Here is a 57,671-nt window from a genome sequence, read left to right as displayed (position 1 = left end):
ACAGCAATACCGGCTATTTGTTGCTGGCGGCCATTGTGGAGCGGGTCGCGGATCAGGACTTCGCCAGCTATCGGCAGCAGTACCTGTTCCGGCCGCTGGGCCTGGAGCGCACCTATGTCGACGACGGCCGCGTCATCCTGCCGCAAGCCGCGCGCGGCCTGCATCCGGGAGCGCCATGGCGCTACGCGGAACCTATGGACATGTCGGTGGCCTGGGGCGTTTACGATCTGGCCTCCAGCGCCGGCGATCTGTGCCGCTGGCTGGAGGCCCTGCAGCGGGGAGAGGCGTTGCCGGCCCGGCTGGCGGCCTTGATGCTGGACGTGGGGGCCTTGGAGTACGCCTACGGGTTTTACGGCGAGGACTGGACGCTGGCCGGCCGCCGGCAGCGTCTGGCCCAGCATTTTGGCGACGTCAACGGCTTCTTCGCCTTCATGAGCGTCTTGCCCGGCGGCGGCGGCGTGGTGGCGCTGACCAACGCCTTCGGCTCGCCGGTGGAGCGTTTGGGCAGGGATTTGGCGCGCATCGCCAGCGGAGAAACGCTGGAAGCGCTGCCGCCGCCGGGACGGCAGCAGCCGGACGAGCAGTTGTTCGTCCCCGGTCGCTATGAGAACGGGGAAGGGGCGTGGCTGGAGTTGTTTTACAACGAGCACGGCTGCTATGCGCGCAGTCCGCGCCGTTACGACCTGCCCATCGCCTACCCGTTGACGGTGACGGCGCAGACGCCGCAACTGGCGCGCGCCGCGGTGCTGCCGGAGACCTTGTTGATAGAGGAAGGGACCTTGCAATGGTGCGACGCGGAGGGGGTGACCAGGCGTCTGCGGCGGCAGTAGGCGGTTTGTCCGGCGGGATGGCGTGGTCTATCGTGAGAACAGACAAAACCAAGCCAGCTTTCGAGTCGAGGCCGAGAATTGACGGACTTTAAACAAGGGGCGCGGGGGTGGCGTTTCCGGGCCTTTCTCGCTGTCTTTCCATGGCGCGCGTGCGGGATGGGGGTTCTGGTGCCCTTGCTGGCCCTGTCCGCGCAATGGCTGTTGTGGGACTGGGTCCGCCCTTACGCCTGGTTCCTGTTTTATCCCGCCGTCTTCCTCTCCGCCATGCTGGGCGGGCTGGCCGGCGGCCTGGTCGCCACCGCCTTGTCGGTGCCGCTGGTCTGGTATCTGTTCATCCCCCCGCAATGGAGCTTCGCCATCGCCCGGCCGGCGGATGCCGCCTCCATTGTCCTGTTCGCGCTGTGCGGCTTGATGTTGAGCCTGTTCAGCCAGCGCCTGATCAGCCGCCGTTCGCGCTGGGCGGAGAGCGAACTGACGCGTCAGCAGGCCTTGTTGCACGCCATCATCGACAACTCCACCGCGGTGATTTTCGTCAAGGACGTGGACGGCCGCTATCTATTGGTCAACCAGCGCTATCCCGAGTTGTTCCATATCAGCGCGGAGGCCATGCGCGGCTTGCGCGACGAGGATCTGTTCCCGCCGGAGGTGGTGGCCAGTTTGCGCAGCGCCGACTTGGAGGTGTTGAGCAGCGGGCAGGCGCGCGAATACGAGGAGACGGTGCCGCAGGACGATGGCCCGCACACCTATCTGGTGTACAAGTTTCCCCTGCGCGACGCCAAGGGACGAGCCTACGCGGTGTGCGGCATTGCCTCCGACATCAGCGCGCGCAAGCGCGCCGCGGCCGAGCAGAGGCAGCGGGAGGAGTGGCTGCGGGAAATGAGCGCCATCGCCCGGGTGGGCGGGTGGTGGTTCGATCCCGCCAGCGGGGACGGCGGCTGGACCTCGGAAGTGGCCCGCATTCACGATCTGCCGGCCGACGAGCCGATCAACACCCGCATTGGACTGAGTTTTTTCCACGGCGAAGACAGACAGCGCATCGAGGAGGCCGTGCGCCGGGTGGTGGAGGAAGCCGAACCCTATGATCTGGAGTTGCAACTGCTGAGCGCAAGCGGCCGGCGCAAATGGGTGCGCGTGTCCGGCAGACCGGTGCTGGCGGACGGCAAGGTGGTGTCGGTACGCGGCGCGATGCAGGATGTGTCCGAGCGCAAGGCCATGGAAAACGCCTTGCTGGAGAGCGAGGAAAGGCTGTCGCTGTTCATCGAGCACGCGCCGGCGGCGCTGGCGATGTTCGATCGCGACATGCGTTATCTGGCCGCCAGCCGCCGCTGGCTCGACGATTACCGTTTGGACGGCGAGACGCTCATCGGCCGATCCCACTATGAGGTGTTTCCGGAAGTCCCCGCCGTCTGGCGGGAGGTGCATCGGCGGGCGCTGGCCGGGGAGGTGATACGCGAGGAGGAGGACCGCTTTCTGCGCCTGGACGGCGCGGCGCAGTGGCTGTGCTGGGAAGTGCGGCCATGGCATGCGCGCGACGGATCCATCGGCGGCATCGTGATCTTCACCGAGGACATCACCGTCCGCAAATCCATGGAAGAAGAGCGCCACCGGCTGGCGGAAGCGCTGGATCAATCGGCGCAGCCGGTGGTGATGACCGACGCGGCCAAGAACATCTTGTACGTCAACGCCGCGTTCGGCGAACTGATGGGGTATCCGATGGGCGATTTGCTGGGCTCGTCGATCTCCCGCTTCATCCCGGACGACCCGGCGAGGAGGGCGGAACGGGCGGCGCTGGAACGGCAGGTGGTGGAACAAGGGCGCTGGAGCGGCGAACTGGCCCGCGTCGCCCGCAACGGCGAAATCATCCCGGTTTACGCCTCCGTCACCGCCATGCACGATCTGTCCGGCGCGTTTTGCGGCTTTTTCGGCACCTATAACGATTTACGGCCGTTGCGTGAAAAAACCCAGGCGCTGGCCAGCGCCGAAGCGCGGTATCGCAGCGTGCTGGATCATGCGGCCGACGCGGTCTTGGTGGCGGACGCGGAAGGGCGTTATCAGTACGCCAATCTGCAAGCCTGTCAGCTATTGGGCTATGAGGAAGCGGAAATCCTGGCGATGCGGGTGGGCGATTTCAGCGTCGACTCCGCCGCGGGCGACGCGCAGTCCTTGTTCCGGCGCCTGCTGTCCGACGAGCAGCTGAGCGCCGAGATGCTGTTGCGGCGCAAGGACGGCGCCGAGGTGCCGGTGGAAGTGAACGCGATCCGCCTGCCGGACGGCGGGGTCTACGGCGCTTTCCGCGACATCACTCTGAGACGGCAGGCGGCGGAACGGATCCGTCAGCTGTCGATGGCGGTGGAACAGAGCCCGGAGAGCGTCGTCATCACCGATCTGGAGACGCGGATCGAATACGTCAACGAAGCCTTTGTCCGCAATACCGGCTACAGCCGGGAAGAAGTGATGGGGCGAACGCCCAATCTGCTCAAGTCCGGGCTGACCCCGGCGGAAACCTATGCCGAACTCTGGGAGGCGCTGCGGGCCGGCAAGCCGTGGAAAGGCGAGCTGTTCAACCGGCGCAAGGACGGCAGCGACTATGTGGACTTCGCCCATATCTCGCCTATCCGTCAGCCGGACGGCAGAATCAGCCATTATCTGTCCTTGCAGGAGGATATCAGCGAGAAAAAACGCCTGGGCCTGGAACTGGACCAGCATCGTCATCATCTGGAAGAGTTGGTGGCGATGCGCACCGCCGAGGTGCGCGCCACCAGCGCCAAACTGCAAACGACCCAGTTCGCCATGGACAGCGTGGGCATAGGCATACATTGGGTGGACGTCGCTAGCGGGCGGCTGATCTACGTCAACCGCTACGCGGCGCAATTGCTGGGCTACGACATCGAAGACATGCTGCGCCTGAACGTGTCCGACATCGTGCCCGACACCACGCCCGACCTTTACGCGCGCACCGTGGAGCGCCTGCGGCAACAGAGCCGGGCGCAGTTCGAAACCTGGCAAAGAACGCGGGACGGGCGGCTGGTGGCGGTGGAGATGATTTTGTACTATTTGCCGGACACGCCGGGCGCCTCGGACACCATCATCGGTTTCGTCACCGACATCACCCGGCGCAAGGAAACCGAGCAGGCTCTGGTGCGCGCCAAGGAGGACGCGGAAGCGGCCAATCTGGCCAAGAGCGCCTTCGTCGCCAATATGAGCCATGAAATCCGTACGCCCTTGAACGCCATCATCGGTTTCACCCACTTGCTGATGCGCACCCAGCCGCGGCCGGAGCAGCAGGCCAAGCTGGAAAAGGTGCTGGTGGCCAGCGGGCATCTGCTCTCCATCATTAACGACATTCTGGATCTGTCCAAGATCGAAGCCGGCAAGTTGTCGCTGGAGCGGACCGACTTCTCCGTCGGGGCGCTGTTCGACCATGCGCGGTCGCTGATCGACGAAGCGGCGCAGGCCAAGGGCTTGCGCGTGGAGATCGATTACGCCGGCGTGCCGCCGTGTCTGCGCGGCGATCCCACCCGCCTGCGCCAGGCCTTGCTCAACTACGCCGGCAACGCGGTCAAATTCACCGAGCGGGGCACGATAGCCCTGCGCGCCCGGCTGCTGAGGAGCGAGGGCGAGCGCCTGCTGCTGCGCTTCGAGGTGCGCGACACCGGCATAGGCATTCCCGCCGACAAGCTGGCCGGCCTGTTCCAGGCGTTTCAGCAGGCGGACGATTCCACCACCCGCAAATACGGCGGCACCGGCCTGGGGTTGGCGATCACCCAGCGGCTGGCGGCCTTGATGGGCGGCGAAGTGGGGGTGGAAAGCCGGGAAGGACAGGGCAGCGTGTTTTGGCTGACCGCCTGGCTGACCCTGGGGCGGAGCGTGGCGGCCGAGCCCGCCGGCGTGGAGCCGGACGAGGTGGAGGCCGAACTGCGCTTGCGCGCGGACGCGCGGGTGCTGGTGGTGGAGGACGACGTCATCAACCAGGAAGTGGCGCTCTGGCTATTGGGCAGCGTCGGCCTGAGAGCCGAGCTGGCGAGGAACGGCCGCGAGGCCGTGGAGTGCGCCGCCGCGGGCGAATACGATCTGGTGCTGATGGACGTGCAGATGCCGGAACTGGACGGCTTGGAGGCGACGCGCCGGATCCGGGCCATGCCGAGCTGGGAGCGGGTCCCGATTCTGGGCATGACCGCCAACGCCTTCGACGAGGATCGCCAGCGTTGCCTGGAGGTCGGCATGAACGACTTCGTGGCCAAGCCGGTGGACCCGGAACAGCTGTTCGGCTTGCTGCTGAAATGGCTGCCGTCGATGATTCCGCCCGAGAGGATCCGCGTCGATCCGACGCCGGAAAGCGGGCGCCGGGAACAGTTGATGAGGCTGCCCGGCGTGGACTTGGAGGCGGGCCTGCGCATCGTCGGGGACGACCTGGAGCGTTTTGAGCGCTTGCTGCGCAAATTCGCGGGCATGCACCGCGACGACTTGGCCAGGCTGCAGGGCCTGGCGCGGGCCGAGGAGGGCGAGGAGGCATGCCGTATCGCCCATTCGCTGAAAGGCGCCGCCGGCTCCTTGGGGCTGGTCCGCATCCAGACCGAGGCGGCCGCGCTGGAAGCCGTCTTGCGGCAAGGGCGGCTTGAGGAGGCTATGCCCGGCATGCAGGCGCTGGGCCTGGAGTTGACGGCCTTGTGCGCGGCCCTGGACGCCTTGCCGGCAATGGCATAAGCGCGCCAGATTCTGGCCTTTTCATGCAACTTGGCGCAGCTTATTGAGTCAATCAATAGGATGAAGTCATTTTTTCCGATGGCCGGCGGCCATTCCGGTCGCCGGCCGGGCGCGAAGATCCGACCTGGCGTTGGACGCGAGGCAGGCTGGCGCCGATGCGCCGAGGACGCGGAAGGTTTCTCTACATGAATATCCCTTTAGGCACTATCGAAGGCTTCTACGGCAAGCCGTGGAATTGGGCGCAGCGGGAGCTGCTGGTCACCACGCTGGCGGCGCACGGCTACCGTTTCTATCTGTACGCGCCGAAAGCGGACGCGTATCTGCGCCGCCAGTGGCAGCTGGACTACCCGGCGGAGCAGGAGGCTAGGCTGGCGGCGTTCGCCGCTCATTGCCGGCGGCAGGAGGTCGGTTTCGGCATGGGGCTGAGCCCGTACGAAGCGTATCTGGATTTCAACGACGAGGCCCGCCAGGCGCTGGCGCGCAAGCTGGAGCAACTGCAGCGCATCGGCGTCAGCCAACTGGCCATCCTGTTCGACGATATGCGCGGCGATCTGCCCGATCTGGCGGAGCGCCAGGCGGAGATCGTCGCCTGGGTGCGGCAGCGCTGCGCGGTGGAGCGTTTGTTGGTCTGCCCCAGCTATTATTCCAGCGATCCGGTGCTGGACCGGGTGTTCGGCCAGCGCCCGGCCGGCTATCTGCAGCAACTGGGCCAGTGGCTGGCGCCGGACATCGACATTTTCTGGACCGGCGAGGAGGTGTGCTCGCGCGAAATCTCGCCCGGACACCTGCTGCAAGTGGGCAAATGGCTGGGCCGCAAGCCGGTGTTGTGGGACAACTACCCGGTGAACGACGGCGCGCGGATGTCGCAATACCTGCATCTGCGCGGCTTCACCGGGCGGTCCGCGGCCAACGCCGAGCTGCTGGCGGCGCATGGGATCAATCCGGCGCAGCAAGCCGCGCTCAGCCTGATTCCCGCGCTGACGCTGGCGGACAGCTACCGCTTGGGGCCGCGCTATCAATACGGCGCCTCGATGCGCCGGGCGGCCCAGGTGGTGGCCGGCGAGGAACTGGCCGACATGCTGTGGCGGGATCTGCTGCTGCTGCAGGACGTGGGGCTGGATCAACTGGGCGAGCGCGCGGCGGAACTGCGCGCGCGTTACGCGGCGGTGGAGCACCCTTGCGCGCACGAAGTGGTGGCCTGGCTGGATGGCGAGTATCGGATCAGCGAGCTTGAGGTGCAGACTCAGTAGGGAGGCTACTTGGCGTTACATGCCTTTACAACTGACTAACAGACGGGGGCGGGCCGGGACGCCTAGGATGAGCAGCAAGGAAACACCAAAGCCTGGCGTCGCGGCCGCACTGAGCAGACGGACGCCCCCCTGACCCGACTGGAGAATGTCATCATGAAAAAACTGAGCCTGATCGTACTGTCCGCCGCTTTCGCCCTGAGCTCCGCCGCCGGTTTCGCCGCCGAAGCCGCCAAGCCGGCTTCCGCCCCGGCCGCCAAAGCCGCGCCCGCCGCCAAGAAAGCGCAGCACAAGGCGGTGAAGAAGCACGCTTCCGCTCCGGCGCAGAAAGCCCAGGCGGCCAAGGCGGAAGCCTCCGCCCCGGCCAAGGCCGCCAAGAAGCCGGCGCAGCACAAGAAGCACGTCGCCAAGAAAGCCCACAAACAAGCGGCCTCCGCTCCGGCTCAGAAAGCGCAAGCGGCCAAGGCGGAAGCTTCCGCTCCGGCCAAGGCCGCCAAGAAACCGGCGCAGCACAAGAAGCACGCCGCCAAAAAGACCCACAAGAAAGCCGCGGCTTCCTCAGCCAAGTAAGCTGAAAGAGGCCGCGCTCAGCGCGGCCCGAACGGGGACGAAGGGAGGCTCAGGCCTCCCTTTTTGCATGCGCGCGGCGTGGATCGGGCGCCGTCCGGCCGGGCGGAATCAGCCCGCCGGCGCGGTGGCGGGGGGCTGCACGGTGTTGAGCAGCGGGGCGCAGGGATCGGGCCGCTCGCGCCAGAAGCGGCGTTCCAGCTCCGCCGCCGGCAGCGGTTTGCTGAACAGATACCCTTGCAGGGTGTCGCAGAACATATACGTCAACGCGGTGGCTTGTTCGTCGGTTTCCACGCCTTCCGCCACCACCCGGAGCTGCAGCGAATGGGCCAGCGCGATGATGGCGCCGGTCAGCGTCATCGCGTCCTGATCGTTCAGCATCGCGCGGACGAAGGACTGGTCGATTTTCAGCTCCTGGGTGGGCAGCTTGGCCAGATAAGACAGCGAGGAATAACCGGTGCCGAAATCGTCGATGGAAATGCCCACTTGCATGTCGCGGATGCGGCGCAGCGTTTCGCCGCAGGTGTTCAGATTGTCCAGCACCACGGTTTCGGTGATTTCGATGTCTATGCCCGGCACGGCGGCGCCTTCGCTCAAGGCCTGTTGCAACTGTTCGGAGAAATCGGCCTGGCGCAGTTGCAGCGGGGAGACGTTGACCGCGATGCGCGGCGCCGGATAGCCGGCCTCCAGCCAGCGCAGATGGTCGCGCGCGGCCTGGCGCAAGGCCCAGACGCCCACCTCCAGGATCAGGCCGGTTTCCTCCAGCAAGGGGATGAATTGCGCCGGCGACACCAGGCCGCGCTCCGGGCTCTGCCAGCGCAGCAGCGCCTCCACGCCGACGATCTGCCGCGACACCGCGTCCACTTTGGGCTGGTAGTGCAGCACGAACTCCTGGCGCTCCAGCGCCAGACGCAGCCGGTTTTCCAGCTCCAGCGTCACCGCGGCGCGTTCGCTCATTTCCTGACGGTAGAACAAATAGCGCTCATTGGTGCTTTGCGCCAGCTTGAGCGCGGCTTCCGCGTTCTCCAGCAGGCTTTCCGCGTCGGCGCCGTCTTCCGGGAAGATGGCGATGCCGAATTTAGCCGACACGCGCAATTGCTTATCCAGGATGGCGATGGGCTGGGCGACGCAGTGTTCCTGCAACTGCATCACCTGACGCGCGATGTCCTCCTCGCTCTTGACCTCGGGGATGATCAGCGCGAAGCGGTCTATCTTGACGCAGGCCAGCAGCCGGGCCTCTTCGGTAAACGACTCCAGCCGCGCCGCCAGCAGGCGCAGCACCTGGTCGCCGGCCCAGCGGCCGTAGACGTCGTTGATGGATTTGAAGTGCTCGATGTCGAGGAAGATCACCGCCAGGCGGCGCTGTTCATGGTGGCTGGAGCTGATTTGCTGCGCCAGGCGCTCGTGGAACAGGCTGCGGTTAGCGAGGCCGGTCAGCTCATCGTAGTAGGACAGGAAGTGCAGCCTTTCCTCTTTTTCGATGTGATCCAGCGCGAAAGCGATGTCGCCGGCCAGTTCGGCCAGCAGCTGCATTTCCTCGTGGTCGAAGGCGTTGGCTTCGTTGGAGCACAGCGTCAGCGAGGCGGCGCGTTGTCCGGGCAGCGGCAGCGGCAGGCTGGCCAGCGAGCGGATGCCTTGCGCCAGCAATTGCTCGCGCGCCGCGTAGGGCAGCGGCGAGCCAAGCTGATTGCAGACGATGTTGCCGCCGCTGGCGATGGCGGCGGCGGATAGTTGCAGCAGCGCGTCGGCGTTGGGAGGCGGCTCGGTCTGTCCTTGCAGCGCGGCGATGCGGTGTTCGCCGTCGCTCCGGTCCAGCATGCTGATCCAGACCAGTTTGAACGCACCGCTCTGGGTGGCGATGCGGCAGGCTTCGCGAAACAGTTCCTGGCGGTCGTGGCAGCGCACGATCAACATATTGATGCCGCTGAGGATGGCGTAAACGCGGTTGAGCCGTTCTATGCGCAGCCGCAGCATGGAGTGTTGCAAGGTGATGGCCAGTTGCTGGGCGAAGGCCCGGGCGATCTCCAGATGCTCGAAGCCATGCTGGGCAACCTCCTGGAAGGCCAGGTTCAAGGAGCCCAGCAACTGTCCTTCCGCCATCAGCGGCAGCCGCAGATAAGCGCGCACGCCGTGGCTGCGCAGCCATTTGACCAGCGCCGGCGGCTGCGCCAGCGTGGTGATGTCGTGCATGAAGCTGGGCTGTCCGCGCTTGAGTTGCTCCAGATCGCTCAAGCCATAGCTGGAGAAGGGGAAGCGGCTGTCGATCGGGATCTCGTCCTTGGCGTCGCACTCCAGCGCCAGGAAGATGGTTTCCTCGTGCCTCCAGTCGAACACCGTGGCCGACGCGCCCCAGAACGGCACCAGTTGCGCCAGCATGCGCAAGGCCTCCTGCGCGGTTTGCTGCGGGCTGGCGGCGGACAGCAGGGTCAGGCCCATGTCACGCAGCGACTCCAGTTGCTGACTGTGGCGTTTGAGCTCCTGTTCGGTTTTCAGCCGCAGGGTGATGTCGCGCATGATGGCGGTGTAATACTTCTGGCCTTCCACCTCCAACTGGGACACCGAGGCTTCTGCGTAGAACTCGCTGCCGTCGGCGCGCAGCCCGCGCACGCCGCCGGCCGGCGCCAGGCTGCGGCTGACCGGGCCGTTCTGACCGAAGCCGTGGATCAGCTGAGCGTGGCCGGGCCGGAGCGCTTCCGGCACCAGCATGTCTATCTGCCGGCCCAGCACCTGCTCGGCGCGATAGCCGAATGCCTGTTCCGCCGCGGGGTTGAACAAGATGATGTTCAGATCGGCGTCGATGGTGACGATGGCGTCCATCGCGGTGTTGATGATGCCGGCGCGTTGCATCTCGCTGAGGCGGATCGCCGTGACATGCGTTTGCAACTGGTCCAGCATCAAGTTGAACTGGCGCGACACCGCGCGCAATTCTTGCGGCCCCAGTTCCGGGGCGCGCGCCTGCGCGTCGCCGTCGGCCACCGCTTGCGCGGTTTCGGCCAAGCGGCGCGCCGGCTGGGTCAGCGCGCGGCTGAAGCTTTGCGCCAGCAAGCCGCAGAGCAGCAAGGTGACGATGCCGCTGGCCGCGCTCCAGCGCAGGCGGCTGTAGTAGGGCGCGAGCACCACTTGTTCCGGCAGCGCGGCGATGATCAGCCAGTTGGCCTGGGAGAATTTGCGGTAGGAGTAAAGCCGCGACACCCCGTCGCGACCGACGCCCAGTTCGAAACCGGAGGCGTTGCCGCGGATGCGAGCGATGGTGCGGGCGACGTTGATCGAGGTTTTGCCGTGCCACAGCGCGGGGTCGGGGTAACGCAACAGAAAAGCCGCTTGCGAGCTCAGCACCGCGATGGTTAGCTTGCGGTCCAGCGTCGAGGGCAAGACCTGGGCCTGCAGCGTCAGCAAGTCCATTTGCACGGTCAGCAGACCAATGGGCCGGCCTTGCTCGTCGCGCACCGGATAGCTGGGCATTATCACCCAGCGCTGGGTGGCGGGCTCCAGCAAGGGCTCGCTGAGCATCAGTCCGGGCGCCGCCAGCGCGCGCTGGAACCAGTCGGCCTTGGTCGGCGGCGTTCTGACCGCGGGATTGGACGCGTGGCTGCAGACTTGCAGGCCGGTGGCGCTGCTGAGCGTCAGTTGGGTGGCGGAGGGAAAGCTCAGCGCGATGTCGCGGAACGCGACGGCGCATTCATCGAAGTCGAAGCGACGTATCGGCGTCCGCCTGCTCAACTGCGCCAGCACGCGTTCCAGTTCCGTGATCTTGCTCGCCAGCGCCTGATCCACCTGGTCGGCCAGCACGCGGGTCTGATCCTGAGCGGCGTCGCGCATGTCGCGGGCCGATTCGAAGGCGCCGATGCCGATCAGCGCCGCGGCGGGCAGCAGGCAGGCCAGCGCGAACAGCAGCAACTGAGCGCGCAAGCCCAGTCCGCTGACGAAGGACAGAATGCGGTTCAGGCCTGCGCGCATGTGGCGGGTACTCTCCGGGGCTGGGGATACTCAAAAATTAGTTCCTGTCGCCGGAGGGGGCAAGTCATATGTATGCCAAATGCGTTGCCTGGGCCGCGGGCGTGCGGCCGCCCCCGCGCAAGCCTTGCCAGGCAAGGCTTTCACGGGGGAAACCCGGTGCTAAGTACTTACACTTAGACGGCTGGGGAGGGCGGCTTCCGACGCTCAGAGGAACATGCCGCCGGAGGCTTCCACGCGCTGACCGTTGACCCAGGCGGCGCCGTCGCTGAGCAGGGTGGCGATGGCGCCGCCGATGTCGTCGGGGCGGCCGACGCGGCCCAGCGCGGTTTGCGCGGCGATATGGGCGTTGACCTGTTCGTTGTCGCGCACCAGGCCGCCGCCGAAGTCGGTTTCAATCGCGCCGGGGGCGATGACGTTGACCGCGATGCCACGCGGCCCCAGCTCCTTGGCCAGGTAGCGGGTCAGCACCTCCACGCCGCCCTTCATCGCCGCGTAGGCGGCGTAGCCGGGCAGGGCGAAGCGGGTCAGACCGGTGGAGACGTTGAGAATGCGGCCGCCGTCGGCGATCAGCGGCAGCAGTGTCTGGGTCAGGAAGAACGGGCCTTTGAGCTGGATGTTCATCAGTTGGTCGAACTGCGCCTCGCTGGTGTCGGCGAAGGCGGCGTGGATGCCGATGCCGGCGTTGTTGACCAGAAAATCGAAGTCGGCGCGTTGCCATTGCTCGGCCAGCGTCTGGCGCAGCCGCTCGGCGAAGGCGGCGAAGCCGGCGCTCTGGCCGACGTCCAGCGCCAGCGCGGCGGCCTGGCCGCCCAGTGCTTGGATCTCGGCGACCACCGCCTCGGCGTCGGCGGCGCGGCTTTGGTAGGTGATGACGACGTCCACGCCCTGGCGCGCCAGGTGCAGGGCCGCGCTTTTGCCCAGGCCGCGGCTGCCGCCGGTGATGACTGCGATTTTCTTGCTCATGGGAATCTCCTGTAGGGGGCGGGTGCAGGCTTGGACCCGATGAGCTCAGTTTATTGTATGGTTTTTGATAAACAAATATGATTATTTAAATTATAGTGTTCGTATATTAATAACAATTGGCGGTGGCATGAACAAGCTGGAAGCGATGCAGATTTTTGTCCGGGTGGCCGAGTTGTCCAGCTTCACGCAGGCGGCGGACAGCTTGGGCCTGCCCAAGGCCAGCATCTCGGTGGCGGTCAAGCAGACCGAATCCTGGCTGGGCGCGCGCCTGCTGCACCGGACCACGCGCAAAGTGCAGATGACCCAGGACGGGCAGGCTTTTTACGAGCGTTGCAAGGACGTGCTGGCGGACATGGACGAGTTGCAAAGCATGTTCCAGCGCGGCGAGGAGGCGCTGGGCGGGCGGCTGAGGGTGGACATGCCCAGCGGCGTGGCGCGCTACCAGGTATTGCCGAGGCTGGACGAATTCCTGCAGCGCCACCCGCGTTTGGAGCTGGAGCTGAGCAGCACCGACCGCAAGGTGGACATCGTGCGAGAAGGTTTCGATTGCGTGCTGCGCGTGGGGGAGCTTGGCGACTCCAGCCTGGTGGCGCGGCCGCTGGGACGTTTTCGGCAGCTCAATTGCGCCAGCCCCGGCTATCTGGCGCGTCACGGCGCGCCGGCCGGCCTGGAGGACCTGGCGCGGCACCGGCTGGTTCACTACGTTTCCACCCTGGGCGCGCGCCCGGCCGGCTGGGAGTGGCGGGACGGCAACGGCAGCCATTGGCTGGCCATGGCCGGCAGCGTCATCGTCAACAACGCCGACGCCTACCAGGCCGCCTGTCTGGCCGGGTTGGGCCTGATTCAGGCGCCGGAGTCCGGCGTGCGCCATTTGCTGGACAGCGGCGAACTGGTGGAAGTGCTGCCGGACTACCGCGCCGCGCCGATGCCGGTCACGCTGTTGTACGCCCACCGCCGCAACCTGCCGCGCCGGGCGCAGGTTTTCATGGATTGGCTGGCGGAGGCGCTGGCGCCGCATCTTGTGTGAATCGGGCGCAAACATGGCGGGCCGGGGCCAAGCTGCCCTATCATGGGGGCCGGTCAACCATTTTAGAACCTGTTTACGATCAGCTGCGCGTTGGCGATACGGCGTTGAAAACCCCTTCGAAATGCTCATGTACCGTGTGTACATTCCGCTTTCTCAGCGGTTTTCGCCTTATCTCGCCTTGGCTCGCGAGATCGTAAACACGTTCTTACTTCGTCATATTCCCGCCATGATTGTTAGATCCACTTCTTCCTGGCTGCGCCTGTTGTTTGTCTGGCACGGTTCGGTGCTGCCGCGCATCATGCCGCGCCTGCTGCTGGTCTTCTTCATTTCCATCGCCGCCGCCGCCGTGCGCGGCTGGTGGCTGAGCGAACACGCGGACTCCGCGCTCAGCATTCCCGCCTTTACCTTGATGGGGGTGTCGCTGGCCATCTTCCTGGGTTTCCGCAACTCGGTCAGTTACGAGCGCTTTTGGGAGGCGCGCAAGCTGTGGGGCAGCTTGCTGATCGTCAACCGCTCGCTGGCGCGGCAGGTTCTGTCGCTGGCGCCGGACAATGCGGACGCGCGGCGTCTGATAGACGGCTGTTGCGCCTTCGCCTACGCGCTCAAGGCGCAGTTGCGCGGCGACGACGCCGACGCCCATCTGCGCCGTTTGCTGCCGGAGGAGATTCTGGACAAGGCGTTGGCGGCGCGCTTCAAGCCGGCGCTGATCCTGTCCTGGCTAGGGCAATTGGCCGCGCGAATGCGCGGCGACGGCGTGTTGGGCGATATGCAATGGCATGCGCTGGACCGTAATCTGAACTCGCTGTCGGAAGTGCTGGGCGGCTGCGAGCGCATCGCCTCCACGCCCATTCCCTTCACGTACCGGGTGCTGCTCAACCGCACCGTCACGGTGTACAGCCTGCTGTTGCCGGCCGGCCTGGTCACCAGCATAGGCTGGCTGACGCCGGCGATCGCGGTCTTCATCGCCTACACCTATCTGGCGCTGGAAGTGATAGGCGAGGAGCTGGAGGAGCCATTTGGCAAGGAGGGCAACGACCTGCCGCTGTCCGCGCTCTGCCACGGCATCGAAGCCTCCTTGCGCGAGATGCAGGGCGAGGAAGTGGCGGCTCCGGCGCCGTCGCAGCAGGGCATTTATCTGTATTGAACCATCGAGCCGCATAGCTTAGAACCTGTTTACGATCTAGCGGGCTAAGGCGGGACAAGGCGTACTCATCGTGCCGCATCTCACGAAGCGCAGCAGGTCGTAAACAGGTTCTTACAGCGCGGCCAGCTCGTCCAGGCTGATGATGCGGGCTATCGTCGCCAGCTGGCGCATCGAGGTCTGATGCTCTTCCTCGCTGGCGGCGGCGCAGCCGTCCTCCAGCACCAGCACCTGGTAATCGCGGTCGTGAGCGTCGCGCGCGGCGGCCTGCACCGCCCAAGTGCTGCTGACGCCGGACAGGATCAGGCGTTCGATGCGATGAGCGCGCAGCACCGCTTCCAGCGAGGTGGCGTAGAAGGCGCTGACGCGCGGCTTGATCACGATGGCGTCTTCCGGCCTTACGTCCAGCTCCGGGTGGAAGGCGGTGCCGGGGCCGGACAGATCCAGCGCGCCGAATTCGTGAGCGCGGCCGAACAGCGGCGAGGCCTTGGGTTGTTCCACATAGGAGGGCGCGAAGCCCACTTTCACCTGCGCCACCAGCCAGCGGCGGCGGCGCGCCTCGGCGATGGCCTGGTTGGCGGCGGCGATGACGCCGCGTTGACGCGCGTGCTCGGCGCAGCGGGCGACCTTGCCGCCGTCCATCATGATGTCACGGATATAGTCCAGTCCGATAAAAGCGGTGTTCATCGCTGAGTTCCTTATGGCGTATTGATCAAGACCGGTGAACGGCCGGCGTTTCAGCCGCGGCCAGTTCCGCCAGCAGCTCGCCGGCGGCGAGCAGCAGTTCCAGGCGCTGCGGCGGCAGTCCGGCCAGCGCGGCGCGCAGCCAGTCGTCTTTGCGCAGGCGGTGAGCGTCAAGGACCTGGCGGCCGGCGCCGCTCAGGCGAATCCGGACTTTGCGGCCGTCGTTGGGGTCGCCGGCGCGCAGAATCAGGCCGCCGGCGCCGAGTTCGCGCAGCAGGCTGGCCAGGTTGGAACTGCGCAGCTTTTCCGCGCGGGCCAGCGCAGACGGCGTTGCGGCGCCGTCCGCGCGTTCGATGCTGGCCAGCAGCGATAGCTGGGCAAACGGCAGTTCGTCGTCCTGGGCCTCCTGGCGCAAGCGGCGCGTCAAGGCCATCAGTTGCAGGCGCAGCCGGGACACGGCCTCCGCCGGGATTGATGAGTTAGGCATTTTTCTATCTTAACATAGCTATGTTTGTATAGATAATTCGGCGAGAAAACGGCGCCGCCAGCGACGCCGAGGCCGGCTCTAGCCTTGTTTTTGACAGTTGCTCATCCAGCGTATGCCGAAGCGGTCCACCAGCATGCCGAAGCGGGCGCCCCAGAAGGCGTCGTGCAGCGGCTCGTTGATCTGGCCGCCCTGGGCCAGGGCTTCAAAGATCGCGGTCTGCTCCGTCTCGCTGTCCAGCATGAAATTCAGCGTGATGTTTTCACCGATGGCGGGCGTGCGGCCCGGCATGCCGTCGGAGGCCATGAAATGAACGCCTTCGGCTTTGAACTCGGCGTGCAGAATCTTGTTCTTGGCCTCGTCCGGGCTGGGGAAGTCCGCGTCGCCGAAGCGCATCAGCGCCACGATTTCGCCGTTGAAGCATTGGCGGTAGAAGGCCAGCGCCTGTTCGCACTGGCCGTGGAAGTTGATGTAGGGCAGCAGGGTTTTCATCAGGGAGACTCCTGGTGGGTGGGGAGGGGCGGCCGTGTTTCAGGCTTGCAGGCATTGCCGCAGCGCATTGTTGACGGCTTCCACCGTTGCCGGCCGGGTCAGGCGAGCGGTTTCCTGACCGTGGCGCAGGAAAATCAGCGTAGGCCACAGCTTGACGCGGTAGCTGCGTCCCAGGCGGCGGCCCGGCCCGTCTTCGATTTGCAAATGACGGACGTCGGGATAGGCCGCCAAGGCTTGTCGAATCAGAGGCTGAGCCGCCTGGCAGTGGCCGCACCAGGGCGCGCCGAATTCCAGCACGGTGACGCCGGGCTGGGCATCCAGTTCGGCGCGTTCCGGCGCGGGGTCGCGATAAAGCTTGTCCATGGTCAGGCTGGGGCAAGGGTGGATTTTAAATATGCCAAAGGACTTGCGTATTTGCCAGCGCCGTGATGAGAGGGCTGGGGGGGGGGCGGGCTTGCCAAAGCCGGGCAAAACCGCGACGATGCAGGCCGTTTCATCAATGGCTCGGGGTTTGAACTCATGAAATCGCGCAATGTTTCCGGCGGCTTGGTGTATTCCACCGAACACGGCCGCATGTGCCCGCAGTGCGGCTTTGCCGTCGCCCAATGCCAATGCGGCAAGCAGGAGGCGCCGGCCGGCGACGGCGTGGTGCGGGTGCGCAGGGAAACCAAGGGCCGCAACGGCAAGGCGGTCACCGTGATTCAGGGCGCGCCGTTGAACGCGCTGGAACTGGCGCAGCTGGGCAAACAGCTGAAAAACGCCTGCGGCAGCGGCGGCACGGTCAAGGACGGCGTCATCGAGATCCAGGGCGATCATTGCGAGCAGGTGCAGGGTTTGCTCAAGCAGCGCGGCTGGACGGTGAAGCGCGCCGGCGGCTAGACGCGCTCCAAAGCCTGTAGCGCCTTGTCGGGGACGAGGCGGCGGGCATGCTTTTCACCGTACGGCCCTGCCGCTTTTTCAGCGGCAGGGCCTTGTCTCGCGCTGGCTTGCGAGATTTTGGTTGAGCCGGAATGAAAAAGCCCGCGGCGTGCCGCGGGCTGGGTGGGGCGATGGGGCTTAGGCCGGCTGCGCCTGCCGCTGCGGGCTGGGGCTGAGCGGCGTCCGTCGCTGCAGCTCGGCGGCGAATTGCGCGCCGAATTGTTCCAGATATTGGCGTTGCAGCAGGCATTCATGCGGCGCGTTCACCTCGTACTCAATCAGCTTGCCGGAGACGTAAGGCTGCCAGAGCGACGGCTGCTGGTCTTCGGGGCGCAGGATGTCGGTGGTGGCGCGGATGAAGATCAGGTCGCCGTCGTAACGCTGGTAGCGGCAGCGGGCGAGCAGTTCCAGCATCAGCTTGGAGTCGTTCACCAGCCGGGTCAGAAACTCCTCGCCGACCTGGCTGCCGCCCAGCGCTTCTTCCATTGCGCTCTTCAGCCCCTTGATGCCGGCGCGCGGCGCGCCGACGATGGCCCGGGTCATGCGGGTGATGATGGTGGCGTCGTCCAGTTTCAGCGAGGCCGGCCCGCCCTGCAGCGGATAGCTGTCGAACATGCACAGGAAGCTGACTTCGTGGCCGTCGGCCTGCAGCATGGCGGCCAGGCGCAGCGCCAGATTGCCGCCCACCGACCAGCCCGCCAGCTGATACGGCCCCTGCGGCTGCACCGCCTGGATGCGTTGCCGGTACTCCTCCGCCAGTTCGTCCAGCGATTCGACGATGCGTTCCGGGTCGCGCAGTATCGGCGACTGGATGGCGTACAGCGGCTGGTCCTCGGGCAGGAAGGGCAGCAGGCCGGCATAGGGCCAGGCGATGCCGCCGCCCGGGTGAATGCAGAATAGCGGCGGGCGGCCGCCCTGGACGCGCAGCGGCAACATGGCGTCGAAAGGATCGCTGAAAGCGGCGGGCCGTTGCAGGCGCAGGGCCAGCTGGCGCGGCGTGGGGGCGGCCAGGAAGTCGGCGATGCCCAGCGAGACGCCGAAGGTTTCCCTGACCTGGTTGATCAGTTGCAGCCCCAGCAGCGAATGGCCGCCCAGCGCGAAGAAGTTCTGATTGGCGTAGACCTCGCCGCATTCCAGCGCCGTTGCGAACAAGCGGCACATGATTTCCTCTTCAGGCGTGCGCGGCGGAGCCTGTTCGCCGTCGTCCAGCAGCGTCGGCGTCGGCAGCTCGCCGGTGGCCAGCTTGCCGTTGGGCGTCAGCGGGAAGACGGGCACCACCATGATGACGCTGGGGATCATATGATGCGGCAATTGCCGGCTCAGCGCCTGTTTCAGGCCTTCGCTGTCCAGGTCCAGCTGTTGGTTGGCCACATAGCCGACGATGGCCGGGCCGTGGGGCAGGTCCCGCAGCAAGGCGACGGCGTCCTCTACGCCGCCGCAGCCCAGCAGGGCGTTCTTGATTTCGTCCAGCTCGATGCGCAGCCCGCGCAGCTTGATCTGATTGTCCTGGCGGCCCTGATAGTGGATGCGGCCGGCGTGGTCGAAGAACACGCGGTCGCCGGCCCGGTACATGGTGTCGGCGGGGTCCAGCAGATCGGGGACGAAGCCTTTGGCCGTCAGCTCCGGGCTGTTGCGGTAACCTCGGGCCACGCCGGGGCCGCCGATGAACAGATCGCCCCAGGCGCCGGGCGGCAGCAGCCGCTGCCGCGGGTCCACCACATAGAGCCGGGTATTGGCGGTGGCGGGTCCGATGGACAGGTCGCCGTCGCCGTAGTCGGCGTTGATCGAGGTGGCGAAGGAGGTTTCGGTCGGTCCGTAGACATTGAGCAGGCGGCAGTGGGAGAAGCGCGCCAGCAGCGCCGGCGTGCAAGGCTCGCCGCCCAGCATCAGGACGGTGTCTTGCGGGAAGTCCTCGGTCTGGTGGTAGGCCAGCAGGCTGGGCGTCATGACCACGAGCTTGATGTTTTCCCGTTTGACCAGCGCGGCCAGCGGTTTGCCGGGCGCGCTGGCGACTTTGTCGCAGATGACCAGGGTGGCGCCGGCCAGCAGCGTCATCATGATTTCCAGCACCGACATGTCGAAGCCGGCGGCGATGAATTGCAGCACGCGCTGGCCGGCTTGCAGCCCCGCCGCCCGGATGGCGGTGTCGGCGATGGGCACCAGGTTGCGGTGGCTCACTTCCACGCCCTTGGGCTTGCCGGTGGAGCCGGAGGTGTAGATCAAATAGCCGGGCGCGGCGGGGTCTACGCGGGGAAGCGGTAGGGCCGCCGGCGGCAGCGCGTCCAACGCCGCGGCGTCCAGGAGCAGCTGTTTTTCCGGCGCGATCCCGGCCTTGACGGCGTCGCCGCCGGCGACGATGACCGCGGCCGGCGAGGCGTCGGCCAGAATGTATTCGATGCGGGCTTCCGGCAGGTCGGGGTCCACCGGCACATAGCCGGCGCCCAGCTTGAACAGCGCAACGGCCGCGACCGCCCACTCTATGCTGCGCGACACGATGACGGCGACATCGTCCCCGGGGCGCACGCCGCGCGTCAGCAGCAGGCTGGCCAGGCGGTTGGCGCGCTCGTCCAGCTCGGCGTAGCTGAGTTCGCGCTCTCCCTGGCGCAGCGCCGGCCGATGGGCGTGGCTTAGCGCAGAGGCGGCGAAGGCGTCGGCGAAGACCGGTTGCGCGTCGGCGCGCGCCGGCAGCGGATAGCGGCGTTCTCGTTCGCCCGGCAGCAGCAGTTGGTAATCCGCGGCGAGGGTTTCCGGGTTGGCGACGAAATGCTCGAGCAGCAGGATCATCCGCTGATAGTGCAGTTCCAGCGCCTCTAGCGGGTAGAGATCGGCGTTGGCGTTGAAGCCTATCTCCAGCCGCCCGTCGGCGTTGCGGTCGAAAATGTCGATGCCGAGATGATCGGCCGGACCGTTGGCGACATTCTGCACCGTGGCTTCGCAGCCGTCGAAGCTCACTTCCTGGTCATAAGCCACGATATTGAGCAGGGTGTTGAACAGCGGCTTGTGACCGCGTTCCGCGTACAGGTCGCGGATCATGGCCTCCGAGCGGTAGCCCTGATGCAGCAGATGGCGGCGCAGCTGGCGCTGGATGTCCGCCGCAACCGACAGCACCGTGGCCTCCGGCGCGAAGGAGATGCGCAGCGGCAGGATGTTGGCCACCATGGCCGGAATCTCGCGCAGGGCTTTCAGCTGACGGGCCGCCACCGGCATGCCCACCGCCAGTTCGCTCTGGCCGGTCATGCGGTGCAGATAGGTGGCGCAGGCCGCCAGCAGCAGGCTGGACAGACGCAGGCGGTGTTGGCCGGCGGTTTCCCGCAGCCCGTCCACCGCCGCGCCGGAGAAGGCCTTGCGCAGGCGGTTCAGCTTGCGCAGGGGCGCGTCGCCGGGGACCAGTTGGGTGGCGTCGGGCAGGTCCAGGCAGTATTGGCGCCAGTAAGACTGGTCCTTGAGATAGGACTCGCTCTGGCGATAGGCCTGCTCCGCCTCGAACACCTGGCTCAGCGGCTGCGCCGGCAGCGCTTCGATGGCTTCGCCGCGCGCCAGCCGGACATAGCAATCGGTGATGTGCTTGAACAGGATGGCGTGGCCGAAACCGTCCACCACCAGATGGGAGCCCAGCTCTATCATGCGGTGGCGACGGTCGCTCAGTTTGACGATCAGATACCGGATCAGCGGTTGTCGGGCCAGGTCCATATCGTCGGCCAGCAAGCCGTTCAGCATGGCGGCGTAGGCCTGCTCGGGGTCTGCTTCGGCCGATAGGTCGCGCCAGGAGAAATAGGCGTCGTGCAATTCGGGGCGCAGGTGCTGCCGGTATTGGCCGGTGACCGCGTCCGTTTCGAAGGCGGCGCGCAGGGTTTCCACTTGTCTGCACACGGTCTTGATGGCCTGTTCCAGCAGCGGGGCCTGCAAGTCGCCGGTGAATTCGATCACATCGCACAGGTGATAATGGAGATTACGGCCTTCCTGGCCGATGGCCAGGCAGACTTCCTGCTGGGCGGCGCTCAGCGGGCAGATCGATTTATCGTCTAGCATAATGTTTCCAATATAGTTTTTACAGTTGTTGATATTTATTTAAAATAAAGTTAAGGGCGAATGAAGGCGCGACAAAAAAGAAGGACGCGTCGCCGCTATCGTTGCGGCTTTAGTACGGGATGGGTTTTACGGGCGGCGGATAGGCCCGGAGAGGGGCGGGTCGGTTGGCGACGCCGTGGATTGGCGTGGCTGACGGAGTACGGTGCGCGATGCGGCGTTTTTCATGGGTGCCCTGCACATGTCGTATAAGACAGGCCGAATATGTCGTTTTGATAATACGTGGAAATTATATCAATACGGCATGAAATTGACACAGTAAAATTCACTCGACATATGTCGGCGAAGTGGATTTGTCTCATTTGTGCAAACGCACATTTCGAGAGTGTCGATATCGGCTCAAGTACAGCCAAAGCTAGACACGGCAGGCGCTTAATGTTCCGAGATAGTACGATGCGGCGCAGCAAGCTGCGCCCTGGCTTGGCTGCGGACAGGGGTGGCGGGAGGGAGATGCATGCCGATTGGCGAACAGAGGAGGACGCTGACGCGCTTGCCAGCGCGGCGTTCAAGTCCGGCTTGCCTCCGGTCCGGATAAGCGGGGCGGGCGGGGGTTAGGGCGAAACAGCAAAGAAAAAGACCGAAATCCGGCGCCATCCGCTGACGGCGCCCTGTATTTCGGTCTTGTTTGACAGTGACGATCCGGTGTTTAGAACGGAATGTCGTCGTCCATGTCGTCCAGTTGCTTGGGCGCCGGGCGCTGCTCCTGGCGGCGCGGCGCGGGCGGGGCTTCCTGGCGCGGGGCCGGGGCGTTGTAGCCGTAACCGTCGTCCATGCCGCCGCCGCTCATGCCGCCGCCGGAACCGCCCATTTCATTGCGGCCGCCCTGCAGGCTCAGTTCATTGACGCGCACGTCCGGGGACAGGCGTTTATTGCCTTCTTTGTCCTGCCATTCGCGCAGGGTCAGTTGGCCGTAAACGGTTACTTGCTGGCCTTTTGCCAGGTAGTTCTTCAGCGATTCACCGCGCTTGCCCCATACCTGGCAGCTGAACCAGTTGGTGCTCTTGCGCTCGCCAAAGCCGATGTCGCTGGCTACGCGGAACGACAGTACCGGCTCACCGCTGGGGGTGTAGCGCAGTTCGGCGTCGGCGGCCAGACGGCCGTCAAAGGTGATGCTGTTCATCAGATGTCTCCGAATAAAAATCTAAATATTTGGCCTGTCGCCGCAGCTCAGAACGTGGCTCCGATCAGGCGCTGCACCGTCGCCTCGTCCCACTGCCGCTGCGATACCTTCAGGTAGGCCACGCGGTCTTCCAACACGACCACGGCTTCATGCACGCCGGTCACGCCGGCCAATTGGCGGGACAGATCGCCGGCGTCGCCACGCCAGTCCTCGCCGATGTGATACATCACCGAGCGCACCGGCTTGGGCGGCCGCATGGCCAGCGACCACAGCAGCCAGGTGAGCATCAGCAGGCTGGTGAAGCCGAACACGCCGGCCGGACCGTAGCGGGTGTACAGCCAGCCGCCGACGGCCGCGCCCAGGAACAGGCCAAGGGATTGGGCGGTATTATACACGCCAATCGCGGTTCCCTTGGCATCCGCCGGGGCGATCTTGGAAATCAAGGACGGCAGCGTGGCTTCCAGGATATTGAAGGCGATGAAATACAAGCCCAGCCAGATCACGATCTGCCAGAAGCTGTCCAGCGCCATCGCCATGCCCAGTTGGGCGGCGGTCATCAGCGCGATGGCGCCGACGAACACTTGTTTGAGCCTGGCTTTTTTCTCGCCGTAGATAATGGCCGGCACCATTAGCAGGAAGCCGATCACCGTTACCGGCAGATACACCTGCCAGTGTTGGGTCTTGTCCAGATGGGCGGTCTTGATCAGCGCGAAGGGAATGGTGACGAACATCGCCATCTGCGCCGCGTGCAAGGCGAAGATGCCGTAATTGAGCTGCAGCAGCTGCGGGTCTTTCAGCACCGCCGGCAGCCGTTTGGCGTTGGCCTCGGTGTCGGAGTGGAAGCGGGAGCTGACCGGGTCCGGGATGATCAGCCAGACGCCGATCAGCGCCGCCAGCGACAGCACGCCGGTGAGCGCGAAAATGCCGTTGACCCCGATGTATTTGGCCAAGAGCGGCCCCAGCACCAGGCTGGCGGCGAAGGTGGTGCCGATGGACATGCCTATCATCGCCATCGCCTTGGTGCGGTTTTCCTCGCGGGTCAGGTCCGCCAGCAGCGCGGTGATGGCGGCGGAAATGGCGCCGGCGCCCTGGATGACCCGGCCCACGGTCAGGGTGGCGATGTCGTGCGCGCCGGCGGCGACGAAGCTGCCCAGCGCAAACAGCAGCAAGCCGCCGTAAATCACCTTCTTGCGGCCTATCTTGTCGGAGAGCATGCCCAGCGGCAGTTGCAGCAGGGCCTGGGTCAGGCCGTAACTGCCCAGCGCGATGCCGATCAGCGTGTGATTGTCCGCGCCTTCCAGGGTTTGGGCGTACAGGGCGAATACCGGCAGGATCAGGAACATGCCCAGCATGCGCAGGGCGTAGATGCCGGCGAGGCCAAGGCTGGCCCGGAGTTCTGTTGCGTTCATTCTTGTGTGCGTCGTTTGTGTTGCTGGCGGGCTGCGGCCTGCGGGCCGCGCCCCATGGTTCTAGTAACGGTCCGGCGCCGTTCCGGATGACGCCGCGCGTTAAAGACTGGTGGAGTCAGACTTGCCAAGTCAGGTATATTAACAGGTTCCCTGACCGACGGTGAGTTACGCTCCAATATGGACAGCATTCGCATTCGCGGCGCACGCACGCACAATCTGAAGAACATCAACCTGGATTTGCCCCGCCACCAATTGATCGTGATTACCGGCCTGTCCGGCTCCGGCAAATCCTCGCTGGCCTTCGACACCCTGTACGCGGAAGGGCAGCGCCGTTACGTGGAAAGCTTGTCCGCCTATGCGCGCCAGTTCCTGCAATTGATGGAAAAGCCGGACGTGGACCTGATCGAAGGTCTGTCGCCGGCGATCTCCATCGAACAGAAGGCCACCAGCCACAACCCGCGTTCCACCGTGGGCACCGTCACCGAAATCCACGACTACCTGCGTCTGCTGTACGCGCGCGTCGGCGAGCCGCACTGCCCGGAGCACGGCGTGCCGCTGTCCTCGCAAACCGTCAGCCAGATGGTGGACCATGTGCTGGCCTTGCCGGAGGAAAGCCGGGTGATGATCCTGGCCCCGGTCATCGTCGGCCGCAAGGGGGAGAATCTGGACTTGTTCGAAGACCTGCGCGCCCAGGGCTTCGTGCGGGTGCGGGTGGACGGCGAAGTGTTTGAACTCGACGCCGTGCCCAAGCTGGACAAGAACAAGAAGCACACCATAGAAGTGGTGATAGACCGCCTGAAAGTGCGCGAGGACATGAAACAGCGGCTGGCGGAAAGCTTTGAAACCGCGCTGCGCCACGCCGAGGGCCGCGCCATCGCCGTGGAAATGGACAGCGCCAAGGAACACTGGTTTTCCGCCAAGTTCGCCTGCCCGGTGTGCTCCTACAGCCTGCCGGAGCTGGAGCCGCGGCTGTTCTCCTTCAACAACCCCATGGGCGCCTGCCCCAAGTGCGACGGCCTGGGCGAAATCACCTTCTTCGATCCGCGCCGCGTGGTGGCGCATCCGGAACTGAGCCTGGCCGCCGGCGCGATCAAGGGCTGGGACAAGCGCAACCAGTTCTATTTCCAGATGCTGATGGCGCTGGGCGAGCATTACGGTTTTTCCGTGGCCGAACTCGCCTTTGAAGACCTGCCGGAAAAAGTGCGCAATGTGGTGCTGCACGGCTCTGGCCGCGACAGCATCGAGTTCAGCTATATGTCGGAGAAGGGCACCAAATTCAGCCGTTCGCATCCGTTTGAGGGCATCATCCCCAATCTGGAGCGCCGCTACCGCGAAACCGACTCCTCCGCGGTGCGCGAAGAACTGGCCAAGTACCAGAACAACCAGCCCTGCCCGCACTGTCAGGGCTCGCGGCTGCGCCTGGAGGCGCGCCATGTCTTCGTCGGCGATAAGACGCTGTACGAGATCAACCAGATGCCGCTGAAGGACACCGCCGGCTTCTTCGCCCAACTGGCTTTCAGCGGCCAGAAACAGGCGGTGGCGGAGAAAATCGTCAAGGAGATCAGCGAGCGGGTGTCCTTCCTCAATAATGTGGGCCTGGACTACTTGAACCTGTCCCGTTCCGCGGACACCCTGTCCGGCGGCGAGGCGCAGCGCATCCGCCTGGCCAGCCAGATCGGCTCCGGCCTGACCGGGGTGATGTACGTGCTGGACGAGCCGTCCATCGGCCTGCATCAACGCGACAACGACCGCCTGCTGGCCACCTTGATGCGGCTGCGCGATCTGGGCAATAGCGTGATCGTGGTCGAGCACGACGAAGACGCCATCCGCGCCGCGGACTACCTGGTGGACATGGGGCCGGGCGCCGGCGAGCACGGCGGCGAAGTGCTGGTGGCCGGCACCCCGGCGGAAGTGGCCGCCTGCGCCCATTCCGTTACCGGCGATTACTTGTCCGGCCGCCGCCGCATCGCGCTGGGCGGCGAGCGCCGCGAGGTGGATCCGGAGCGCATGCTGCGCCTGATCGGCGCCAGCGGCAACAACCTCAAGGATGTCACCCTGGACCTGCCCTTGGGCATGCTGGTGTGCATTACCGGCGTGTCCGGCTCCGGCAAGTCCACATTGATCAACGACACCCTGTACAAGATCACCGCGCGCGAACTCAACGGCGCCAGCGAAGAACCGGCGGCCTACCAGGACATCCAGGGCCTGAAGCAGCTGGACAAGGTGATCAACGTAGACCAGAGCCCGATCGGCCGCACCCCGCGTTCCAACCCGGCCACCTATACCGGCCTGTTCACCCCCATCCGCGAACTGTTCGCCGGCGTGCCGCTGTCGCGCGAGCGCGGCTACGGGCCGGGGCGCTTCTCCTTCAACGTCAAGGGCGGCCGCTGCGAGGCCTGCCAGGGCGACGGCGTGATCAAGGTGGAAATGCACTTCCTGCCGGATGTCTACGTGCCTTGCGACGTATGCCACGGCAAGCGCTACAACCGCGAAACCCTGGAAGTGCAATACAAGGGCAAGAGCATTCACGAAGTGCTGGAAATGACGGTGGAACAGGCGCTGGACTTCTTCAGCGTGGTGCCCACTGTGGCGCGCAAGCTGAAAACGCTGATGGATGTGGGCCTGGGCTATATCCGCCTGGGGCAGAGCGCCACCACCCTGTCCGGCGGCGAGGCCCAGCGCGTCAAGCTGGGGCTGGAATTGTCCAAGCGCGACACTGGCCGCACTCTGTATATCCTGGACGAGCCCACCACCGGCCTGCATTTCCATGACATCGACCTGCTGTTGCAAGTGCTGCACCGCCTGCGCGAAAGCGGCAACACCGTCGTGGTGATCGAGCATAATCTGGACGTGGTCAAAACCGCGGACTGGCTGATAGATTTGGGGCCGGAAGGCGGCGCCGGCGGCGGCCAGATCATCGCCACTGGCACGCCGGAACAAGTGGCGGCCAATCCGGTCAGCCATACCGGGCGCTATTTGCAGCCTTTGTTGCAGCGCGAGCAAGGCTGATGGCAATCAAGTACAATGCGCGGATAGACAGCTTACTGTTATAAAGAAATACCGGCGGCGGCAAGGGGCGAACAGCGTCGCCAGCCCAGCTGGACGGCGTGTCGCCCAAGGGCCATCGCATCAAAAACAATATGAGGAAGTCATGCTGACTTTAGGCAAGATCGATCACATCCACATTCGTGTGACTGACGTGCCCAAGGCCCTGAAATGGTATCAGCGCGTGCTGGCCATGGCCCCGGACCCGCGCTACAAGCACATGCGCGAAGGCCCGCACGGAGCGGTGATGTTGGCCAACGCCAACGGCGCGGTGCGCCTGGCGGTGAGCGAAGACAAGAGCGGGGCGGCCAATCATCAGGGCGACATCGCCTTTGTGGTGAGCGGCCAGGATTTTCTGGAGTGGATAGACCAGCTGGCCGGCGAGCGCGTCACCAATCGCGACGGCCAGACCATCGCCCGGGACTCCGTGCGCGACCATCGCTTTTTCTGCTCGCTGTCCTTTGTCGATCCCTTCGGCAATCCGTTCGAGATCGTCAGCTACGATCACACCTGGCTGGTGGGCAAGCTCAAGCTGAACGAACAGCTGGAGTGACAACCGTCATCCGCAACTAAAACCGCCGGTCTTGCGCCGGCGGTTTTTTATGCGCTCAAGACAGCGCGCCCTCCTGGCGCAGCACCTGTTCCAGCGCGGCGAAGCAGGCGGGGTCGATGGCGCTGCCCAGGTGCCGACGCATGATGTCCAGGGTTTGCGGCGCGGGGGTGGCCGGGTGGTAGGGGCGTTCCGCGTTGATGGCGTCGAAGATGTCCGCGGCGGTGATGATGCGGGTTTCCAGCGCGATGGCGTCGCCGGACAGGCCGCGCGGGTAGCCGCCGCCGTCCGGGCGCTCGTGGTGGGCGCCGGCCACCCAGGCCAGTTCGGCGAAGTGTTCGATGCGGCCCAGGATGGCTTCGGTGTAAGCGGCGTGGCGTTTGACCGCCTCCCATTCGTCCGCCTCCAGCTTGCCGGGCTTGTCCAATATGGTGTTGCTGACGCCCAGCTTGCCCACGTCGTGCAGAAGCGCGCCGCGTTTCAGCCAGCGTCGTCGTTCCTGGCCCAGTTCCAGTTCCGCGGCGATCTGGTCGGCGTAATGGCCCACTCTTTGGCTGTGGCCGGCGGTGAACGGGCTTTTGGAATCCACCACCTGGCCGAAACCCTCGGCGATCTCATCCAGATAGTCCTCGTCCAGCGGCACCGCGTATTGGGCCGGCTCCAGCTTCAGCACCGCCTGGTCGATGTCGTCGGCCTCCAGCTGCCGCCAGAAGTCCGGCCGGGCGCCTACGCGGCGGAAGGCGGCCACCAGTTCCGGATCGAACCAGCCGCCGGCGCGTCGCAGCGCCTGCTCCAGCGCCGCCTGGCGGCCGTGGGTGATGTGGAACACGTCTATCACCTGGGCCAGCAGCGCGATGCGCGAATTCAGCGGAATGGCGTCGCCGCGCAGCCCCAGCGGCCGGCCGGAGCCGTCCCAGTGTTCGTCCAGCGATTGAATGCCGCGCGCTACGTTTTCATTGAAACGCAGCTGGCGGGCGATGTCGGCGCCGCGGTGGCAGCGGGTGTTGATCAGTTCGTCCGCCATCATCCTGCCGTGGCGCAGCACTTTGAGAACGGAAGCCGCGCGCCGCGCCCAGCCCTCGCTGTGGGTGCCGGTGTTCTTGAACACAAAGCCCAGCAGCTGCGGCAGGCCGGCGCCCACTTGCTTGAAGTCCTGTTTGAAGCTGCGATCGTCGGTCTGGTAGAGCTCGCAAATGCGCGCCGCGTTGCTGCTGCAGCCCAGGTCCTTGAGCAGGATGGCGTAGTACAAATCCCATAGCCGTTGCGGCGGCAGTCCTATGCATTGGCCGATATGCATGCCTATCCAGCAGCTGCGGATGCAATGGCCTTCGGGCTGGCCTTCGGTGATGTCCAGCGCGTAGCTCAGCGAGCTGATCAGTTCGGACAGCTTTAGGGTGGCGGCCATGGGCGCTCCACGGAATTGAGGCGGGTAGGGAGACGGCGGGAACCTGCTTGGCTCCGCTCACGCCATCTTGCAGAGAGCCAGGGACAAGGCGCGCAAACGCAGGCCGTGCATCAACGGCGAATCGTCGCAACGCGGCCTCTTTGTGAGCGGCCCCATCTTCTTTATCCTCGGCGGAGCGCGCTTTTTCAATCCCGCCGCGCCGGCGCGCGTTCACGGCTCAGCCGCGCGATGGCGTCCACCAGCCGCGCTTCAATGTCCTGGTCCAGCGGCAAGCGTTCGCTGGCCAGTTCCGCCAGCCGCGGATGGGCGCCCACCTGCACCGAGTGGCCGGCGTCCAGGAACATGCTGACGTCGTTGCTGTCGTTGCCGAAGCAGATCAGCTCCTCGGCGGCGATGCCGCATTGGCGCAGCGCGGCCATCTTGCTGACGCCGGCGGCGGTGATGTCGAAGATCTGTTCGTCGGAATGGTAGTGCAGCTCCACGCCGGCGTGGGCGTCCAGTTCCCGGCGCAGGCCGGGGACGTCGGCGCAGGCGGTGATCAGCAGCTTGGCCGGCTGGCGGATGTCTTCGGCGCCGACATGGCTGGCCAGTTTGCCGGGGTCCACCTTGTTGAGGAAGGGGTGGCTGGCGTCGCCGTTGTAGTGGTAGTTCCAGCTCAGGTCCACCAGATAGGACGCGGCGAAGCGTTGCGCCAGTTGGGTGACGTCGGCGAACACCGGGTCTGGGATGGGGTTCAGCCGGTGCAGCTGGCCTTGCCGATGGCTCATCGCGCCGTTGGCGCCGATGATCAGCACGTCGTGGAAGCGGGCATCCAGCAAGGGCAGGATGTCGCGGTAGGGGCGGGCGGACGCGAAGCCCAACTGGTGGCCGTGCCGGCGCAGGCCGTCCAGCGCGTCCTGGATGGCCGGGCTGATGGTCCTGCCGTTGAAGCAAATGGTGCCGTCGATATCAAAGATGAAGTGCATGGGGTCTCGCTGCGGGAAGGTGGCGACGGCTGGTTTTTAGCGCCGTTTTATGATGTTTGTATTCTAACTGTCTTGGCAACTCGGGTGAAGCCGCCGCGTTGAATCGAATGCCTCCGGACTTGTCGGCGAGCGGTATCGCCCACATTTTCCTTTTATGACTGTTCAACCTGGAGAGTGCCGCGCATGAGCCAAAACATTTGTCTGGATCCGTTGACCGCCGCCGATTTTTCCGCCCTGGCCGAACTGGCCGGCGAGATCTGGCATCAGCATTTCATCAGCATGATTAGCCGCGAGCAGATCGAATACATGCTGGCCGGCCGTTATGTGCCGGAAAAGCTGTCCGCCTATCTGGACGCGCCGGACCGCTGGTTTGGGCTATTGAAGCTGGATGGCCGGGCGGTGGGCTATTGCAGTTACGCGCTGACGGCGACGCCGGGGGAGATGAAGCTGGAGCAGTTGTATCTATTGGCGGAGATGCGCGGCCGCGGCCTGGGCGCTTATATGCTGGACGCGGTGGAGCGGGCGGCGCGGCAGCGCGGCTGCCATACCCTGGTCTTGACGGTGAACAAGCACAATGCCGGCGCCATCGCGGTGTACAAGCAGCGTGGTTTCACCTTGCGGGAGCAGGCGGTGTTCGACATCGGCAACGGCTTTGTGATGGACGACGACGTGATGGAGAAGCGCTTGGCTTGAAGGCCGCTGCGTAGTCTTCAAGAGTGGCCAACTGAAGGGCGCAAGGCGGAATGCCTTGCGCCTTTTCCGTTTAGGGGCCGGATTCAGAACCTTAGGGTTCTGTCACGGGTCTCCTCCTGCCACATCGCCTCCAGATAGCTGTGGTACTCGTCGGCAATCCAGCCGGCGGCGTGACACAGGCCCTTAAGCTGCGCTAGATCCGGGCGCGGCAGCGCGATCTGCTGGCGCATGCTGACCAGCAGCGGGCGCAGTAAATCCAGCGCTTCCAGGCCGTTGGCCAGCGCGTCCGCGGTTTCTAGTTTGGAGAGGGGGGCTGCGGGGAGGGGATGTTTATCCATGATGAACTCCTGACATGGCGTTCCGAGGTCACTTTAGCGGTGCGTTCGGAATAGGGCTGAGAAGCCGCGACTGACGAGCGCGGGTTTCGCCTGACAGGTGTGTTCAGCACCAAGAGGGAATCTAGCAGAATGAATAGGAATGGGTAAAGCGATGGGAGGCAATATTTTATCGCCTCCATCAGGTGCAGCTATTTCACCTTGGTTGGCTTGCCCTGAGTTTCCATTAGTTGAGCAAATTTTGTCCACGAGAGACGATGTTTGTTAACCGAGTTACCTGAGGGAAGCCATTCGATGTTGCCTTTGCTGATCAATAGCTTGCCAAGTCTTGTGCTATCAACCTTAACTTCGATCTCAACGTCTTTGTGAAGGATAATTTTTTCACTCAGGTTTAAAAGTACTTGATGAGCCATAAACCATCTCCATTTTTTACGAGGCTAAGTTTAAGTAGGCTGGTTTTAAAGTGTGGTGCACTTAGAGGTAGGGTACCTCTTTGGTAAGCTTTTTGTCATATTTTGATGGTCGAAAGGTTCATCCCGCTCACGTTTTTTAGAGGTGGGTGATCAGCTGCATGGTTGATGAACTAGGCTAAACGCAAAGGACGGCATGCTTTCGATGTGGCCCAACTCCCTTCATGCCTGCTGACGGGTGGCAGGTCCGAGGTTTTAAGCGGCTGTTTTGTTTGAGCGATTTGACGTTAGCAAATCGCGCGTCCAGCCTCGCTTCGGACCTGACGGGTCCCGGCGGGTAGCCGTAGGCCAGGCTTGCAGGGTGGCCTTTAAGTGAAGAGGATATTTGGCCAAGCAAATACCCTCTTCCTGCTTGCCGGGCAGCCCCGGCAATGAAAACCATCATCCGCGTAGCGGATTCGATGTCTTGCCTTGAGCAATACCCTCGGGCCGCAAAGATCGGGAATAGGTTCTAGGGGGTTGCTCAGGTGCCGCAGAAGGTCCGATACCCTTGTGCCACTTCCGGCGCGGCCGGCAGCGTGTAGCGCTCCAGGCCGGCGCGTTCGATGAAGGGCTGGCGCAATACGTCCAGCAGCGCCAGCGTCGGGCCCATGTCGCCGTGGTCGCTGGCGGCGGCCAGCGCTTCTTCCACCAGGTGGTTGCGCGGGATGTAGAGCGGGTTGGCCTGGCGCAGCGCGGCGGCGCGTTCGGCGGCGGCTTGCGGTTCGGCGTCCAGCCGCTGGCGCCAGCGCGCCAGCCAGGGCGCGGCGGCGGCAGGGTCGTTGAAGAGCTGAGTCAGTGCCTGGTCTTGGCCTTCGGCGGCGTTGGCCAGCCGGCGCCAGGCCAGGGTGTGGTCGGCGTCCTGGCGCGCCAGCAGCGCCAGCCAGTCTTCGGCCAGTTCCTGGTCGATGTCCAGCGCCTGGCTCAGGCCCAGTTTGCGGCGCGCCTGTTGCAGCCAGTGGGCCTGGTAGCGCTCGGCGAAGTCTTCGATGACGGCGGTGGCCGCCGGCACCGCGTTCTTGGGCTCGTCCGGGTCCAGCAGCGGCAACAGGGTTTCCGCCAGCCGGGCCAGGTTCCATTGGGCGATGGCCGGCTGGTTGCCGTAGGCGTAGCGGCCGCCGCTGTCGATGGAGCTGAACACGGTGGACGGATGATGGACGTCCATGAAGGCGCAGGGGCCGTAGTCTATGGTTTCGCCGCTGAGCGCCATATTGTCGGTGTTCATCACGCCATGGATGAAGCCGGCGTGCATCCAGCGGGCGATCAGTTCGGCCTGGCGTTCCGCCACCGCTTGCAGCAGCGCCAGATAGGGCTGGTCGGCGCCGGCCAGTTCGGGGTAGTGGCGCGCCAGGGTGTAGTCGGCCACCTGGCGTAGCATGTCGCGTTCGCCGCGGAGGGCGAAGTACTGGAAGGTGCCGACGCGCAGATGGCTGGCGGCGACGCGGGTCAGCACCGCGCCGGGCAGCGCTTGTTCGCGGTAGACGGTTTCGCCGGTGGCGGTGACGGCCAGCGCGCGGGTGCTGGGGATGGCGAGCGCGTGCATGGCTTCGCCGATGATCAGTTCGCGCAGCATCGGCCCCACCGCGGCCTTGCCGTCGCCGCGGCGGGAGAAGGGGGTGCGGCCGCTGCCCTTGAAGGCGATGTCGCGGCGTTGGCCGTTGCGGTCGATGACTTCGCCCAGCAGCAGCGCGCGGCCGTCGCCCAGCGACGGCGACAGGCCGCCGAACTGGTGGCCGGCATAGGCTTGGGCCACCGGCTTGGCGCCAGCCGGCAAGGCGGCGCCGGAGAAGGCGGCGGCCAGTTCGGCGGCGTCGGCCTGGCCGCTGTCCAGGCCCAGCTCTTGCGTCAGTTCGGCGTTCCAGTACAGCAGGGCCGGCGCGGGCGGGCGTTCTGGCTGCACCGGCGCGCAGGCGTCGGGCAGGTCGCGGGCGTAGCTGTGGTCGAAGTCGATGTGGATCATGGCGGGCTCGCTGGGCGGGGTATGGGATTGAGACGCCGGCGGCGGGGCAAAGTGCCCGGCCGCCGGCCGGCAAAAAGCCGCCCGTGGGCGGCTGGATTTAACGACTGCGGCCCTTGCCGGCCGGTTTGCTGCCGGGTTTCGCGGGCTTGCCGCGTCCGGCCGGCGCTTGGCCGGCGCCGGGCTTGGCCATGGCTTTGGCCTGCGCGGGCTTGCCGCGCTGTCCGTGACCGGCGGGAGCGGTGGCGCGCTGGCCTGGGGCCTTGTTGCGCGACAGCGGCGCACCCATGCGGTGGCGCACGGCGGCGGCCTTGTCGCCCGGCGGCGTCGGCGGAATCAGGCAGTGCTTGCTGTGGCCGATCAGGTCGCTTCGGCCCATCTGAATCAGCGCGTCGTGGAGGATCTGCCAGTTGTCCGGGTGGTGGTAGCGCAGGAAGGCCTTGTGCAGTTTGCGGCGGTAGCCGTCGCGCACCACGTCCACTTTTTCCGAGCTGCGCGACAGGCGCTTGAGCGGATTGCGGCGGGTGTGCCACATGGTGGTGGCCATCGCCATCGGCGTGGGGGTGAAGGTTTGCACCTGGTCCAGGCGGAAGTTGTTCTTCTTCAGCCACAGCGCCAGGTTCATCATGTCTTCGTCGCTGGTGCCGGGGTGGGCGGCGATGAAGTAGGGGATCAGATACTGTTCCTTGCCGGCCTGGCGGCTGAAGCGTTCGAACAGTTCCTTGAACTTGTCGTACGCGCCCATGCCCGGTTTCATCATCATGGACAGCGGGCCGTCCTCGGTGTGTTCCGGGGCGATCTTCAGATAGCCGCCCACATGGTGCTGCACCAGTTCCTTGATGTATTCGGGCGAGCGCACGGCCAGGTCGTAGCGCAGGCCGGACTGGATGTTGATCTTCTTCACGCCCGGCAGCGCGCGCGCCTTGCGGTAAAGCTGGATCAGGTGGCTGTGGTCGGTGTTCAGGTTTTCGCAGATGTCCGGGAACACGCAGGACAGCTTCCTACAGGAGCGCTCGATCTTCGGGTCCTTGCAGGAGAGGCGGTACATATTCGCGGTCGGGCCGCCCAGGTCCGAGATATGGCCGGTGAAGCCCGGGGTCTTGTCGCGGATTTCCTCGATTTCCTTGAGGATGGACTCCTCGGAACGGCTCTGGATGATGCGGCCTTCGTGCTCGGTGATGGAGCAGAAGGTACAGCCGCCGAAACAGCCGCGCATGATGTTGACCGAGTACTTGATCATTTCCCAGGCCGGGATATTGGCGTCGCCGTAGCTGGGGTGCGGGTTGCGGGCGTAGGGCAGGCCGTAGACGTGGTCCATTTCCTCGGTGGAGAGCGGAATGGGCGGCGGGGTCAGCCACACGTCGCGCTCGCCGTGCATCTGTACCAGCGCGCGGGCGTTGCCGGGGTTGGATTCCAGGTGCAGGGTGCGGCTGGCGTGGGCGTACAGCACCGGGTCGTGGGCCACGGCCTCGTAGGCCGGGATGCGGATCACAGTCTTGGCGCGTTCGGCGCGGCGCTTGGCCAAGCGTTCTTCGCGGGATTCGATGCGGATCACCTGCGGCTTGGACGGGTCCTGATCCTTGGTGGCTTCGGCCGCCTGTTCCGGGATTTCCTGGTAGGGGTTGAGGTGGACGTCCACCTTGCCCGGCAGGTCCACCACGCTGGAGTCCATTTCCTGCCATTCTTCATCCGGGCGCCAGCCGTGCGGCACGATGAAGGCGGTGCCGCGCACATCGCGGATCTCGCTCAGCTTCTCGCCCCTGGCGGCGCGGTGCGCCACTTCCACCAGCGCGCGTTCGGCGTTGCCGTACAGCAGCAGGTCGGCCTTGGAGTTGATCAGCACCGACGGGCGCACTTTCTCGCTCCAGTAGTCGTAGTGGGCGATGCGGCGCAGGCTGGCCTCGATGCTGCCCACCATCACGCCCACGCCGGGATAGGCTTCGCGGCAGCGCTGGGCGTAGACGGTGACGGCGCGGTCCGGGCGCTTGTTGGCCGCGGCGTGCGGGGTGTAGGCGTCGTCCGAGCGCGGGCGGCGGTCCGCGGTGTAGCGGTTGATCATGGAGTCCATATTGCCGGCGGTGACGCCGAAGAACAGATTGGGCTTGCCCAGTTCGCGGAAGGCGTCCGCCGAGTGCCAATCCGGCTGGGCGATGATGCCCACGCGGAAGCCCTGGTCTTCCAGCAGCCGGCCCACCAGCGCCATGCCGAAGCTGGGGTGGTCGATATAACCGTCGCCGGTGATCAGGATGATGTCACAGGAGTCCCAACCCAGCTGCTCCATTTCGGCGCGGGTCATCGGCAGGAACGGGGCGGCGCCGAAGCGGCTGGCCCAGTACTTGCGGTAGGAGGTGATCGGTTTGGCGGCGTGTGCGGTCGTCATGCTGGCAAAAGGCTGAAGTTCAGGCAACCCGCTATTATGCCATAGTTGCCGCTTGCTTGTGGATTAAGCGCTTGTTTTTTATTGGAAATTGCCTTGGTTGCAGTAGGGTTTTGCCGCAAGGGCGGTTTTGCCCATCAAAATCAAGGCGCTGCGCGCCCTGGCCGCAGGAACGGGGCGCCGGGGTTCCCGCATGACATTCCCCGGCCGCAGGCGTATCCTAGCGGCCCGCTTGCAGGGCCGGTAAACGGCTTGGCGGGGCGGGGCGGCCGCTTAGGGCCTGTTCAAAGTCTGTTGCGCTTCCGTGAGACGCGGCACGGTGAGCGCCGCATGCGACATGCTCCCGTGTCACGAGCGCATGCCGGGTTCTCAGCGATTTTCGCCAAGTTATGTCTCGCGCGCGCTTGCGGGACTTTGGACAGGTTCTATAGACGCGGCCGAGGGTGAGCGACTTGTAAAGCGGGTCTGGCCTCGGGCCAGTCGGCTTTGTCAGCCGCTCCTTGCCGCGTGGAAATCATTGTTTCAGCTAGGAGCTCAGATGACGAGCCAGATCGTATGGGTGGACGGCGCGGCGCAAGGCCGCTATGTGGATGAGTTGGAGCAGGGCAAGGTCTTGTATCTGCCCAGCTTCGATTTCAAGCTGCTGGCCGAGGAGGGCCGCTTGCTGGACCCGGCCGTCGCCGATCCCAAACGCAAGAACATCAGCCTGGAGCCGGACAACGGCGCCTTGCACGGCGTGGTGGGCGGCGCGGAACGGGAGGCGGAGGTGCGCGGCTTGATCGCGCGCTACCAGCGGGCCGCCGCGGACCTGGCCGCGCGCTTGTTGCCGGAATATCAGGGCAAGCTGCGCGCGGCGCCCACCAGCCTGCGGCTGATGCGGGTGGAGGACCGTCGGACGTCCTGGCGCAAGGACGATAGCCGGCTGCATGTTGACGCGTTTCCGTCCCGTCCCAATTACGGCGAACGCATTCTGCGGGTGTTCTGCAATATCAATCCCGATGGCGAGCCCCGGGTGTGGCGGGTGGGCGAACCGTTCACCGATATGGCGCGGCGCATGTTGCCGCGGGTGCCGCGGCAGTGGCCGGGTTCGGCGGCCTTGCTGGCGGGCTTGAGGATCACCAAGCGCAAGCGCAGCGCTTACGATCACATCATGCTGCATCTGCACGACGCGATGAAGGCGGACCTGGATTATCAGCGCCAATGTCCGCAGGAAACCATGCCGTTCCCGCCCGGTTGCGCCTGGGTCTGTTTTTCCGATCACGCGTCGCACGCGGTGATGTCAGGCCAGTTCATGCTGGAGCAGACTTTCTGGTTGCCGGTGGCGGAGATGGCCCAGCCGCAGCAGTCGCCGCTGGCCTTGCTGGAGCAGTTGTCGGGCCGGGCTTTGTTGTAAGGCGGCCAAAGGCGGGGCGGGCGAAGCCGGCCCGCTCCCAGCGGGGGCGAAATCGGTTACAATCTTCGATTAGTCATAAACTCGTACCGCACAAAACAATGAGCACGGAAAACAACGCGCCGGTTGTCAGCAACTTCATCCGCAACATCATTGACGAGGACCTGGCCTCCGGCAAGCACAGCAGCATCGTCACCCGCTTCCCGCCGGAACCCAACGGCTTCGCCCATATCGGCCACGCCAAGGCCATTTGCCTGAACTTCGGCCTGGCCGAGGACTACCAGGGCAAGTGCAATCTGCGCATGGACGACACCAATCCGGAGAAAGAGTCGCCGGAGTACGTGCAGTCCTTCATCGACGACATCAGCTGGATGGGTTTCAAGTGGGACGGCGACGTGCGCTTCGCTTCCGACTACTTCGACCGCCTGTACGGTTATGCGGTGGAGCTGATCCAGGCCGGCAAGGCCTATGTGGACGATCTGTCCGCCGAGGAAATGCGCCAGTACCGCGGCAGCCTGACCGAGCCGGGCAAGAACAGCCCCTACCGCGAGCGCAGCGTGGAGGAGAACCTGGACCTGTTCTCCCGCATGAAGAACGGCGAGTTTCCGGACGGCAGCAAGACGTTGCGCCTGAAGATAGACATGTCTTCCGGCAACATCAATCTGCGCGATCCGGCCATCTACCGCATCCGCCGCGCGCATCACCACCGCACCGGCGACAAGTGGTGCATCTACCCGATGTACGACTACACCCATTGCATTTCGGACGCCATCGAGGGCATCACCCACTCCTTGTGCACGCTGGAGTTCGAAGACCATCGTCCCTTGTACGACTGGGTGCTGGACAATATCAGCATCGGCTGCCATCCGCGTCAGTATGAATCGTCGCGCCTGGAACTGCTGTATACGCTGACCTCCAAGCGCAAGCTGCTGGCGCTGGTCAACGAGGGCGCGGTGAGCGGCTGGGACGATCCGCGCATGCCCACCGTGGCCGGCATGCGCCGCCGCGGCTACAGCCCGGCCGGCATCAAGCTCTTCGCTCAACGCATCGGCGTGTCCAAGAGCGAAAACATCATCGACATGACCATTCTGGAAGGCGCGGTGCGCGAGACGCTGGAAAACGATTCGCCGCGCGTGATGGCGGTGGTGAATCCGCTGAAAGTGACGCTGAGCAATTACGACGCCGCCGTCACCGCCAGCCGCAGCGCGCCCTTCCATCCGCATCATCCGGAGTTCGGCGAGCGCGAAGTGCCGATCGCCCGCGAGATCTGGATTGAGCAGGACGACTTCGCCGAAGTGCCGCCGCCCAAGTGGCAGCGCCTGACCGTTGGCGGCGAAGTGCGCCTGCGTTACTCCTACGTGATCAAGTGCGAGGAAGTGGTCAAGGACGCGGCAGGAAAGGTGGTGGAACTCAAGTGCAGCATCGACCACGACACGCTGGGCAAGAACCCGGAAGGCCGCAAGGTCAAGGGCGTGATCCACTGGGTGTCCGCCGAACACGCGATTGAGGCCGATGTGCGCTGGTACGAGCGCCTGTTCACCGAGCCGCGTCCGGACGCGGTGCGCGGCGAGGACGGCGAATATCTGGACTTCCGCCAGTTCTTGAACCCGGAATCGCTGAAGCTGGTGCCGACCTATGTCGAGGCCTCGGTGCTGCAGGCGGCGCCGGAATCGCGCTTCCAGTTTGAACGCCTGGGTTATTTCGTCACCGACCGTTACGAGCATCAGCCGGGGGTCAAGGCGGTGTTCAACCGCAGTGTGGGCCTGAAGGACAGCTGGAGCAAATAAGCTTGGACGCCCGGCCGGAGGCTGTGCGCGTCCGGCGAGGGAATGACTTTCAGCAATGGCGGGCCCGCGGGTCCGCCATTTTTGCGGCGTGCATGCATTCCAATAAAAACCAAGGATCAACGATGAAACTATCCGTGAAACCGCTTGCCCTGTCCCTGCTGGCCGCCGGCCTGCTCTCCGCCTGCGCCGCCACGCCCGGCAAGGGCAATTATGTCGAAGACAAGACTTACAAGATCACCATCCTGCACACCAACGACCACCACGGCCGTTTCTGGCCCAATAGCGACGGCGAATACGGCCTGGCCGCGCAGAAGACCCTGGTGGACCAGGTGCGCGCCGAGGTCAAGGCCGACGGCGGCTATATGCTGCTGCTGTCCGGCGGCGACATCAATACCGGGGTGCCGGAGTCCGATCTGCAGGACGCGGAGCCGGATTTCCGCGGCATGAGCCGCATAGGCTACGACGCGATGGCGGTGGGCAACCACGAGTTCGACAAGCCGGTGCCGGTGTTGATGAAACAGCGCAAGTGGATCAACTTCCCCATGCTGTCCGCCAACATCTACCAGGACGGCAAGCGCATGTTCGACCCGTACGCGATGTTCAATCTGGGCGGGGTGAGGGTGGCGGTGCTGGGCCTGACCACCGACGACACCGCCAAGATGGTGAACCCGGAGCAGGTCAAGGGCATCGAGTTCCGCAGCCCCATCGCCGAGGCCGGCAAGCTGGTGCCGGAGCTGCGCCAGCAGGCCGACATCGTCATCGCCGCCACCCATATGGGCCATTACACCGACGGCCAGCACGGCGTGAACGCGCCGGGCGACGTGGAGATGGCGCGCGGGGTGAAGGGGCTGGACCTGATCGTGGGCGGCCACAGCCAGAACCCGGTGTGCATGAAGGCGGAAAACCAGCGCGACGACGCCTATGTGCCGGGCGCGCCCTGCGCGCCGGACCGCCAGAACGGCGCCTGGATCGTGCAGGCGCACGAGTGGGGCAAATACGTGGGCCGCGCCGATTTCGAGTTCCGCAACGGCAAGCTCAAGCTCTCCAAATACCAGCTGATTCCGGTCAATCTGAAGAAAAGCGTCAAGGGCGCGGACGGCAAGGATCAGAAAGTGCCGTACACCCAGTTGATCGAGGAGGACGGCAAGCTGCGCAACTTCCTGCAAAGTTATCAGAACAAGGGCCAGGCGGCGCTGGATGTGCCGGTGGGGCGGACCAGCGCCAAGCTGGACGGCGACCGCGGCGTGGTGCGCAGCCAGCCCACCAATCTGGGCGTCTTCGTCAGCCGGGTGATGATGGACAAGGTCAAGGCGGACTTCGCCGTGTCCAATTCCGGCGGCATCCGCGATTCGCTGCCGGCCGGCGCGATCAACTACCGCGACGTGCTGAAGGTGTTCCCCTTCGGCAGCACCCTGGCTTATGTGGACCTGGACGGCCGGGAAGCGCTGGATTACCTGAAGGCCGCCGCGCGGATGACGCCCGGCGCCGGCGCCTTCGGCCAGTTCGCCGGCGTCAAGCTGCGCATCGTCGGCGGCGAGCTGCGGCAGGCGCTGATCGGCGGCCAGCCCATCGATCCGGCCAAGACCTACCGGATGGCGATCAACAGCTTCATCGCCGCCGGCGGCGACGGCTACCCGCTGATGAACAAGCATCCGGGCTACGTCAACACCGGCTTCGTCGACGCCGAAATGCTGCGCGAGTACATCGCCGCGCATTCGCCGATAGACGCCGGCGCTTACGCGCCCGGGGATGCGGTGACGCGCAACTGAGCGCCGTCAGAGCGGTGCCGGTCATGAAAACCGCAGCCAGGGAGGCTGCGGTTTTTATTTGGGCGTCTAGCCCTTGTCCTCCAGGCCGGCCGGCGCCAGCCGGCTGAGCAGGCGGTCCAGGCCGGCGGCGGGGCGTCGTTCGGCCTCAGCGGCCTCCTTGCGCAGCACCGCGGCGCGGACCAGCTTGCCGCCCAGATAACGAAAAGGCTCCGGCGGGAATTGGCGCACAGCGCGGCCCACCAGCGGGCAGCGGCTCCACGCATCGTCCAGATCCAGCGCCAGGCTGCTGAGAATCTGCGCGCCGATGCGGCTGGGGCCTACGCCGTTGCCGCTCCACCCTATGCCGTAGACGAGGTGGGGCGCGTCCGGCAGGCGGCCGAATAGCGGCAGGCTGTCGTAGCTGCGGTCTATGGGGCCGGACCAGCTGTGCTCAACGGCCACGTCGGCCAGCGTCGGGTAGACGCGGCGGAAGTCGCTCTCGGTCAAGGCGTTCAGCGCCGGATCATCGTCGAAGCCCGCGTCGATGCGGCTGTTGAAGCCAAAGCGACCGGTGCCCTTGCCAAAGACGATGCGGTGGTCGCGGGTGGTGCGGTAATAATCGACCAGCAGTTGCGAATCGGTGATGGCCTCGCCGCCGGTCCAGCCTATCTCCGTCAGCCGCTCGGGAATGGGCGGCGTAGCCAGCAGGGTGCTGGTGACGGGCAGGACGCTGCGCGCCAACTCCGGGACGGAAACGGCCCAGGCATTGCTCGCGATCACGACTTTGTCCGCGCTCAGCGTGCCGCCCGGCGTGATCAGCCGGGCCGGCTGTCCGCGTTCTATCCGCCGCACCGGACTGTGTTCGAAGATGCGCACGCCGTTTTCCAGCGCGACGCGGCGCAGGCCGCGCGCCAGCCGGGCCGGCTGCACGGTGGCGTTGCCGGTCTCGATCACGCCTTGCAGGTGTTGCGGCGAGCCGCTGCGGCGGGCGACTTCCTCCGCCGGCAGCGGCACGAAAGTGGGGTGCCCCAGGCGCTCCGCCAATTGCTGCACGTCAAGCCAGGCGCCGTGCTGCGCCGGGGTGGTGGCGGTCCACAGCCAGCCGGCGCGGCGGAAGTGGGCATCGATGGCGTGTCGGCGGCAAAAGGCGTCGATATCGTCGATGGCCTGTTCTGAGGCCAGAACCAGGCGCAGCGCCTCGCCCGGGCCGCAGATGGCGCTCAGAGAACGGATCTTGGGCCACCAGGACATGACGAAGCCGCCGTTGCGACCGGAAGCGCCGCCGCCGCAGACATCCTGCTCGACAATGGCGATTTGCGTGGCCGGGCGTTTTTCCAGTATCTGCAGCGCGGTCCACAGGCCGACGAAGCCGCCGCCGATGATGGCGATGTCCACGTGCAAGTCGCGGTCCAATGCATTGCCGTCGGTCAGGTCGGCGGAGACTTCTTGCAGCCAGAGAGAGCGTTTCATATGCGGGCTTTCTTGGGGGTGTTACCAACTAGCCGGCAGCCAGCCCATGGCGGCGGCGATGGCGTACAGGCCGCTGCCGGCGAAGGTCGCCGCGATCAAGGCCTGGATCAGCGGATGGGCGTACCAACCGCAGCGGAAGGCGGGAACGGTTTCGCCGTGGCGGCGCGCCCGATTCAGCAGGATGATGGGCATGATGCCCATCAGCACGCCGCCGAAGGTGCCGGCGAAGTACAGCGCGCCGACAAAGCTGGAGGCGCCGGAATAGGCGAACAGAAACGGCGGCAGCGCGACCGCCGCCAGCACCAGGCAGCGTTTGACGGGGTGGCCTTCCGGGCCCAGCCGGAAATGGTCGAAGATATTGGTGAGCAGGCAGCCGCCCAGCCCCCAGTAAGAGGTCATCATGGCCAGCAGCGCGAAGATATTGGCGGTGTAATACGCCCAATTGCCCAGGGCGCGCCCCCAGTTGAGCGTGGCCACCTGGCTGACGTTGTCGTTGCCGACCAGTGCGATCACCGAAGCGGGAATGGCCGCCACCAGCAGTAAAGTGGCCAGCATGCCGGCCACGATCAGGCGCGGCAGTTGACGGGCTTGATGCTGATTGCCGCGCACCAGTTCCGGCACCAGGAATTGCGCGCCAAAGACGAAGACCGCCAGATTGAACACCGGGATCACGTATTCCCATTCCCTTTGCAGCAGATAGGCGACGTTGGACGAGGGATGGGAGATCGTGGCGAAAATGAGGACGAGGACGATGGTCATCATCGCGCCGCTGATCAGTTTTTGGCCGGCGCCCAAGGCTTTCAGCCCCAGATACAGAATCAAGGCGGAGGGAATGAAGAACAACAGGCTGCCCAGCTGCGGGCTTAGGCCGTATTCATTGAAGAAATCGGCGAGGATGTTGCCGCTGCCGCTCATATAAGCGGTGAGCGCGCCATAGCTGTTGGCGGCGACGGCGATGAAAATCAGCCATGCGCCGATGCCGCCCAGATAGCGTTGCGCCAGGCCGCTGAGCTGGTGATTGCCGCGGGTGCGCAAACAGGCCTCGGCGGTGTAGAGCATGGTGATGATGCAGATGACGCACGTGAGGATCAGGCAGGCCAGCAAGGGCAGGTAACCCGTTTTGCGGGCGGCGAAAGCAATGCCCAGCACGCCGGCGCCGATATTGGTGCCGACGATGATGCCTATGGTTTCCAGGGAGCCGATGGGGTGAACTTCCAGGCCGGAATCCGTGGACGGGTTTTGATTGACGGGAAGTGGGCGGGTGTTATCTAACATGCATTTTTCCTTTTAATTTAATATATTAATTATTTATTGTTTTATTGAACTCAAATGTCCTATCTGTGAGGGTGGGAGAGGGGGCCGAAGCGGGCCGCGCAAGCGCTGCAAAAGGGTTTCAAACTATAGCATGGCGGGCTGTGAGCGCCCGCTCAGCGTGGTCTGGTTCGGATAATCTGTATTTGTCCTGACCTTTGGGCCCGGTGAATACGCGGGCGCGCTTGCCTACCGTAATGGAGGCAGTGGCAGCTTGAGACGGAGGGCTTCTTCTGCGCGTCGGCGCGCGGAAACCGGCCTGGGAGCCTGTTCAATGACTGCTGCGCGTCGGCGATACGGCGTTGAAAACAGTTCCGAAGCGCTCATGTGCCAGGAGTGCATGCCGCTTTTTCCGCCGCAACGCCTTGTCTCGCTCTAGTCCGCGAGACTTCAAACAGGCTCTGAGAAGTTTGGCGTTTGAACCCTTACAGGAGAACGACGATGGCTCAGCAAGGCGTATTCACTCTTCCCCCGCGCATCAACTTCGGCGTGACCGCGTTGACCAATGCGGCTTATCAGCAAAACATCACCGTATACGTGGACAACGAGCCTCGCGCCACGTTTAGCGGCAGCGGCGTGGACGACCGCAATCTGGGCACGCGGGTGATCAACTCCGGTTCCGGCGCGGTGAGGGTGGCGGTGACGGTCAACGGCAAGCAGTCCGACCTAGTGTCCAGCCAGGTGGTGTTGGCCAATCGTCTGAACCTGGCCTTGGTGGGCGCGGAAGACGGCGCGGACCAGGACTACAACGACTCCATCGTGGTATTGAACTGGCCGCTGGGTTAAGCGGGTCCGGCGGATGAGCAAAGCCCCCATCTCGGGGGCTTTATCGTGTCAGTCTTCCAGGGTTTCGTGGCTGGCGGCCTTGCCTTCCCGCCAGTAGCTGGCGGCGCGGATGCGGCTCTTGTCTATGCCGCGTTCCTCGCGCAGGTATTGACGCACCGCGCGGATGGCGTGGTATTCGCCGGCGGCCCAGACAAAGCCTTCGCCCGCCGGCAGCGTCAGCGGCTTGAGCGCGGAGAGCAGCGCCGGCTCGGCGTCGGCGCCTTGGTGCACCCAGCGGATGTCGGCATTGGGATGGGCCGGCAGTTCGCAGCTTTGACCCGCCTCGCTGGTTTGCAGCAGGGCGATGACCTTGGCCGCGGGCGGCAGCTCGGCCAGGCGGCGGCGGATGGCCGGCAAGGCGGACTCGTCGCCGATCAGCAGGTGCCAGTCGAAAGCCGCCGGAATGACCAAGGAGCCGCGCGGGCCGCCTATGCCCAGGTATTGGCCGGGCTTGGCCTGAGCCGCCCAGCTGGTGGCGGGGCCGGCCTCGTGCAGCACGAACTCCAGGTCCAGCTCCAGCCGCTCCGGGTCGAAACGGCAGGGGGTGTAGTCGCGCGCGGTGGGGCGCGGCTGGCCTTCCGGATAAATCAGGGTTTCGTCCACCAGCGCCGGCAGCGCGGGTTTGGCGTCCGGATGTTCGGGGAAGAACACTTTGAGGTGGTCGTCGAAGGAGGCGGAGGCGAAGCCCGCCAGTTCCTCGCCGCCCAGGGTGACGCGGAGCAGCTTGGGGCCGAGCGGGCGGATGGCGCGCACTTGCAGCAGGCGGAAGCGCAGCGGGTGGCGCAGGCGTTGCACGGTCAGATCGGGTGTGGTCATAAGAGTCCTGTCTTGAAATCATGGCTGGGCGGCTTGGGGGCGTGAACAGCTTCTTGGACGCTGTTTACGGCCATGCGGGCAAGAGCGGGGGACTTTGCGGCTGAGAAAGCGGAATGCGCGTACGGCGCATAAGCGTTTCAAAGCGGGTTTCAAGGCCTTGCTGAATCCCTCTCGCCGGTGCGTAACTGGCCGTCAGCACCTTATTAGCCGGTGTCGCCCAGAATTTGCTCACAGGCTTGCCTCAGGATGGCGGCGATGCGGCGTTGTTCGTCCTCGTCGACGTTGGCGGTGCGCATCAGCGCTTGCTTCAAGTCGCCGCGGGCCCGGGTCAGTTCCGGAATCCAGCTGCCGACGGCGTCGTCCGGCGGCGGCATTTCCCCGGTCAGCGCGCGGCGGATCGAGTTCATCTTGCGCGCGATGTGCTGCAGCCGCGCCATCATCCATTCCACTTGTTCGCGGTTCTGTTCCAGATAGTCGCGGCCGGCCTCCGTCAGCGCATAGCATTTGCGCTTGCCTTCCTCGCTCACCGAGATATGGCCCAGTTCTTCCAGATAGGTCAGCGCCGGGTAGACCATGCCCGGGCTGGGGCTGTAAAAGCCGTTGCTGCGGCTTTGCAGCGCCTTGATCAGTTCGTAGCCGTGGCTGGGGCGCTCTTCCAGCAGGGCCAGCAACAGCAGCTGCAATTCGTCGGAGCTGAATTTGCGGCCGCGGGTCATGCTTTCGTCGTCGCCGCCGCCAAAGCCGCCGAATCCTCCGTGTCGGCCATGGCCGCCGCCGTGGCCGTGTCGGGCCATCGCGTGGAGACGATGATGCGCGTTGCGTCCGCCCAGGCGGCGCAGCAGGGTGTCGAGACGGTGAGGCATGGCGGCTCTCCTGAAAAAATATATCTTAAGATATGTTTTTAGATAGGATAAAGTCAAGCCGACTCAACAAGGGCGATGAGAATTTGTGGCGTTTTTGGCACGATGCCCGCATCGCTCCACGTCTCGCGAGCAAGAGCGGGACCAGGCGAAAGCGGCTGAGGAGGCGGAGTGCGCAAGAAGCACATGAGCGCTCCGAAGACGTTTTCAAGGCCGTAGCGCCGAAGCGCAGCAGGCTTTGAAAGGTTCTAAAAGAAAAGCCGCCCGGAGGCGGCTGGAGGGCGGCGGGGCGGCTTAGTCGCCGCTGACCACGTCCACGCCCTTGGGCGGCACGAAGGCGAAGCGGGAGGCGGGCAGCGGCGGGTTCTGCTGCGGCGCGCTGAAGCTGACCTTGGTGTGGTTGCCGAAGCTGTCGGTCAGCTCCATTTCCACCAGCATATTGGCCTTGAAGCCCATGCGGATGGCGCTGAAGCTGTTGTCGGCCTGCTTGGGGCTGGCGGACAGCCATTCCACTTCGCCGGTTTTGCCGGCTTCCTGCAACTGGTAGTTCCGCTCGATGGCGTTGTTGCCGGCCAGCAAGGCCGCCGGGCTGGAGCCCAGCGCCGCGCCCTGGGCCTTGCGGGTGACTTGCGCCAGATCCTTGTCGTAGACCCACAGCGTCTTGCCGTCGCCGACGATCAATTGTTCATAGGGCTTGCTGTACTCCCAGCGGAATTTGCCGGGACGGGCGATTTCCAGCCGGCCGCTGGCTTCCTCGCGCTTGCTCTTGTTGCTGACCACTTGCTTGAAGTCGGCGCTCAGGGTTTTGTTGCCGGCGACGAAGGCCTTGAGCTGGGCGATGGCGGCGGCGTGGGAGGCTGCCGGCAGCGCCAGCGCGGAGAGGGCGACTGCGGCTGAGATCAGTTTCATCTTCATGCGGGGAAATCCTTGCGGTGGGCGGCCTGGGCCGCGTGACCAAGATGGGACCGCCGGGACGGCGCGCGGTTTCCGCGCGCGCGTCGGCGGCGACGCCGTTTTGTTAGCGATTATTGCGCGGCGGTTTCTTCCGCGGCCGTCGCCTCTTCGTCGGCCGCCGGCGGCTGGTTGAGCGCGTGCAGCGCCAGGCCCAGCGATTTCAGCCACTCCGGCTTGTCCAGGCGTTCCAGGTCCAGGATGTCGGCCTCGGCGGGCTGGTAGGCGAACACCGGCTTGCCCTGGTTGCTGTAGCGGATGTCGGCGTGGGCCTGGCCGCGGAAGCCCGGGCTGTTGAAGCGTATGGTCTGGCGGATGGCCAGCAGGTCGCCGCCGCGGCTGACGTAAAGATCGCTGACGGTGTTGCTGTTCAGCGGATTGGCTTCGGAGGCCTTGATCAGGCTGTCGATCATCTGCAGCAGGCTTTCGCTGCCCAGCGGGCCGGGTTTGATCTGCGGCTTGCGCGCGGCTTCCTGACGCGCGACCTGGATCAGGCCGGCGATGATGTGGGAAGCCAGCTGGTTTTCCTGGGCGCGGTTCATGGCGATGCGCAGCCGGTAGCGCGCGCCCAGTTCCGCGGCGCGCGAGTCCAGCGGCTGGAAGCTGAACGCCTGCTTGTCCACCTTGGCGTAGGCTTCGTCCAGCAGTTTCGGCATTGCCTGGTACATGGCCTGCAGCGGGAAGTTGTCGGCCACGCGCTGCGGCAGCCGCACGCGCAGGAACTTGCCTTCGTAGGCTTGCATTTCCGGCACGAACAGATAGGCGGCGGACGGGTCCACCAGCAAGGACAGGTCCTTGGCGTGGAATTGCAGCGGCAGTTGCACGCTGGTCAGCAGGTTGCGGCGCTCCAGGCGCAGCGCCGGAATCAGTTCCAGCTTGCCGCCCGGCACGTCCAGCGCGGCCTTGATGTTGAGGCGCATGCTGCGGGCGATTTGATCGGCGGCGGAGGCGGCGGCCTGTTCCAGCGTGCTGCCGTCTTCCTTGGCCTTGTCGACGTCGGCGACGCTCAGTTCATCGAAGCCGATGTCGGCGTCCAGGTTGTAGCCCTTGCTGTTCCAGTTTTGCAGCATGATCTTGCGGGCGGCTTGGTCGGCGCTTTTGTTGGCGATCGGCGAGACGCAGCCGGTCAGCAGCGCGATGCCGCACAGCGCGGCGCATAGTCCCAGTTTTTTTAGACGCATTATTGTTTCCTTGAGCGAGATTCTGCGCCGGGCGGGTGGGGTCGGTCCGGCGCGAGCCGGACAGTTTAACGCATCCGGCATCGCCTATGTCATGCGCGGGGCCGGGGCGGGGCGGCCCCGGCAGGGGGATCAGCTGAATTTATTGGTGATGGGGTAGCGCCAGTCCTTGCCGAAACCGCGGTGGGTCACGCGCGGGCCCACCGGCGCCTGGCGGCGTTTGTACTCATTGATCTTCAGCAGCCGCACCACGCGGCGCACGTCGGCCTCGGCGTAGCCTTCGGCGATGATGGCCTCGGCGGACAGGTTTTCCTCCACGTAGCGCGCCATGATGGCGTCCAGCACCTCGTAGGGCGGCAGGCTGTCCTGGTCGGTCTGGTCCGGGCGCAATTCCGCCGACGGCGGCCGGGTGATGATGCGTTCCGGGATGATCTCGCCTTGCAGATTGCGCCAGCGGCACAGTTCGAACACCAGGGTCTTGGCCACGTCCTTGAGCACGGCGAAACCGCCGGCCATGTCGCCGTACAGGGTGCAGTAGCCGGTGGTCATTTCCGATTTGTTGCCGGTGGTGAGCACCAGCTTGCCGCTCTTGTTGGACAGCGCCATCAGCAGGGTGCCGCGGATGCGGGCCTGCAGGTTTTCCTCGGTGGTGTCCTCGGCCAGGCCGGCGAAGCTGGGCGCCAGCGCCTGGACGAAGCTTTCGTACATCGGCCAGATTTCGATCTCGTCGTACTTCACGCCCAGGCGCTGCACCATGTCGCGGGAATCGGTCACCGAGATGTCCGCGGTATAGCGCGAGGGCATCATCACCGCGTGCACCTTGTCCGCGCCCAGCGCGTCCACCGCCACCGCCAGCGTCAGCGCCGAGTCTATGCCGCCGGACAGGCCCAGCAGCGCGCCGGGGAAGCCGTTTTTGCCGATGTAGTCGCGCACGCCGGCCACCAGGGTGCGGTAAACGCTTTCCAGCGGGCCGGGCAGGGCGGCCTTGGCGCCGGGCAGCAGATCGCCGCCGTCGAAATCGACGATCAGCAGTTCGTCGTCGTAGGCGGCGGCCTGGGCCACCACCTCGCCGGCGCGGTTGACGGCGAAGGAGGCGCCGTCGAACACCAGTTCGTCCTGGCCGCCGGTCAGATTGACGTAGGCGAAGGGCAGGCCGGTTTCCTCGGCGCGGAAGCGCACCACGTCGTGGCGGGTTTCAATCTTGTTGCGATGGAAGGGCGAGGCGTTGAGCACCACCACCACGTCGGCGCCGGCGTCGGCGGCCTCGGCGGCCGGGTCGACGGACCAGACGTCCTCGCAGATCAGCACGCCCACCTTGGCCTCGCCCTGCTGGAACACCAGCGGCGCGGCGCCGGGGGTGAAGTAGCGGCATTCGTCGAACACTTCATCGTTGGGCAGCAGCATCTTGTGATACTGGCCCAGACGGTTGCCGTCGCGCAGCACGGTGGCGGCGTTGAAGCGATCCGCGCCCATCCGGGCCGGATGGCCCACCACCAGGGTGATGCCGTCCAATTCCAGCAATTCGTCCAGCGCCTGGCTGCAGGCGCGGTAGAAACTGTCGCGCAGCAGCAGGTCTTCCGGGCTGTAGCCGGTCAAGGCCAGCTCCGGCGTGACCAGCACGTCCGCGCCCTGGGCGATGGCCGCGTGGGCGAGGTCGAGGATTTTGCGGGTGTTGCCGGGGATATCGCCGACAACGGGGTTGAACTGGGCGAGCGCGATACGCATCTTGATAGGGAACCGAATGTTTCGAGATAGATGGAATTTTACCTGATAGACGGCGCAAACGCCCGAGAGGAATCATGGTGTCCTTGCAATTGCACGAGAGAGTGGGCGCCTGGAGCGCGGAACAATGGGCGGGCCTGGGGGAAGGCGGCAATCTGTTCGTGGGCCGGCCGTGGCTGGAGGCGCTGGAGCGGGCGGCTTGCGTGGGCGAGGCCAGCGGCTGGCTGCCCTTGCCGCTGGGTCTGGAGCGGGACGGCCGCTTGCAGGCGCTGGCGCCGGCCTATTTGAAGCGGCATCCGCGCGGCGAATACGTGTTCGACTGGGCCTGGGCGGAAGCCTATGCCCGCGCAGGTCTGCAATACTATCCCAAGCTGGTGGTGGCCTCGCCGTTCAGCCCGGTGGGCGGCCGGCGGCTGCTGGGCGACGCGGCGGCCTGGCCGCAATTGATCGCCGGCCTGGAGCAGGTGGTGGACGAGCACGGCCTGTCGTCGGCCCACGTACTGTTTCCGGCGCGGGAGGAGGCGCAAGCCCTGGACGAGGCCGGCTGGCTGCTGCGCGAAGGCGTGCAGTTTCACTGGCGCAACCGCGGCTATGCTGACTTCGACGCCTTCCTGGCCACGCTGAGCCGCGACAAGCGCAAGAAGATCCGCCAGGAGCGGCGCAAGGTGGCCGAGGCCGGCGTCAGCGTGCGGGCATTGCGCGGGGAGGCCATCGCCGCCGAGGACTGGGCGTTTTTCTACCGTTGCTATCGGCAGACCTATCTGGAACGCCGTTCCGCGCCCTATCTGAATCCGGCCTTCTTCGCGCTGCTGGCGGAGCGGCTGGGTTCGCATTGCCTGATGTTCGTCGCCGAGCGCGACGGCGCGCCGCTGGCGGCCAGCCTGTGCCTGGTGCAGGACGACTTGCTGTACGGGCGATACTGGGGCGCGGTGGCCGATATTCCCTGCCTGCATTTCGAACTGTGCTACTACCAGGGCCTGGAGTACGCGATCCGCGCCGGCCTGCAATGCTTCGAGGGCGGCGCCCAGGGCGAGCACAAGCTGGCGCGGGGTTTTGAGCCGGAGCGCACCTGGTCCGCCCATTACATTGCCGATCCGCGTTTCCGCGCGGCGATTGCCGGCTGGTTGCGGCGCGAGCGGGAAGGGGTGGGCGAGTATGTCGACGCCCTTTTTTCTCATTCCGCTTACAAAACACTTGCGCCGGATGAATAGGGCTTATATACTGCGCAGCCTCTGTGAACGAAACGCCAAGCGCCTTGTTTCACGGGGATTCTGGAGAGGTGGATGAGTGGTTTAAGTCGCACGCCTGGAAAGCGTGTTTAGGGTAATACCCTAACGGGGGTTCGAATCCCCCCCTCTCCGCCAGAATCGACAAAAACTGCCCTGGCGGTTTTTTTATTGCTCCGGCCCGACCGGCGCAAATAAGCAGGACACCTCCGGAGAGGTGGATGAGTGGTTTAAGTCGCACGCCTGGAAAGCGTGTTTAGGGTAATACCCTAACGGGGGTTCGAATCCCCCCCTCTCCGCCAAAGCAAGCAAAAAAGCCCTGACTGCATAGTCAGGGCTTTTTCGCGTCCGGCATGCCTCAATCCAGCGCCTGGAAATCCTCGGTTCGCTCCGCCCAGGCGAAAATGGCGCTCAATTCCGGCGGCGGCGCGGTCAGCTTGCGCAGCGTCAGGTCTATCCAGGAGCCGCTGACTTCGTGACGCGCGGCCAGGCGGCCGTCCTCCTTGTAAATCTCGTGGCGGATGCAAAAGCGCTTGCCGTCCTGGCTTAGGCCGGCGATGGCCAGGCGCACGTGAATGCGCTCGCTCAGCCGCAGTTCCTTGAAATACTCGGTCCACTCCTTGAAAATGACCGGGCCGAACCCCAGCGCCTGAAATTGTTCAAAGCCAAAGCCTTGGCCGCGCAGCCATTCTATGCGGGCATGGGTACAGAAATCGGCGTAGGCGGTATGGCGGACGTGCTGGTTAGCGTCGCAGTCGGACCAGCGCACTTCCAGCGGATGGCAAAACGGTTCCAAACCAATCTCCTCGGGCGGCAGCGGTTAGCGTGAAGGCGGGGCGGTTCATGATCTTGGCATTGCCCGCGCGCGGGGGTCAAGCGCTTTGCCGCAAGCCCGCTTGGGCTCAAGCGGCGACGCGGAAAGCCGGCCGCTTGTTCTATGCGGCCCCGCGCATCGAAAAACCGCGCGATCCGCTTGGATGGTGCGCCCACGCCGCGTCGCCGTCCAGCGGCGTCGCACGGTTCCGAAGCCGGTTCCAGCCGCAGGCGAGGCGCCTTCATGCGCGGTTTGTAGTGTAAAGTTGTCGATATTAAGCATTGGCGCGCGCGGCGTTTGTCCATCTCCGGCTCGCGGCTTCTCGGCGGGAGGGTTCAGATGCAAGCGTGGTTTCGACGAGCCCTGTGCGCGGGCCTGCTGGCCGTTGCGGCGCAGGCGGCCGATGCGGCTCCGGCCCTGCTCATCGCCGTGGAGGACGATTGGCCGCCGTATTCGGCGCGCGGCGCCGACGGCGCCGCGCAGGGGCTGGCGCCGCAACTGGCGCGCGAGGCGTTCCGCCGCCGGGGCGTCGAGGTCCGCTTTGTGCTGGTGCCGTTTGCGCGCTGCCTGATGCTGGCGCGCGTCGGCCGCGCCGACGGCTGCCTCAGCGCCACCATTACCGATGATAATCGCGAGCAATTCTGGTGGCATCAAACGCCGATGTTCACCGAAGAACTGGCCATCTTCGCGCTCGCCGCCGGCGGAGCCGGGCTGGGCCTGCGCGATTTGGCCGGCCGCAGGGTGGGCATCACCCAGGATTACACCTATCCCAGCGTTTTCATGCGCGATCCCAAGATCGTCAAATCGGTGGCTCATTCCGATGAGGACCTGATTCGCATGCTGTTGGCCCGGCGCGTGGACTATGTGTTGATGAACGCGCGCCCCGGACAACTGCGCATCCGCGGCAACCCGTTCGCGGCCGGGCGGGTCCGGCAGGCGGGGCGGATCAGCCAGGATGGTTTCTGGCTGGCTTTCTCCAAGGCGCGGCCCAAGGGCAGGGCGTACGCGGACCAGTTCGAGGCCGGCCTGCGCGCCATGCGCGGCGACGGCAGTTACGAGCGCATGCTTCGCCGCTTTCAGCCTGCGCCGTCGGCGAAATGAGGGCGGCGCGGCGGGCAAGCCGGAGGCCGGCCGCGGCGGCGTCCACGCCGCGCATTTGATTCGCATTCACAACTCTTCACATCGTTTTCCCGCGAATTTACCCGCAATTTACAAAAACGCCGATTTTTAAAAAACACCCTTCACAAGCGGCTGTTTTAATAAGGCACTGCTAAGCCATCCCTAATAAGGCACGGCCCGCGCCTCGCGGGACCGTCCGCGTCTTTGTCGACAAGGCTGCTTGCTTGCGCCCTGGGTTTGCCCGCCATTCCCGAATACCCGCTCATATGGAGAAATAATAATGCGCTATCCGTCGCGGCAGCTATTGTCGCTTGCCCTGCTATTGTCTACGCCGGTCTGGCTGGCCGCTTGCGGCTCGCCGCAGCAAAAGGCCGCCGCCGTCCCGCAAGTCACGGTGGAAACCGCCGCGCCCGGCGATGTGCCGATGACCATGGAACTGGTGGGCGAAACCGCCGGTTACCGCGATATCGAGGTGCGCGCCCGCGTGGGGGGCATTCTGCTCAAGCGCACTTATGTGGAAGGCCAGCCGGTGAAGCAGGGACAGACGCTGTTCCAGATCGACCCCGCGCCGTATCAGGCGCAGCTGGAACAGGCCAAGGGCGCGCAGGCGGTGCAGCTGGCCGCGCTGCAAAAAGCCGACGCCGATCTGACGCGCATCCGCCCGCTGTACCAGGAGCAGGCGGTGTCCAAAATGGATTACGACAACGCGGTGGCGGCGCTGAACTCCGTCAAGGCGGCCAAGCAGTCCGCCGACGCCAAGGTCAAGGAAGCCCAGCTCAATCTGGACTACACCCGCGTCACCGCGCCGATTCCGGGCCTGACCAGCAAGCAGGTGCAATCCGAAGGCAGCCTGATCCGCGTGGACGCCGCCGAGCCGCTGACCACCATTTCCCAGCTCAATCCCATCTACGTCAATTTCTCCATTTCCGAGCAGGACAGTCTCAATTACGAACACAGCCTGTCCACCGGCAAAGTGAGCGCGGAAGACGGCAGCCGCCATCCGGTGCGGATCCGTCTGGCGGACGGCCGCGTCTTTCCGCAAAGCGGCAAGCTGGATTTCCGCGACAACCGCGTGGATCCCAAGACCGGCACCATCAGCGCGCGCGCGCAATTTCCCAATGAAGACGAGCGTCTGCTGCCCGGGCAATTCGTGCGCGTGATGCTGGACCTGGGCGTGCGCAAGAACGTGCTGACCGTGCCGGAACAGGCCGTTGTCCAGGCCCAGGCGGACAATCAGCTGATGGTGGTGGGCGCGGACAACAAGGTGCAGGCCAGAATGGTCAAGCTGGGCGCTCAGGTGGGCGGCCGGGTGGTGATCGAATCCGGCCTCAAGGCTGGAGAGAAGGTGATTGTGGACGGCCTGATGCAGGCCCGCCCCGGCGCCGTGGTCAAGCCGGTGGCCGCCGCGCCGGCCAAGGCGTGAGGAGCTAGCCATGTTCTCGCGTTTCTTCATCAACCGCCCCATTTTCGCCAGCGTGCTGTCCATCGTCATCGTGCTGGCCGGCCTGGCGGCGATGCGCGCGCTGCCGGTGGAGCAGTACCCGCAGATCGTTCCGGCCGTGGTGTCGGTGTCGGCCAACTATCCGGGCGCCACGCCGGAAACCATCGCCCAGACCGTGGCCGCGCCCTTGGAGCAGCAGCTCAACGGCGTGGAAAACATGCTTTACATGCAATCCAGCGCCGCCTCCAACGGCCAGCTCAGCCTCAATGTCTATTTCGCCGTGGGCACGGATCCGGACCAGGCCACCATCGACGTCAACAACCGGGTGCAGGCGGCGATGAAACAGTTGCCGGACGAAGTGCAGCGCCAGGGCGTCACCGTGCGCAAGAAATCCACCTCGGTGCTCAGCGTGATCTCCATCGGCTCGCCCACCGGCCAGTACGACCGCAACTATCTGTCCAATTTCGCTCTGCTCAATGTGATGGACGAGCTCAAGCGCATTCCCGGCGTGGGCGATGTGGCGATGATGGGCGGCACCGACTACGCGATGCGGCTGTGGCTGCGGCCGGACCGCATGGCCCAGCTGGGCCTGACCCCGTCTGATGTGGCCAAGGCGGTGCGCGAGCAGAACGCCCAGTTCGCCGCCGGCAAGATCGGCGCCCAGCCCACCAGCGCGCCCATCAGCTTCACCTACACCGTCAACGCCAAGGGCCGGCTCAGCGAACCCAAGGAGTTTGAGAACATCATCGTGCGCTCGATGCCGGACGGCTCCAAGATCCGCGTCAAAGACGTGGCGCGGGTGGAAATGGGCGGCAACGACTACGATGTGATCGGCACCCGCAACGGCAAGCCCAGCGTGGGCATCACCACCTATCTGCAACCCAGCGCCAACGCGCTCAAGGTGTCCGCCGCCATCGCCGCCAAGATGGAGGAGCTCAAGGTCCGCTTCCCGGCCGGCGTGGACTACACCATTCCCTTCGACACCACCAAATTCGTCAAAGTCTCCATCGACGGCGTGGTGAAAACCCTGCTGGAAGCCACTGTGCTGGTGTTCCTGGTGGTGTATTTGTTCCTGCAGAATTTCCGCGCCACGCTGATTCCCTGCATCGCGGTGCCGGTGTCGCTGGTCGGCACCTTCGCCGGCATGCTGCTCTTGGGCTTCTCCATCAATCTGCTGACCCTGTTCGGCATGGTGCTGGCCATCGGCATCGTGGTGGACGACGCCATCGTGGTGCTGGAAAACGTCGAACGCATCATGAGCGAGCGCCGCTGCGGCGCCAAGGAAGCCGCGGTGCTGGCGATGGGCGAGGTGTCCGGCGCGCTGGTGGCCATCGTGCTGGTCTTGTGCGCGGTCTTCCTGCCGGTGGCCTTCATGGGAGGCATGACCGGGGTGATGTACAAGCAGTTCGCCGTCACCATCGCCATGTCGGTGATCATTTCCGGCATTGTCGCGCTGACGCTGACCCCGGCCTTGTGCGCCTTGCTGCTCAAGCCCGGCCATCACCAGCCGCCGCGCTTTTTCCAGTGGTTCAACCGCGCTTTCGAACGCCTGACCGGCCGCTACGTGCTGGGCGTGTTGTTTCTCAACCGCCGTGTCGGCGTCGCCTTCGGCCTGATCGCCGTCGTTCTGGCCGCCACCGTCGGCCTGTATCAGAAAGTGCCCGGCTCGCTGGTGCCCAATGAGGACATGGGCACGCTGTTCGCCAACACCGCCTTGCCGGACGCGGCCGCGCTCACCCGCACCGCCAAGGCCACGGCGGAATTCGACCGGCTGATGATGGCCAATCCCAATGTGGAAAGCGTCACCACCTTCACCGGTTTCGACATCCTGTCCGGCTCCAAGCAGACCAACCGCGGCACCAGCTTCGTCACCCTCAAGGACTGGGACCAGCGCAAGGCCAAGGGCGAGGATTCCTTCTCCGTGGCCGCCGAGTTCAACCGTCTGGGCCGCACCGTGCAGGCTGGCGTGATGAGCGCCTTCAATCCGGCGCCCATCATCGGCATGTCCACCACCGGCGGCCTGGAAGCCTATTTGCAGGACCGCGGCGACCAGGGCGCGCAAAAGCTCAGCCAGGCGGCGGAAAAACTGCTGGCCGCGGCGCGGCAGCGGCCGGAGTTCGCCAGTGTGGCCACCACCTTCCGCGCCAATGTGCCGCAGAAGTATCTGGACCTGGACCGCGAAAAGACCAAGGCGCTGGGCGTGGACATCAACCAGGTGTTCGACACCCTGCAAGCCACTTTCGGCCAGCTCTACGTCAACGACTTCAACAAGTTCGGCCGTACCTACAAGGTGCAGCTGCAGTCCGAGGCGGACTTCCGCGCGCGGCCGGAAGACATCGCCAATATCTATGTGCGCTCCGCCGAGGGCGTGATGGTGCCGCTGTCCAGCCTGGTGGAGGTCAAATCCAGCTACGGGCCGGAGCTGGTGGACCGCTTCAACATCTTCAACGCCGCCAAAATCCTGGCCCAGCCCGCGCCCGGCGTCAGCTCCGGCCAGGCCATCCAGGCGCTGGAAGAGGTGACCCAGCAAGTGTTGGGCAACGATTACGCGCTGGCCTGGAGCGGCAGCGCCTATCAGGAAAAACTGGCCGGCGGCACCGCCACCATGGCCTTTCTGTTCGGCATCCTGATGGTCTTCCTGATCCTGGCGGCGCAGTACGAACGCTGGAGCCTGCCGCTGGCGGTGGTGACCTCGGTGCCTTTCGCGCTGTTCGGCGCCTTGCTCGCCGCCGTCATCGGCCATCAGGACAACAACGTCTATTTCCAGATCGGCGTCGTCACCCTGGTGGGCCTGGCCGCCAAGAATGCCATCCTGATCGTGGAGTTCGCGGTGCAGCAGCGCCAACAGGGCCTGCCGCTGATGGACGCCGCGCTGGAAGCGGCGCGGCTGCGCTTCCGTCCCATCGTGATGACTTCGCTGGCCTTCATCCTGGGTTGCGTGCCTTTGGTGATTTCAAGCGGCGCGGGCTCCGCCAGCCGCCGCGCACTGGGCACGCCGGTGGTGGGCGGCATGCTGGCCGCCACCTTTATCGCCACTTTCTTCGTGCCGCTGTTTTTCCGCTTGATCATGCAGGCGTCGGAGCGGCGCAAAGCGCCGACTGCGGCGGAGGAGGCCGACAATGTTTAAACGCGCGCTGATGCCCTCATTGGCGGCGCTGGCGCTGAGCGCTTGCGCGGTCGGCCCCGACTACAGCCGCCCCAAACTGGAGCTGCCGGACAGCGGACAGGTCCACATTGCGGCCCAGAACCCGGCCATCGCCCTGGACTGGTGGAAGCAGTTCAACGATCCGGTGCTGGATCAGTTGATCGCCCAAGCCCTGGAACACAACCAGGACCTGGCCGCCGCCTCCGCCCGCGTCGACGAAGCCGCGGCCCAGGCCGGCATCGCCCGCGCTCAGCTGCTGCCGGCGCTGAACGCCAACGCCGGCTATCAGCGCGGCCGCGCTTCCAGCACGACAAGCACGCCGGGCGCGCCGCTGGTCAGCGACGTGCGCAACGCCAACCTCACCGCGTCTTGGGAACTGGACCTGTGGGGCAAGCTGCGCCGCGGCAATGAAGCGGCCCGCGCCGACTTCGCCGCCAGCCGTTTCGCCCGCGACAGCTCGAAG

General features: G+C 65.1%; 42 protein-coding genes and 2 tRNA genes (1 of these 44 running past the window's edge). 21 read left to right on the top strand and 23 right to left on the bottom strand.

Annotation, left to right across the window (positions count from 1 at the left end):
* From DB032_RS15090 to DB032_RS15070, 4 genes are all read left to right on the top strand, one after another.
* Positions 1-830: the 3' portion of a serine hydrolase gene (locus tag DB032_RS15090; protein ID WP_107800205.1), read on the top strand. The gene continues 457 nt to the left of window position 1, outside the view; only the last 830 of its 1,287 coding nucleotides appear in the window; the start codon falls outside the window, past its left edge; its stop codon occupies positions 828-830.
* Positions 831-986: 156 nt separating this feature from the next.
* Entirely contained in the window at positions 987-5,534 is a 4,548-nt protein-coding gene (locus DB032_RS15080; protein ID WP_146176692.1) for a PAS domain S-box protein, read from the top strand.
* Between the two features lie 185 nt (positions 5,535-5,719).
* Positions 5,720-6,784 (top strand): beta-N-acetylglucosaminidase domain-containing protein, encoded by a 1,065-nt coding sequence (locus DB032_RS15075; RefSeq protein WP_107800202.1) that lies wholly within the window; start codon positions 5,720-5,722, stop codon positions 6,782-6,784.
* A 153-nt stretch (positions 6,785-6,937) separates the two neighbouring features.
* Positions 6,938-7,351, top strand: a complete 414-nt coding sequence (locus tag DB032_RS15070) for an acid-shock protein (protein ID WP_107800201.1) — start codon at positions 6,938-6,940, stop codon at positions 7,349-7,351.
* Positions 7,352-7,459: 108 nt separating this feature from the next.
* Here DB032_RS15070 and DB032_RS15065 read toward each other — a convergent pair whose 3' ends face one another.
* Both DB032_RS15065 and DB032_RS15060 read right to left on the bottom strand, forming a co-directional pair.
* Positions 7,460-11,305: an EAL domain-containing protein gene (locus DB032_RS15065; protein ID WP_107800200.1), complete on the bottom strand. Its 3,846-nt coding sequence runs from the start codon at positions 11,303-11,305 to the stop codon at positions 7,460-7,462.
* Between the two features lie 204 nt (positions 11,306-11,509).
* Positions 11,510-12,268 (bottom strand): SDR family NAD(P)-dependent oxidoreductase, encoded by a 759-nt coding sequence (locus DB032_RS15060; protein WP_107800199.1) that lies wholly within the window; start codon positions 12,266-12,268, stop codon positions 11,510-11,512.
* 127 nt (positions 12,269-12,395) lie between these two features.
* Here DB032_RS15060 and DB032_RS15055 point away from each other — a divergent pair, with 127 nt between their 5' ends.
* Together DB032_RS15055 and DB032_RS15050 are read left to right on the top strand one after the other, a co-directional pair.
* Positions 12,396-13,295: a LysR family transcriptional regulator gene (locus DB032_RS15055; RefSeq protein WP_107800198.1), complete on the top strand. Its 900-nt coding sequence runs from the start codon at positions 12,396-12,398 to the stop codon at positions 13,293-13,295.
* A 226-nt stretch (positions 13,296-13,521) separates the two neighbouring features.
* Positions 13,522-14,439 (top strand): bestrophin family protein, encoded by a 918-nt coding sequence (locus tag DB032_RS15050; RefSeq protein WP_107800197.1) that lies wholly within the window; start codon positions 13,522-13,524, stop codon positions 14,437-14,439.
* 111 nt (positions 14,440-14,550) lie between these two features.
* Here DB032_RS15050 and DB032_RS15045 read toward each other — a convergent pair whose 3' ends face one another.
* The 4 genes from DB032_RS15045 to DB032_RS15030 form a co-directional block, all read right to left on the bottom strand.
* On the bottom strand, positions 14,551-15,123 hold the full coding sequence (locus tag DB032_RS15045; RefSeq protein WP_107800196.1) for an isochorismatase family cysteine hydrolase: 573 nt from the start codon (positions 15,121-15,123) through the stop codon (positions 14,551-14,553).
* Positions 15,124-15,148: 25 nt separating this feature from the next.
* Complete coding sequence (locus tag DB032_RS15040) at positions 15,149-15,607, bottom strand: MarR family winged helix-turn-helix transcriptional regulator (protein WP_107800195.1); 459 nt, start codon at positions 15,605-15,607, stop codon at positions 15,149-15,151.
* Positions 15,608-15,685: 78 nt separating this feature from the next.
* Positions 15,686-16,096 carry a VOC family protein gene (locus tag DB032_RS15035; protein ID WP_107800194.1) on the bottom strand — a complete coding sequence of 137 codons (411 nt, stop codon included), beginning with the start codon at positions 16,094-16,096 and terminating at the stop codon, positions 15,686-15,688.
* 39 nt (positions 16,097-16,135) lie between these two features.
* Entirely contained in the window at positions 16,136-16,459 is a 324-nt protein-coding gene (locus DB032_RS15030) for a thioredoxin family protein (RefSeq protein WP_107800193.1), read from the bottom strand.
* Between the two features lie 156 nt (positions 16,460-16,615).
* Here DB032_RS15030 and DB032_RS15025 point away from each other — a divergent pair, with 156 nt between their 5' ends.
* Positions 16,616-16,975: a translation initiation factor Sui1 gene (locus DB032_RS15025; RefSeq protein WP_107800192.1), complete on the top strand. Its 360-nt coding sequence runs from the start codon at positions 16,616-16,618 to the stop codon at positions 16,973-16,975.
* Positions 16,976-17,152: 177 nt separating this feature from the next.
* On the opposite strand, the gene DB032_RS15020 is transcribed toward DB032_RS15025, so the two are convergent.
* From DB032_RS15020 to DB032_RS15005, 3 genes are all read right to left on the bottom strand, one after another.
* Complete coding sequence (locus DB032_RS15020; protein ID WP_107800191.1) at positions 17,153-21,043, bottom strand: non-ribosomal peptide synthetase; 3,891 nt, start codon at positions 21,041-21,043, stop codon at positions 17,153-17,155.
* 703 nt (positions 21,044-21,746) lie between these two features.
* Positions 21,747-22,220 (bottom strand): single-stranded DNA-binding protein, encoded by a 474-nt coding sequence (locus DB032_RS15010; protein WP_107800189.1) that lies wholly within the window; start codon positions 22,218-22,220, stop codon positions 21,747-21,749.
* Positions 22,221-22,267: 47 nt separating this feature from the next.
* A complete protein-coding gene (locus DB032_RS15005; protein ID WP_107800188.1) occupies positions 22,268-23,629 on the bottom strand; it encodes an MFS transporter in 1,362 nt (453 codons plus the stop codon).
* 177 nt (positions 23,630-23,806) lie between these two features.
* Here DB032_RS15005 and uvrA point away from each other — a divergent pair, with 177 nt between their 5' ends.
* A complete protein-coding gene (uvrA, locus tag DB032_RS15000; protein WP_107800187.1) occupies positions 23,807-26,638 on the top strand; it encodes an excinuclease ABC subunit UvrA in 2,832 nt (943 codons plus the stop codon).
* A 142-nt stretch (positions 26,639-26,780) separates the two neighbouring features.
* A complete protein-coding gene (locus DB032_RS14995) occupies positions 26,781-27,227 on the top strand; it encodes a VOC family protein (RefSeq protein WP_081545504.1) in 447 nt (148 codons plus the stop codon).
* A gap of 55 nt (positions 27,228-27,282) precedes the next feature.
* Here the strand turns inward: DB032_RS14995 and DB032_RS14990 are convergent, their stop codons facing one another.
* Together DB032_RS14990 and DB032_RS14985 are read right to left on the bottom strand one after the other, a co-directional pair.
* Positions 27,283-28,629, bottom strand: coding sequence for an HD-GYP domain-containing protein (locus DB032_RS14990; RefSeq protein ID WP_107800186.1), 1,347 nt, complete (start codon positions 28,627-28,629; stop codon positions 27,283-27,285).
* A gap of 185 nt (positions 28,630-28,814) precedes the next feature.
* The gene (locus tag DB032_RS14985) at positions 28,815-29,594 is read right to left on the bottom strand and encodes an HAD family hydrolase (protein ID WP_107800185.1); all 780 of its coding nucleotides are present in this window, start codon (positions 29,592-29,594) and stop codon (positions 28,815-28,817) included.
* Between the two features lie 183 nt (positions 29,595-29,777).
* On the opposite strand from DB032_RS14985, the gene DB032_RS14980 reads away from it, so the two are divergent.
* A complete protein-coding gene (locus DB032_RS14980; RefSeq protein ID WP_107800184.1) occupies positions 29,778-30,287 on the top strand; it encodes a GNAT family N-acetyltransferase in 510 nt (169 codons plus the stop codon).
* Between the two features lie 83 nt (positions 30,288-30,370).
* Here DB032_RS14980 and DB032_RS14975 read toward each other — a convergent pair whose 3' ends face one another.
* The 4 genes from DB032_RS14975 to DB032_RS14960 form a co-directional block, all read right to left on the bottom strand.
* Positions 30,371-30,625 (bottom strand): hypothetical protein, encoded by a 255-nt coding sequence (locus tag DB032_RS14975; protein ID WP_107800183.1) that lies wholly within the window; start codon positions 30,623-30,625, stop codon positions 30,371-30,373.
* 188 nt (positions 30,626-30,813) lie between these two features.
* Positions 30,814-31,035 carry a hypothetical protein gene (locus DB032_RS14970; RefSeq protein WP_082151202.1) on the bottom strand — a complete coding sequence of 74 codons (222 nt, stop codon included), beginning with the start codon at positions 31,033-31,035 and terminating at the stop codon, positions 30,814-30,816.
* Between the two features lie 520 nt (positions 31,036-31,555).
* Positions 31,556-33,031, bottom strand: a complete 1,476-nt coding sequence (locus tag DB032_RS14965; RefSeq protein ID WP_107800182.1) for a YdiU family protein — start codon at positions 33,029-33,031, stop codon at positions 31,556-31,558.
* 97 nt (positions 33,032-33,128) lie between these two features.
* Entirely contained in the window at positions 33,129-35,408 is a 2,280-nt protein-coding gene (locus tag DB032_RS14960) for a YgiQ family radical SAM protein (protein WP_107800181.1), read from the bottom strand.
* Between the two features lie 535 nt (positions 35,409-35,943).
* Here DB032_RS14960 and DB032_RS14955 point away from each other — a divergent pair.
* From DB032_RS14955 to ushA, 3 genes are all read left to right on the top strand, one after another.
* Positions 35,944-36,798, top strand: coding sequence for a Kdo hydroxylase family protein (locus DB032_RS14955; protein WP_107800180.1), 855 nt, complete (start codon positions 35,944-35,946; stop codon positions 36,796-36,798).
* 98 nt (positions 36,799-36,896) lie between these two features.
* A complete protein-coding gene (locus DB032_RS14950; RefSeq protein ID WP_107800179.1) occupies positions 36,897-38,582 on the top strand; it encodes a glutamine--tRNA ligase/YqeY domain fusion protein in 1,686 nt (561 codons plus the stop codon).
* Positions 38,583-38,704: 122 nt separating this feature from the next.
* Positions 38,705-40,351, top strand: coding sequence for a bifunctional UDP-sugar hydrolase/5'-nucleotidase UshA (gene ushA / locus DB032_RS14945; protein WP_107800178.1), 1,647 nt, complete (start codon positions 38,705-38,707; stop codon positions 40,349-40,351).
* A gap of 66 nt (positions 40,352-40,417) precedes the next feature.
* Here ushA and DB032_RS14940 read toward each other — a convergent pair whose 3' ends face one another.
* Entirely contained in the window at positions 40,418-41,800 is a 1,383-nt protein-coding gene (locus DB032_RS14940) for an FAD-binding oxidoreductase (protein WP_107800177.1), read from the bottom strand.
* A 21-nt stretch (positions 41,801-41,821) separates the two neighbouring features.
* Complete coding sequence (locus DB032_RS14935; RefSeq protein ID WP_107800176.1) at positions 41,822-43,075, bottom strand: amino acid permease; 1,254 nt, start codon at positions 43,073-43,075, stop codon at positions 41,822-41,824.
* A gap of 477 nt (positions 43,076-43,552) precedes the next feature.
* Between DB032_RS14935 and DB032_RS14930 the strand changes: the two genes are divergently transcribed.
* A complete protein-coding gene (locus DB032_RS14930) occupies positions 43,553-43,897 on the top strand; it encodes a fucose-binding lectin II (RefSeq protein WP_107800175.1) in 345 nt (114 codons plus the stop codon).
* Positions 43,898-43,945: 48 nt separating this feature from the next.
* On the opposite strand, the gene DB032_RS14925 is transcribed toward DB032_RS14930, so the two are convergent.
* From DB032_RS14925 to DB032_RS14905, 5 genes are all read right to left on the bottom strand, one after another.
* Positions 43,946-44,752 (bottom strand): siderophore-interacting protein, encoded by an 807-nt coding sequence (locus tag DB032_RS14925; protein WP_107800174.1) that lies wholly within the window; start codon positions 44,750-44,752, stop codon positions 43,946-43,948.
* A 203-nt stretch (positions 44,753-44,955) separates the two neighbouring features.
* Positions 44,956-45,615, bottom strand: a complete 660-nt coding sequence (locus DB032_RS14920) for a PadR family transcriptional regulator (protein WP_107800173.1) — start codon at positions 45,613-45,615, stop codon at positions 44,956-44,958.
* A gap of 291 nt (positions 45,616-45,906) precedes the next feature.
* Positions 45,907-46,527 carry an outer membrane lipoprotein chaperone LolA gene (gene lolA, locus DB032_RS14915; protein WP_107800172.1) on the bottom strand — a complete coding sequence of 207 codons (621 nt, stop codon included), beginning with the start codon at positions 46,525-46,527 and terminating at the stop codon, positions 45,907-45,909.
* 110 nt (positions 46,528-46,637) lie between these two features.
* Entirely contained in the window at positions 46,638-47,744 is a 1,107-nt protein-coding gene (locus DB032_RS14910; protein ID WP_107800171.1) for a hypothetical protein, read from the bottom strand.
* A 129-nt stretch (positions 47,745-47,873) separates the two neighbouring features.
* Positions 47,874-49,466 (bottom strand): NAD+ synthase, encoded by a 1,593-nt coding sequence (locus DB032_RS14905; RefSeq protein WP_107800170.1) that lies wholly within the window; start codon positions 49,464-49,466, stop codon positions 47,874-47,876.
* A gap of 74 nt (positions 49,467-49,540) precedes the next feature.
* Here DB032_RS14905 and DB032_RS14900 point away from each other — a divergent pair, with 74 nt between their 5' ends.
* The 3 genes from DB032_RS14900 (at position 49,541) to DB032_RS14890 (ending at position 50,991) form a co-directional block, all read left to right on the top strand.
* The gene (locus DB032_RS14900) at positions 49,541-50,674 is read left to right on the top strand and encodes a GNAT family N-acetyltransferase (protein ID WP_107800169.1); all 1,134 of its coding nucleotides are present in this window, start codon (positions 49,541-49,543) and stop codon (positions 50,672-50,674) included.
* 62 nt (positions 50,675-50,736) lie between these two features.
* Positions 50,737-50,827, top strand: a tRNA-Ser gene (locus DB032_RS14895).
* A 73-nt stretch (positions 50,828-50,900) separates the two neighbouring features.
* Positions 50,901-50,991 (top strand) — tRNA-Ser (locus tag DB032_RS14890).
* A 56-nt stretch (positions 50,992-51,047) separates the two neighbouring features.
* Here the strand turns inward: DB032_RS14890 and DB032_RS14885 are convergent.
* Entirely contained in the window at positions 51,048-51,485 is a 438-nt protein-coding gene (locus DB032_RS14885; RefSeq protein WP_158274317.1) for a thioesterase family protein, read from the bottom strand.
* 357 nt (positions 51,486-51,842) lie between these two features.
* Here DB032_RS14885 and DB032_RS14880 point away from each other — a divergent pair, with 357 nt between their 5' ends.
* The 4 genes from DB032_RS14880 to DB032_RS14865 all read left to right on the top strand — a co-directional run.
* A complete protein-coding gene (locus tag DB032_RS14880; protein WP_107800167.1) occupies positions 51,843-52,604 on the top strand; it encodes an ABC transporter substrate-binding protein in 762 nt (253 codons plus the stop codon).
* A 298-nt stretch (positions 52,605-52,902) separates the two neighbouring features.
* The gene (locus tag DB032_RS14875; protein ID WP_107800166.1) at positions 52,903-54,045 is read left to right on the top strand and encodes an efflux RND transporter periplasmic adaptor subunit; all 1,143 of its coding nucleotides are present in this window, start codon (positions 52,903-52,905) and stop codon (positions 54,043-54,045) included.
* A 10-nt stretch (positions 54,046-54,055) separates the two neighbouring features.
* Positions 54,056-57,190, top strand: coding sequence for an efflux RND transporter permease subunit (locus DB032_RS14870; protein ID WP_107800165.1), 3,135 nt, complete (start codon positions 54,056-54,058; stop codon positions 57,188-57,190).
* The coding region (locus DB032_RS14865; protein ID WP_158274316.1) for a TolC family protein at positions 57,183-57,671 on the top strand (489 nt) is incomplete at its 3' end. The genes DB032_RS14870 and DB032_RS14865, both read left to right, overlap by 8 nt.

The organism is Chromobacterium sp. Panama (assembly GCF_003052555.1).
GTDB lineage: Bacteria > Pseudomonadota > Gammaproteobacteria > Burkholderiales > Chromobacteriaceae > Chromobacterium.
This window is presented reverse-complemented; position numbering and strand designations above follow the sequence as displayed.

Bases quoted from the DNA above. Each gene is read 5' to 3' on its own strand.
- DB032_RS15080 (WP_146176692.1), top strand. From the start codon at position 987: ATGGGGGTTCTGGTGCCCTTGCTGGCCCTGTCCGCGCAATGGCTGTTG.
- DB032_RS15075 (WP_107800202.1), top strand. From the start codon at position 5,720: ATGAATATCCCTTTAGGCACTATCGAAGGCTTCTACGGCAAGCCGTGG.
- DB032_RS15070 (WP_107800201.1), top strand. From the start codon at position 6,938: ATGAAAAAACTGAGCCTGATCGTACTGTCCGCCGCTTTCGCCCTGAGC.
- DB032_RS15065 (WP_107800200.1), bottom strand. From the start codon at position 11,305: ATGCGCGCAGGCCTGAACCGCATTCTGTCCTTCGTCAGCGGACTGGGC.
- DB032_RS15060 (WP_107800199.1), bottom strand. From the start codon at position 12,268: ATGAGCAAGAAAATCGCAGTCATCACCGGCGGCAGCCGCGGCCTGGGC.
- DB032_RS15055 (WP_107800198.1), top strand. From the start codon at position 12,396: ATGAACAAGCTGGAAGCGATGCAGATTTTTGTCCGGGTGGCCGAGTTG.
- DB032_RS15050 (WP_107800197.1), top strand. From the start codon at position 13,522: ATGATTGTTAGATCCACTTCTTCCTGGCTGCGCCTGTTGTTTGTCTGG.
- DB032_RS15045 (WP_107800196.1), bottom strand. From the start codon at position 15,123: ATGAACACCGCTTTTATCGGACTGGACTATATCCGTGACATCATGATG.
- DB032_RS15040 (WP_107800195.1), bottom strand. From the start codon at position 15,607: ATGCCTAACTCATCAATCCCGGCGGAGGCCGTGTCCCGGCTGCGCCTG.
- DB032_RS15035 (WP_107800194.1), bottom strand. From the start codon at position 16,096: ATGAAAACCCTGCTGCCCTACATCAACTTCCACGGCCAGTGCGAACAG.
- DB032_RS15030 (WP_107800193.1), bottom strand. From the start codon at position 16,459: ATGGACAAGCTTTATCGCGACCCCGCGCCGGAACGCGCCGAACTGGAT.
- DB032_RS15025 (WP_107800192.1), top strand. From the start codon at position 16,616: ATGAAATCGCGCAATGTTTCCGGCGGCTTGGTGTATTCCACCGAACAC.
- DB032_RS15020 (WP_107800191.1), bottom strand. From the start codon at position 21,043: ATGCTAGACGATAAATCGATCTGCCCGCTGAGCGCCGCCCAGCAGGAA.
- DB032_RS15010 (WP_107800189.1), bottom strand. From the start codon at position 22,220: ATGAACAGCATCACCTTTGACGGCCGTCTGGCCGCCGACGCCGAACTG.
- DB032_RS15005 (WP_107800188.1), bottom strand. From the start codon at position 23,629: ATGAACGCAACAGAACTCCGGGCCAGCCTTGGCCTCGCCGGCATCTAC.
- uvrA (WP_107800187.1), top strand. From the start codon at position 23,807: ATGGACAGCATTCGCATTCGCGGCGCACGCACGCACAATCTGAAGAAC.
- DB032_RS14995 (WP_081545504.1), top strand. From the start codon at position 26,781: ATGCTGACTTTAGGCAAGATCGATCACATCCACATTCGTGTGACTGAC.
- DB032_RS14990 (WP_107800186.1), bottom strand. From the start codon at position 28,629: ATGGCCGCCACCCTAAAGCTGTCCGAACTGATCAGCTCGCTGAGCTAC.
- DB032_RS14985 (WP_107800185.1), bottom strand. From the start codon at position 29,594: ATGCACTTCATCTTTGATATCGACGGCACCATTTGCTTCAACGGCAGG.
- DB032_RS14980 (WP_107800184.1), top strand. From the start codon at position 29,778: ATGAGCCAAAACATTTGTCTGGATCCGTTGACCGCCGCCGATTTTTCC.
- DB032_RS14975 (WP_107800183.1), bottom strand. From the start codon at position 30,625: ATGGATAAACATCCCCTCCCCGCAGCCCCCCTCTCCAAACTAGAAACC.
- DB032_RS14970 (WP_082151202.1), bottom strand. From the start codon at position 31,035: ATGGCTCATCAAGTACTTTTAAACCTGAGTGAAAAAATTATCCTTCAC.
- DB032_RS14965 (WP_107800182.1), bottom strand. From the start codon at position 33,031: ATGATCCACATCGACTTCGACCACAGCTACGCCCGCGACCTGCCCGAC.
- DB032_RS14960 (WP_107800181.1), bottom strand. From the start codon at position 35,408: ATGACGACCGCACACGCCGCCAAACCGATCACCTCCTACCGCAAGTAC.
- DB032_RS14955 (WP_107800180.1), top strand. From the start codon at position 35,944: ATGACGAGCCAGATCGTATGGGTGGACGGCGCGGCGCAAGGCCGCTAT.
- DB032_RS14950 (WP_107800179.1), top strand. From the start codon at position 36,897: ATGAGCACGGAAAACAACGCGCCGGTTGTCAGCAACTTCATCCGCAAC.
- ushA (WP_107800178.1), top strand. From the start codon at position 38,705: ATGAAACTATCCGTGAAACCGCTTGCCCTGTCCCTGCTGGCCGCCGGC.
- DB032_RS14940 (WP_107800177.1), bottom strand. From the start codon at position 41,800: ATGAAACGCTCTCTCTGGCTGCAAGAAGTCTCCGCCGACCTGACCGAC.
- DB032_RS14935 (WP_107800176.1), bottom strand. From the start codon at position 43,075: ATGTTAGATAACACCCGCCCACTTCCCGTCAATCAAAACCCGTCCACG.
- DB032_RS14930 (WP_107800175.1), top strand. From the start codon at position 43,553: ATGGCTCAGCAAGGCGTATTCACTCTTCCCCCGCGCATCAACTTCGGC.
- DB032_RS14925 (WP_107800174.1), bottom strand. From the start codon at position 44,752: ATGACCACACCCGATCTGACCGTGCAACGCCTGCGCCACCCGCTGCGC.
- DB032_RS14920 (WP_107800173.1), bottom strand. From the start codon at position 45,615: ATGCCTCACCGTCTCGACACCCTGCTGCGCCGCCTGGGCGGACGCAAC.
- lolA (WP_107800172.1), bottom strand. From the start codon at position 46,527: ATGAAGATGAAACTGATCTCAGCCGCAGTCGCCCTCTCCGCGCTGGCG.
- DB032_RS14910 (WP_107800171.1), bottom strand. From the start codon at position 47,744: ATGCGTCTAAAAAAACTGGGACTATGCGCCGCGCTGTGCGGCATCGCG.
- DB032_RS14905 (WP_107800170.1), bottom strand. From the start codon at position 49,466: ATGCGTATCGCGCTCGCCCAGTTCAACCCCGTTGTCGGCGATATCCCC.
- DB032_RS14900 (WP_107800169.1), top strand. From the start codon at position 49,541: ATGGTGTCCTTGCAATTGCACGAGAGAGTGGGCGCCTGGAGCGCGGAA.
- DB032_RS14880 (WP_107800167.1), top strand. From the start codon at position 51,843: ATGCAAGCGTGGTTTCGACGAGCCCTGTGCGCGGGCCTGCTGGCCGTT.
- DB032_RS14875 (WP_107800166.1), top strand. From the start codon at position 52,903: ATGCGCTATCCGTCGCGGCAGCTATTGTCGCTTGCCCTGCTATTGTCT.
- DB032_RS14870 (WP_107800165.1), top strand. From the start codon at position 54,056: ATGTTCTCGCGTTTCTTCATCAACCGCCCCATTTTCGCCAGCGTGCTG.